Genomic DNA, 57,671 nt, shown 5'->3' with positions numbered 1-57,671 from the left:
CAACGACTTCACTTGCTGCGATGCAGTTTCCGCAGTGAAAAACTTGTACGGGTTCTTATAGAGCGATACTTCATCCTGTAAAGTTTTCTTCGCACCATTCCAGGCCGTATTCACTGCTGCGTCATTTACAATCTGGTGCTTCGAAAAATAGGCGCTGCTTTCATTGATGGGTATCTGTTGCCATCCGCCACGTATTCCCAAAAAAAGTAATCCGGTAAGGATGGCCTGTATCAACAGGAGAATCAAGGGTGACCTCTGGCGCTGAAACCGGAATTGCTGTCCGCTGAACATCTTCCTGTAAAGCAGGAAACCTGCTGCCAACTGAAGGATCATCAGCACGAATAATATTACCGTATCATTCAGTTTTACAAATGCCGCACCGTCCCTGGCATACCTGAGATAATGAATGGCACGGTAGCTTAACTTGGTTCCCCAGTCAGCATAGATGGCAAGGTCAAAAACACAAACAAAAGAGGTTAGTATCAAAGCGACTGACAGGTAGCCCGTAAAAAAGTAGCGATAAAAGTCAATCGCTGTGAATTGCTGAACAATCAGCAGCAGCAATGGAAGCACTAACAGGTAACAAATCGCCGAGAGATCGAGCGGAAAACCGTGATAGAATGCTGCCAGTAATTCAATCGTTGGTATGCCTGCAAACTTACCAGCAAAGAAGGCGATGAACACGATCCTGTTGGTCAGGAAAATGATCCACCAGAAAATAAACAACTTGAAAATCAGCAACAAGTAGTCGCGCATGATAGATTCCGAACTGCCATCAGTAAAGAAGGGTAGTAAAATTAATCGAATAGTTGATTGATGCAACGTAAAGTATCCGGCGATTACTCCCTGAAAAAATTACGGTCGTCAATGGAATATTATTCAGGCAGGGCAAATTTTTCCGGATGGCAGGCGGTGATGTCTTTGTAAAAATCAGCGATGATCTTCAGATCCTGCTGAAGATCTCCGCTCGGATTAAAATAAGGTCCGATACCGGCTTTCTTCTGTTTGAAATCAATATAGGCCATGATAACCGGAACATGGGCACCCATTGCCACATGGTAAAATCCTTTCTTCCATTTTGAGGTGCGTTTTCGGGTACCTTCCGGTGGAAAAACCACTATGGCTCTATCATTTTTATTCAGATAATCTATCATCGCTTCCACCATGCCATTGTGTTTGCCACGGTCAACCGGCACGCCACCGAGTTTGATGAACATGCCTTTCAGCGGCCACCTGAACAACTCTTTCTTCGCAAGATATTTCGCATCGAAACCAAGCAATGATTTGGCTGCTGCGCCATAGATAAAGTCCCATCCGCTGGTATGCGGCGCAACAATCATCACGCATTTTTTTAATTCCGGCGGAACATTCGCACCCGTCTTCCAGCCGCGGAGCTTAAAATACCAGACCATTAATTTTTCCAGCAAAGCGTTATTTTTTTTCAAGGTAAAAAAATATTTGTAGTGGCAAGCATGTATAATTTAACAGAAGCTGATGTTTGTTGGTTACTTTGTATGGCTGTTTCAACTGCACATGCATTTTTTTATTCCTGTAAAGTCGTCGTTTATGCATGCTATCCGTTTCGGATCAGGCGACCGGTTGCTCATTTGTTTTCATGGTTTTGGTGAAGATGCAGGTAAGTTTATGGCCTTGCTGCCATCTATGCACACAGCGTTTACGGTGGTGGCGATTGATCTTCCTTTTCATGGAAATTCAGCATGGCCGCATGATACACCATTCATGCCCGCTGACCTGGCGGAGATGATTCGTGCTGTATTGCAACTTGAAAAGCAGGTGCGGTTCTCGCTGATGGGATATAGTCTTGGTGGAAAGATAGTGCTGGCTGCAGTTCCCCTTTTTGCTGAGCAGGTTGACGCTGTAATACTCGCAGCGCCTGATGGCGTAATATTAAATGCCTGGTATAACGTGGCCGTTTATCCCGGTTGGGGAAGAAGACTATTCAAAAGCTTTGTAAAAAATCCGGGATTTGTTTTCAGGCTGGCGCGGTTGCTGCGGTTTATGAGGTTACTCGATGAACGGATCTTTAAATTCCTGCAGGTACAGACGAATACCGAAGCGAAGCGCAAAAAGATTTATGATGTATGGATGGCGATGAAAAATTTAGCAGTAGAGTTGGAGGAAGTAAAAGGCATTCTCAATTCTCACCATATTAAAAGTTATTTGTTTATTGGAAGGTACGACCGGGTGATCACCGAAAAAACAGGCAGAAAGTTCGCACAGGGATTGCAGGATTGTCATTATGTGGTGTTAGATAAAGGCCATAACCTGATTACCGAGGCATTCAATAACCCATTACAGGCAGCGCTCACGGTATGATGATCTATACCATCATCGTATTACTGCTGACAGTCTGTTACACACTGTTGTTTATCTTCTACCTGGCCGGCTGGCTGCTGTTGCCTGAATATACACCCGGTGACGTGAGCGGACATACCACTGTTTCTATCGTCCTTGCCGCCAGAAATGAGGAGCAGAATATTGGAAGGCTGCTCGGTGATCTTACCAGCCAGGATTATCCTTCGGCATTAACGAACATTGTGGTAGCAGATGATTGTTCCACTGATAAAACAGCGGAGATTGTATCCTCCTTTCAGTCAAAGGGAGTGAAGCTGATCAGGATGCAGGAATTGTTCAGCAATGAAGAACATCAGCCTGCTTACAAAAAGAAGGCGCTGCAAACTGGTATAGCTGCAACAACCGGTGAACTCATTATCACCACCGATGCAGACTGCTCTATGGACGCCGGATGGTTGACGGCTATCGTTAGTTTTTATGAAAAACAACGCTGTAACATGATTGTTTCACCGGTTACTTATAGCGGCGAAAGAAGTTTCTTTGAGTTGTTTCAGTCACTCGATTTCATGGGCATGATTGGCATTACCGGCGGGACACTGCAGTTTAATTTCCCGGTCATGTGTAACGGAGCCAACCTTGCCTTCCGCCGGCTGGCATTTGATCAGGTCAACGGATACGAAGGCATCAGCCAGATCGCATCTGGTGATGATGTGTTGCTGATGCTCAAAATCGCGGCTAAGTGGAAAGGCACCGTTCATTTCATGAAATGCCATGAAGCGGTGGTACGTACTTCGGCTCAAAAAACATGGAGCGCATTTGTACAGCAGCGGATACGTTGGGCTTCCAAATCCAGATATTACTCCGACTGGCGTATCACCGCCAATCTCGCATTGGTATACCTGTTTAACTTTTCTATCCTGACTACCGCTTTGTATTGTCTTTTCAGCAACAGTTATTTTTATTTGCTCCTGTTTCAGTTGCTGCTTAAGATGATTGCAGAGTTTGGTTTCTTCGCTGCTGTCACTGCATTTTTCAGGCGGCGTTCATTACTGTGGATGTTTTTACCTGCGCAAATGATGCATATCATTTATATTGTGCTTATTGGCGCACTGGGAAATTTAGTAAGTACCTTATGGAAAGGCAGGAAAATAAAATAAGGCTCTTGCCGGTATACTGCAGGGTTGACTGGCAATTAATAACATCTGCTTAGCAAAAACTGTAACACACAGTTTTAACTTATGAATTGCTGCAGGTTGCCATCCTGAAAATTCAAATGGTACTTTATTTTGCTGAACCGGTTAAGACCATTGCCATGAAGATTAAGAAAATGGTTCGATAGCATTTGCTTAAAGTGAAGTTGTATTCTGTAAAGATTTGTTCAACTAAGGGGTTGATGTCATGCAAGCACTCACCGATGCCGAAGACAGGTTGTTAGATGAATTGTATTTCGTAACTACATACCCTGATCTGGTGCAACAACTGACATTGCAAGAAAGTGTACTGCGGACAACATTGACGAGCCTGTTGCATAAAGGCTTTATTATACAGATGCAATACAACGACGTGATGAAGGACTATGAGAAACTGGAACAACCGGATTTCTCAGTCATGGAACGGTCAGCATTTGTTGCTTCACGGCAGGGATTGATAGTGCATAACAGCCGTTCCTGAACTGTATGTGCAGCATATCCAATGAAAGATTCAGCACTGTTAAATTGGTGTCGAATTCACAACAGCGGATGGTTTTTACATTATTTTCAGAAAGTGGCAATGAAGTGCGGCGGTATAAGAAGTGATTGTTAAGTCAGGAAGGTGCACCGTATTAAGTACAGAAAGATTGTAGCTTGCAGCGTCATACCAGCCATGAAATCACTGACGGATGATATAACCCGGAAACTGGATCGTCTTGAAGAACAGTTGCAACTGAAGGAGCGTGAATTGAATTCGCTGCTTCAGATAACGCAGGCTATTAACAGCAATATTTCATCGCATGGCTTGCTGCGCCTGTACCAGGATATCCTGGTGAAACAGATCGGTATTGGCAAGGTAGCGGTTTTCATTTACCTGGATGAATGGCAATGCACTAATGCAACAGGTATTGACTCACAGGATATCCTGGAAGCGACAAAACATCACCTGCCGGCCTTCCGGCAGATAACCCGGCTCGCGAAGTCAGGCCATCCGCTGGAATCTTTCTTTGATGTGGTGGTGCCGGTTTATCACAAAGATTTTGCGATTGCCTATACGTTCCTGGGTGACTTCAGCGACGATTTTCATCTTTCGCTCGATGAAAAGCTGAGTTATATTCAAACCGTATCGAACGTCATTGCCGTAGCCATTGAAAACAAGCGGTTGTTCAGGGCGCAGATGAAGCAGGGAATGCTGAAGTCTGAGTTGGAACTCGCAGGCAAGATGCAGACGATGCTGATTCCGGGCAATCTGCCGGATGATGAACGGATCTCTATTGCCGGTGTTTACCTGCCCTTTCAGCAAGTGGGTGGTGATTACTACGACTATATTGAACTGAACAGGGAAGAATCAATATTTTGTATTGGTGATATATCAGGCAAAGGTGTTGCGGCAGCGTTGCTAATGGCAAACTTTCAGGCCAGCGTCAGGTCGTATGCAGAGCAGCAGCCTTCCCTCAGCGCGTTGATCAGGAGTTTGAATGGCAGGGTAAATGAGATCACAAACGGTGAGAAGTTCATTACTTTCTTCATTGCAAAATTTAATTTCACCACGCGCGAATTGCAATACATCAATGCCGGTCACAATCCTGCTCTCCTGTTTTATGACGGTGAAGTGAAAATGCTGCAGGAAGGCTGTACCATCCTGGGCATGTTTGAAAAATTGCCGTATGTGAATCTGCAGTCGCTTACTTTGAAAAACCCGTTCGTCACTTTTTGCTATACCGACGGGCTTACGGATGTGGAGAATGAAGAGAAGCAATCACTCGATATCAGCAATGTCATCCGCATCATCAGCGATGGCAAAGACCTTTCGCCAACGGCGATGAATAAAAAAATAGTGGATTATCTCGTAGCATTCAAAGGGTCAAGGCTGATCAATGATGATGTGAGCATGCTGACATGCCACGTGTATTAGCAGGAAAACATGCTCATGTTTCGGAAGAAAAAGTGCCGGCCTGCTGCAAATTATTTCAGGGGAATCTGCTGTTGCTGCTGTTTCAACCTGTTATTCCGGATATCCTGGTTTACAATTAATGCAATACAGATGAAGAAGAACGATCCGATCTTGTCTGTTTCAATTAAATCGCTCAGCATGGTATTCATGTAAATGATGACCAGGCAAAGCAAGACCGCCATCACATAGCGCCGTTCAGCACGATCGGTGGTTTCATGATAGATCCTTTGGCCTTGTGTCAGCAAGACGATGGTGAGTGCCAGGAAGATGAGCAGTCCTATTATTCCCTGTTCTGTCATCAGCAGGATGAAATAGTTATGCACGGAGGAACGTTCCGGGTTTTCGCTTACATAGGTCTTAAAACTTGTTACGGTGAAGGATTTATAAAATCCATAGAAGTTACCGGGCCCGTAACCAATGACCGGTTTGTCCAGCCACATGCGTATGCCTGCGATCCAACGGTACACGCGTTCTGCGCTGGAAACATCTTCTCCTTCAAAAGTGGAGAGTAAGTGATCTTCCAGTTCAGGATGGTATATGGTGTGTTCAAAATCAGGCTCAAAATTGAGATAGTGATTTTGCACACTCATATAAACCAGTAACCCGACGAGGCCGGCCATTCCTGCGGCCAATAACCAACCGGTAAGTTTGCTCCGGATCACGAAGTACATGCAGCATGCACCAAGCAGCGATAACCAGGCCGATCTTGTATAGGCGAAATAGATGGCCACCAGCAATAATGCAAAAGAGAATAACAGGAAGCGGCGGGCAACAGAACCCTTCCGGTACCATCCGATAGCCAGCACCACAAAAGGCATCATCTGCGCCAGGGTGCATGCATAGTTTACATGATTGCGGAAGAATGGTATCATCTGTTCATTCACCGTCTGAAAGGAGAAGTCGTATCTCGAATGACGGACGAGGCTGTAGATGACCGTGAAAAGCAGCGGAATAAGGACGCACCAGAAGGCGATCTTAAAAGTTGATACGTCTTTTATGATCATGCCCGTCACAAAGACAAACGTTATGATGTACCATGTTTTGGCAATCGAGAATTTGACGGATACAAGCGGATCGGCCGAATAGACTGTTGCAATCAGTATCCAGCAATAATGCAGTATCAGCAGGAAGATGACCGGATTTTTTAATACTTCCTTATCCAGTGTGGCGGGACGCGCTGCCACTGTGCAAAAGAAGAGTATCATCAGGCCGGCAATCAGTGGCTCGGTTGGGAAGTCAGTAGCAAAACCACCGGGCAAGGCCACTTCCGTGGAAAGCGGGAGGAGAAACAGCAGTAAAAAATAGATGACCCTGAAATCATTTAAACTCAGGTAAAGGAAAAGAATGCCGCAGGGAATGAGCAGCAGCAGATAATTTTCAGCATAAATGGCAGCAAACCCACAAACAAGCATCAGGCCACTGAATGCATATAACAACCGGAGCCAGAACTTATCAAGTGGCTGCTTGTTGCCAGCGCTGTCAGATGATATCTCAGGTCCGGTGTTAGGAAACATTAATAAGACTTGATGCTTTTAAGGAAGCGCTTTGGATACAAGGGTTCATTGTATGCCATCAGCTTTCAGAAACCCTCCGGCATTACCGATCAGCCGGGAAGATTGCTAACTGGAGGCCTGCACCACTTCCGAATTTTGCTGCAGGGCTATCCTGAATTTTTTGAATCGTTCAATCATCAGGATGGCGATGGAGGTAAGCACAAAGCTGCCAATGAGCGTACCGAGGACAATCAGCCATCTTATCGGTTTTGATTTTCTTTCCGCTTTAAATGCTTTTTCCAATACATAGACGGTAGGCACCGTGCTGTTGATGGTAGCCTTGTATTGTTCATATTCAATCATGTTGTTGTTCAGCTCGCGGATGGCGCCTTTCTTCTGTTCCTCCAGCACCTTTACCCTTTCTGTCGCCTGGTCGAAGCCGGCGCCTTTCTCTGCCCTCAGCTTGCTGATCTGACCGGGCAAGTCCTGTATCGAGCTATAGAGGCTGTATTCCTGCTTCAGCTTGAAGATGGTATCGCCAAGTGCCTGCAGCTGACTTTGCTTTTCCTTCAGCTTCACTTCATAAATTGAAAGGATTTTCTGCTTGTTGTCATTCAGCAGTGCCTGGTTGGTTTCATCAATTTTAGCTACAATGGCATTGGCCATGTCGGCCGCTACCTGCGGGTCGCGGTCATATACCGTCACTTCAATGGCTCCGCGGTCATTCTTTTCAAATGAATAGTTGTTGTGTAATTCTTTCAAAACGGCTTCCACGGGATACTTCGAATTCACGCTATCAATCTTATAATGCTGGAAGAGGTTAAACTTCTTCACGATATACATCTTCAGCGGCACGGACCCGGCAATGGAAAGTATGCGGTCAACATCGGCGCTGGTACCAAAATATCCCTGCGCATTGTCGCCGAAGAGGTTGGAACTTTGTGTCAGGTTGGGGTTGAGCGGATAAATAAGTGATACAGATTCGTAATAAGGCGGCATGATATGCGGATCGGTGATCACGATGCTGCCCAAAACGCCAATGCCCATCACGATCAGCAATGGCTTCCGCCATTTTATGATGAGTTTCAGGAACTCAATGAGATTTAAGGAGTTATTCATCCGGGTGTTTTAAAAAAATTTCCGGCAAACCTACAGGAATTCAGTCCAATTCCAAAAAAGTTACCCTTTAAGTTTTGCAGCACCATCAACTAAAGGGTTGGTTTGAAAGGGGAGATTCCCTTAAGGTTTGCAAGCCTTTATTTATTATTTCCGGATTAAAATCCGGATGCTCAAGCGGACTGCATTGATACAGCGTGACCCAAAGTAAGCGAATCCGCTAAACCGATTGATGCTATCAGTCGCTGGCTGTTTTGAGCAAGGGTATAATTTTTCTGATTTCAATAAGGCCCAGTAGCGTGGCGAATCCAAGCGAAAGAATGGACAGCAACACCATGACATACATCCAGTGAATGTTCCACATTGCGGCAGTCATGAAGAGGAGATAGCTTCCTGTGATAAAAAGAAACAGCTTGAGTAATAACGCGACATTGGTCCGGAAGTGAAATACTCTTGCGGCAAGCAGGAAGTTCAGCATGCCGATGGTGAGGCCGGTGATGCAGGCAGCCATGGCAGCCCCCAATGCCTGTTTCATGGGAATAAGTGCAAGGTTAAGACAGAAGTTCAGCACGACAGCTATCAGGGAGATGAGGATGAGCGCCTTCAGATTGCCATTCGCGGTTAGCAACGTACCGAAGATATAAACCGTAGCTGTGCCCGGAAAGCTGTAAATCAGTATGGATAAAACAGACGATGAATAACCGGTTGCATCATGATAGAGTAAATGCATTAGAGGAACTGAAAAAAAGGACAGTGCCATACAGCAAATGAAGGCGAAAATAAAGATGACCGTGAAACTTGCACGGGCAAGCGATTCAATGCTCTGCTGTTTTGCCAGCATTCTCGAGAAGATCGGCAGCAACAATACCGAAAACAGGTATCCAAACTGATTGAGTGCATCCAGCAACCGGTAGGCGGAAGCATAGATGCCGGCTTCATGTGCTCCTTTTTCCGGCAGTAAACGCTCAATCATGATACCATCAATGCGTGAATAAACCGCCATCATTAAAATAAGCAACGCAAAAGGCATCGATCTTTTAAATAGGCCTCCGGCAAATTGAAGCGAAAAATGAAAACGGAATCTGCCACTCACATGAATGATATAGCCAAGCGCAGATAAGAGCGTTATGAGGTAGGCCATCGTCTGTGCATAAATGAAATATTCAATGCTGAACTGTGCACGCATGGATGGTACAATCAGTAATATGCCACAGATAAGTATCATCAATGCTTTATCCATCACGGAAATCATACTGTCCACCTTGAAATGGTGTAACGCCGAAATATTGGATCGTGAATAAACGATCAGGGAAGCAAGCGCCTGGTTGATGCCGATTACGCTCAGCAGGTAAAGCTCATAAGAAGAGAACTGCAGCACGAAACCTGAAAACAGCGTTACCAGCATATATATGGCCGACAATACGATTTTGATACTGAAAATATTTGATAAGTAATCAGTCAGTTCGCTTTCATCGCGGGCCAGGTGCCTGTTATTATAGTTGCTGATACCGGCATCCAGCAATATTTGGGTGAGCATGGATAAGTTGAACAATACGAAATACAAACCGTAAGCCGATGACCCAACCACATTCTGCACAGTGCGGTCAATTCCCAGAATCCAGAGTGGCTTTATCAGGACATTCAGTGCAACAATAAATACAAGGTTTCTGAAAAACAGCTTTTGCATGCACAAACGGAGGTATTTGTTTCAGGCCGGAGATGGCCGTAAAGAAAACCTGCAGCGTGCGCAAAGGTAAAATGTCCTGCTTTTCTATTGTGAAAATATTATTATTCCCGACTACTGCATTGCGTGGTATCAGGCAGTACAAATAAAAGGACAGCTTCATGGTTACAGCGTTTGGCTTTATGTTGTTAACGACGTTAATATGGAAACGCTGCCTTCACGATCAGTGAAAATGGTTGTCAGCCATGCAACCGAATACTCCATTAATTCTATCTTTCTCCCGTGAAAATTGCCGTCAATACCAGGTTTCTCCTGAAAAACAAGCTGGAAGGCATCGGATGGTTTACGTATGAGACGCTTAAGCGGATTACACAGCAGCACCCGGAACATGAGTTTATTTTTCTGTTTGATCGTCCGTATGCCGCAGAATTTATTTTCTCATCTAATGTCACCGGCAGGGTGATTTATCCGCCTGCGCGTCATCCCTTCTTGTGGTTCTGGTGGTTTGAACAGGCAGTGCCGGCGGCGTTGAAAAAAATCAAGCCCGATCTTTTTCTTTCCACCGACGGCTATCTTTCACTTGCCTGCAAGGTGCCGCAGGTAACGGTTATGCATGATCTTGCTTTTGAGCATTTTCCCGATCATGTTAACGCACTCACCGCATGGTATTACCGGTATTTTACGCCGAAGTTTGCGAAGAAAGCAAAGCGTATTGCCACGGTTTCCGAATATTCCAAACAGGATATTATTAAACTATATGATGTAGCGCCTGGTAAAATTGATGTGGTGCACAATGGATCCAATGAGTTATTCCAACCACTTGGCGACGAGGAAAAGACAAAGGTGCGGCAACAGTTTACCGGAGGTTGTCCGTACTTCATTTATGCAGGTGCATTGCAACCGAGGAAAAATATCATCAATCTTTTCCTTGCTTTTGATCAGTTCAAAAAAAATAAATCCTGCAATGCGAGACTGGTTATGGCTGGAAGAAACTGGTCTTACCGCGATGCCATGAAGGTGCATCAGGCGATGCAATTCCGTGACGATGTGGTTTTTCCCGGCCATTTAACGCGCGCAGACCTGTCGAGACTGCTTGGTGCTGCGGAAGCGTTGGTGTATGTTTCCCTCTTTGAAGGTTTCGGTATTCCCATCGTGGAAGCGATGTATTGCGATGTACCGGTCATTACCAGTAATATTTCATCTATGCCTGAAGTAGCAGGTGAAGCAGGATTGTTTGTGGATCCTTATTCAATATCGGATATTGCAGAAAAGATGCAACTGCTATTTGGCAATGAAGAATTAAAATTAAAGCTGGTGCAAAAGGGACAATTGCAACGCCGGCAGTTCACCTGGCAGCGCACTGCCGAACAGTTATGGGAATGTATTATCAAAACCGCACAAAGCGATGTGTGAGCGTTCAGCAGGTGCTTAATGACACTTTGTGTTTTGGTCATTAATATTTACACAGCAATTTATTGCACCGCAATTTTTCCGTTCAGTTGCCCGCCTTTGTATTGCAACACCACGTCATAGTTGCCGGCAGGTAATGCTGAAACATCCAGCGTAAGTTGTTGCCGTCCTTTAATCAAAACGGGAGAATTACTTGAATGCACTACCTTTCCGTTGGCGTCAATAATCAAAGTGGTCACCATTGACGTCTGGCCAAGCGGAAAACTCACGGTGGCTGTTGTGACTGCCGGATTAGGGTAAATAGCCACAGCAGACGACGGAGCTGCTGTTTCGTGGATACCTGAAACTTCATTTTGTGTTACGAGGATATCATCCACACTCAGCAGGTTGTCATCTTTTGTTCCATGCACGATGGCTATGTAAATTTTTTTACCCACATAAGCTGCGAGGCTGACGGTTTGTGGTTGCAGTATGCCGATAAAGCGCGCCGAATCGTTGTGGTATTCGATATATGTGCCGTCTTCGCCGTGCACCCATCCCGCAGTAAAATTATAATGACTGAAACCGCTGTCAACATCAAGTGGCCCGGCAGAAACATATTCGGCCGCCTTGAACAGCGTGTCGGTAAAGCAGTCTTCCACATTGCATTCGGATGATACCACCACATAGTAACCATCGAGGTAACGCGGTGTTTGAAATGGAGCGGATTTCCAGCTGAGTGTAGCACTTGCATCCTCAATATCCAGCGGTGGCAGCACCAGGTAATTGGCTACAAGGTTGGCCGGCGAAGTCCATGAGTTACTGGCATAAATGAGGTTGCTGCTGTCAGCATCGGCGAAACCAAAGGTCCAGAACCATTCGCCGGGCCTGCCGCTTCCGCTCGCATCATTAAATCCATCCTGATCGTAATTGATCCAGGTTGCATCATCGCCATTCGGAAAGCTGGGTTCAATGTAAGTGTCGGGATCATTCTCGAAATTTTCAAAGAGCAGTGTATCCAGCGGTTGAGAAAATGCCATCTGCTGAAAGCATAGTAAGCATACAGCTGCCAGTGCGTAGTAATTTTTCATGGTTTGAATTTTTATGATATAAACATCCGAATTTGTCTCATTATTATCAATAGCTCAGGTTGGTTTTATGTATTTCCGTGTAATGGCATGAGCAGTTAATGGCTGTATATCTTCCTGATTCAGCCAGGAAAAATTGACAGTTCAGCCAATGGCCTGATTGATATCTTCTATCAGGTCATCAATGTCTTCGACGCCCACGCTGAGGCGGATTAATGAATCAAGCAAGCCGTTCTTTTCCCTTTCCTCTTTGGGAATGGAGGCATGTGTCATGGAAGCCGGATGACCGATGAGTGATTCCACACCGCCAAGCGACTCTGCCAGTGAGAAAAGCCTCGTGTTGGATAGCACGTGTATCGCATCTTCTAAATGATTGCCTTTAAGTGTGAACGAGATCATACCGCCAAATCCACGCATCTGTTTCTTTGCAAGCGCATGGCCGGGATGGCTGGCAAGCCCGGGAAAGTGCACCTTTTCCACTTTGGGATGGCCTGATAAAAAGGCCGCCATTTTCAGTGCATTCTCGCAATGCCTTTCCATACGCAGATGCAAAGTCTTGATTCCGCGCAGCACCAGGAAGCAATCCTGCGGTCCGGGCACACCGCCACAGGCATTCTGCAAAAACTGTAACCGTTCCAGCAATGATTCATTGTTAGTTATCACCGCACCCATCACCACATCACTGTGGCCGGAGATATATTTTGTTACGGAATGCAATACGAGGTCAGCACCAAGGTCGAGTGGATTTTGAAGGTACGGAGAAGCGAATGTATTGTCTACACAAACCAATGCACCGGCATTCTTCGCGGCGGCTGCTGCGGCTGCAATATCAATGATGTTCATCATTGGATTGGTGGGCGTTTCGAGCCACAGTAATTTTGTTTTGGAAGAAATATGCTTTTCAATGGCACCCGGCTGATGCATCGGAATGAAATTGAATTTCACGCCGTACTTTTCAAAGACCTTTGTAAAGATCCGATAGGTGCCGCCGTAGAGATCGTTGGTGGACAGCACTTCGTCTCCCGGGTTCAGCAGTTTAATGACAGCATCCGAAGCAGCCATGCCACTGGCGAAACACAGACCAAACCTTCCATTTTCCAATGCAGCAAGATTTTGCTGCAGTACATTTCGCGTTGGATTTTGCGTACGGGCATACTCATAGCCCTTGTGATCACCCGGTGCTTCCTGAACATAGGTGGAGGTTTGAAAAATAGGCGTCATGATAGCGCCTGTGGAAGGGTCGGGCTCGATACCGGCGTGCAATGCTTTGGTGGCGAATTTCATGGAAAGTAAAATTTAAGCGCGCAAGTTAACGGATTTCTAATCGCGTTTTTCATGCATTGGATTTGAAACTGAAGTATCAAATCAACGACACTTTGTGACCTTCGTGCAATCCTTAGTGTCCTTTATGGTCAAATGAAAAGAAAGTAACCATAATGCGCACAGAGGCACATACAAAGAGCACTAAGAAAAACAATAGATGAAAGCACAATTTCAAATCAATGAAACTTTGACACCTTCTTGATTTGTAATCGCTATTTCAGATCAGCAGAGGTTTAACCCGGAATTTGTAATGAATATCTGAGCCGTTCAAATAATTACTGCCTGATAAATGCATAATACTTGCTCTTCATATAAAGAACAATATCATATTCCATGGCTGTCTTAAGCATGTATTCCGGAATATCGCAATAATCAAGGAAAGGGCTGATCTCTTCGGGTTTAAGCGGGATGACATCATTATCAATATATTTCTGCAGTATTTCACGTTGTAATTCCCGCTGATGCACTTTATTCATGAGTTCGGCATAGCCGCGTTTATCTTTTTCGCGGTGACTGAATTGCTCATAGATGGCGGTGATGGGACTTTGTAAAACCTGGTAACCGTGCAGTGTGTAATCTTTTTTATCATATCCAAGTTTCAATGCATCCCTGTGAATCTGTTCAAACTCGCGTTGTGGCTGTACTTCAACCGCAGGCAGTTCAACCTGTATCTTATGGAGATAAATGGTGACTATATATCTTTCTTTATAAACAGAATCCCTGAAAGAAATTGTTTTGGCTGAGTAGCCGTTCGCTACCAGGAATATCGAGTCCTGCTGCAAAGCCACCACCTGGAAGTAACCCGCATTGTCGCTGATAGAACGCTCCTGCGTCCGTTTATTGATCAGTTGCATATTGATGACAGGTCGCTTGTTCATCGAATCAATTCCCCATCCGGAGATGCGGATGGTTCGTTCCTGTGCAAAAGCATTGTGCCGGTAAAAGCATACTGATAACATTATAAAAAAAACAATAATAAATTTCTGGCTCAATGATGCGGTTGATTGATAAGGAGGCCGAAATAACGGAAAATTAGAGGCGGTATTTTTTGATTATCGGTAATTACTTTTCTGCAATTCCTTTTTTCCAGATTGCCACAACTAACAACAACGACTAATCATTCACTACTCACTACTCACTACTCACTACTCACTATTCACTATTCACTACTCACTATTCACTATTCACCTCTTATCCACTTCAATAACCATCGCCACCGCACCGTCTGCCACATTGTTCAGTGTGAAACTGATGGTCTCTCCTGTCTTAAAACTCACTGATGGAATCAGCAAATTGCCCAGCGCTTTACGCACTTTTTCCTCATAGCTGCCTGTTTGACTGCTGATAGCCGTATTCAGTTCCTTATAATCTATCGGCTTTTTTGTTACCACAATGGCCATGAAATCCTTGGCGCCTGTTGCATCAACCTGCAAAGAATAGTCCTTGGGAAACAATCGCGTCCCGGTGATGCCACAGTAGGGTGAATGTTTTGCCGTGTAAGGGAACAATACATAACTGCTCTGATCTGTTTCCTGGCCAAAGAGATAGGTATAGCAGTCGAGTGAATTGGTAACCTCGATCTTGAATTTTGTGCCTTTTGCAATGGGTGCAGCAGTGTTAAAAACTATACCTCCTTTGTTGCGTAATGGAATTTGCTGCTGCGTCGCATTATCCACGAGGCCGAATTCCACCGACAGATTATTGGTAAGTGGTTTATCGGCATTACCCATAGGATAAACACCATAGGCTTCTTTGGTGAAATAGGCGAAGTCTTTATATCGTATCCAGGCCAATCCATTTTGTCCCCAGTCGTTGCCCCAGCTGTTCATCAACTGAAAGGCGCCTTCCTTACCGTATTTGTAATCATCATAACCCACCACGCACATACAATGCCCGCCGAAATTCATCATGTTATAATCATTGGAAGAAGGCACCCACACTTCCTGGCCCATCATGGGTTGCATGAAACTTCCGCCGACCATCATGCCGACCACTACAGGCGCACCTTGTGCAAGGTTTTGTTTGATGGCAAGCATATCCACTTCCTGGTTATCACCGCTTTTGGTAAGCCGGTTGTAACCGGTCATCTTAAATTGCGAGGCCGCCTGTTTTTGTGCAGAGGTCGGTTTGGTTTCGCAACTTTGTTCGTTGTAGGGAAACTGCGATAGGGGAAGCAAGCCTTGTCCCTGCATTACATCCATGGCTTTTTCAATGTAAGAACCCTGGCATCCTTCCAGGGAGATCTGGTTATACAGGTAGGCAGGGCTGAAGGCGATTCTGTCGGGATCTTGCCCGGTGCGTTGTGCCTCCAGGATGGTGCGGGCTGCATAGGCATTGCCCCAGCCAACGCATGAACCCTGTTCGCCCTGGTTCAGTCGTTTAGGACAATATTTCTCCAGCGAAACTCTTTCCGGTAACGGGTTCTTTATGTTATCGGCCAATGGTTCAAATACTTCCGTAGCATCATACAAGGCTGGATCAAATTCAGCGCCGGTAGAAAGCAATTGCCCAGCGGAAGGAGATGAAAAACCGCCGCCTGAAAAGTAATAGAGCGCACCGCCGATCAAAAGCAGCACAATACCCGTTTTCGGATTCTTACGGAACAACATGAGCAGCATTGGCAGCAGGGACAGTATGGAAAAACCGCCGCTATTCCCGCCGGGGCGGCGGCCGCCACCCGGATAGTTATCAGGCCGTTGCTGATTATCGTCTTCAACCATTCTGATGGGCATAGATTAATAGTTTATCAGTTGAGAATTATTGGAAAGGAATGAATAGGATGGAACAATGAAGATAGAACTTTGGGAAGAAAATTAATAGCCGAAGTTGCGTTTCATCGGTATTGACAGAAAGCAAACCATCTTCTTTGGCGCAGATACTGAAGGTCCTGATCATTCGCATACGCTTCCCGTTCAAAAATGATGTTGCGATAGGCGTCATGGTGATTCGTGTATCTCCACCTGTTGAATAGATAATTGATGAGGTATAACACATAGAATGGAATGATTAACAGCTCCACCTGCTGTCGGTGGTGTATCATCTCATGGTTAAGCATGACTGCATCCGCCGAAAGCTGGCGGTTACGAAACAGCAGGAATGGAAATAATGCCATTCCACGCACATGCAACCCTTTAACTATGATGATGAATGGATATTTCAAACGACCGGTTTACAGTTCCATCTTAAAAACAATAAGCCCGCTCATGAGTTTCGGTTCAAACCATGTTGATTTTGGCGGCATCACTTCATTCATGTCTGAGATGGCAAAAAGCTGTTCCATGGTAACCGGAAAGAGCGAAAATGCTACAGCGGCTTTTCCTTTCACCACCGCTTTTTCCAATGCGGCAAGTCCTTTAATACCCGGAACAAAATCAATACGGCGGTCGATGCGCGGGTCTTTGATTCCTAAAACCGGATCAAGCAAATTGTTTTGCAGTATGGAAACATCAAGCGACGCCACGGCATCATTCGTATAGGTGCCTTCCCGTGCCCGCAGCTTATACCATTTGTAATTCAGGTACATGCCGAAGCGGTGTGGCTGCGAAGGATCATAGGGTGAGCGGCTGGCAATTTTAACATCAAATTTTTCACTCACCAGTTTCAGGAACTCTTTCTCTGTATGACCATTCAGGTTTTTGATCAGGCGGTTGTAATCATAGATACGCAGTTGGTTGGCCGGAAACAGGCAGGTGAGGAGGTAATTGAAATCATTCGATTTCAGCTGATTCAGCTTGTCTGCCATTTGACCGGCGTAGATGGCTGCCGCTGCTGCACGATGATGTCCATCAGCAATATAAGAGCAGTGAACATGCTTGTTAAAAAGATCCGTCAGCTCATCAATGGTCTTCTCATTGCTGACTACCCACACTTCCTGTCTTACTCCATATTCATTTACAAAATCATATGCCGGCAGGTGTTCATTGGTGATCATGGCGATCAGCATATCAATCTTATCTACCGGCGTATAGGCAAGAAAAACAGGATTTGAATTCAGTAAGGTACTCGTGATATGAAGCACATTTTCATTTTCCTTGTCGGCGCGGGTATGTTCATGTTTCTTAATTCTTCCTTCCTGGTAATCCCTGATATGCAGGCAGCTGATGAGTCCGGTTTGTGTATGACCTTCAAGCGAAAGCCGGTAAACATACAGGCAGGGTTCCTCATCCCGCAGAATGGTGCCTTCATCCACCATCTTTTGAAAATACATGCGCGCAAAATCAAAGAGTTGCTGTTCCGTTTTCGGTGTGTCATCCGGAAAATTTAAGCGCGGCTTCACCACATGTGCAAAGGAGTAGGGGTTTTTACGCGCTTCCTCTTTCCTGCGCTGATCACTCAGGAGGTTATTGGGATTCAATGCCACTTTAGAAGCCAGTTCCGGCAATGGCCTGAAACCTTTAAAGGCTTTAATGATCACGGCTGCTTGCTTTGTGAAAAGTTAACAATTATATCTACCACTTCTTTGCCAATGCGATCCTGCGCTTCACGGGTGGAAGCTCCTATATGCGGGGTCAACGACACGCGCGGATGTTGCAGCAATGCCACATTATGCGTCGGTTCTTCTTCAAACACATCAATACCTGCAAAGGCTACCTTGCCTGTATGCAGCGCCTGCAGCAGATCCGCTTCATTTATTGTTCCGCCTCTTGCACAGTTAATGATGCCCACACCGTCTTTCATCATGACAAATTCATCTTTCGAAATCACCGTCGTTGCGCCGGCACTGTGAATCGTGATAAAGTCGCTGTTGCGTAATACCTCTTCTTTGGTGGATGGTTTAACCGGTACTGAAACACGGATGCTATTCATGAGTTGCATTTCAAGGTTCCAGTCGCGTGGAAACAGGTCATATGCCATCACCCGCATGCCACAGCCAATGGCAATTTTCGCGGTAGCCTGCCCAATATTACCGAATCCAATGAAGCCCAGTGTTTTTCCTTTCAGTTCGCTGCCTTTTGAGAATTTTTCTTTCAGCGCTTTAAATTGCTGCGTGCCGTTTACGGGCATCTCGCGGTTTGATTCAGGAAGAAAACGAACCAGGCCGAATAAGTGCGCAAAAACCAGTTCCGCCACTGATTGCGAAGATGCCAGTGGTGTATTCCTTACCATGATGTCTTTCGACTGAGCATATTCCACGTCGATGTTATCCAGGCCCACGCCGCCGCGAATAATGAGTTTGGTGCGGCTGATGACATCAATCAACGGCTTCCTGACCTTGGTGGCACTGCGAACGGTGAGCACATCAAATTCATTGATATGGTTTGCAAGTTCATCCTGCGGTATTTTAACATCATGCACTTCGAATCCGGCTTGTTCCAGTGCTGCCTTTGCTGAGGCTTCCATGCCATCGTTGGCAAGAATCTTCATCATACTAATAATTTTTTTTCTCCGGCAACGAAAATAGTATATGGATTATGTTTTAGCATGAAAACATACCAACGCCGTGTGAACAAAAGGTTAAGGAAGGTGAATATCCCTGAACCCTTTCAGTAGTTTAGTCAGTTCTTTTTCTTTTTGTATGGCGATGTATTTTCCTTCGGAATGAAGGATGCCTTCTTTCTTAAACTGTGAAAAAGTACGAATCACTTCTTCAATTGATGCACCGATGATATCGGCATAATCCTGCCGGGAAAGTTTTGCTGCAAGCACTTTTTTCCTGTTCCGTATCTGAGTGCCATAAATTTCGCGTACCGTGAGCACGGCATCGGCTAATTTCTGCCGTACTGTCATCTGAGAAAGTGAGCGCAGTTTGTATTCGGTCCGCCTTAGCTCAGCAGCATAAAACATCAGCAGGTTGATGGCAAAGGCAGGGCTCTTTTCCAGTGCCGCCAGAAAATCATTCATCTTGATAAAGCAGATGGTGGAATCTTCGAGTGTGGCAGCACTGATCGGATAAAGCTGCGGCAAACCCAGTCCGCGGTGGCCGAGGATATTTCCGCTGTCGGCCAGTCTGACGATTTGTGAACGGTTGTCTGGACCTGTATTGAAGACCTTTACCTTTCCGCTGAAAATAAAATAAATACCTGTTACGGGGTCACCTTCTTTAAATACAACAGCGCCGGGCTTAAAATGCTGTACGGTTTTATGAAGCGCCAGCTGCTCTTTGTTTTCTTTGCCAACAAACCGATTCACAAAACATGCAGCTGAACTGCAATTGATACAGGTTGGATGTGGACGCATTTATACTGAGCAATTGAAAAGTTGATCCTGTAAGGTGGACTATTTCTTCATGTGGGTTGATTCGAATTCCTGCATCACACTGATGAGTTTTGCAACACCTTCCTCCGGCATGGCATTATAAATGGAAGCCCTGAAGCCGCCCACGGAACGGTGGCCCTTGATGCCGATGCAACCATTGTTTTTCGCAAATTCTCCGAAGGCCTCTTCCAGCGATTTATCCTGCATGATCCAGGTCACATTCATCAGTGAACGGTCTTCGACGGCTACATTTCCTTCAAACAAAGCATTGCGGTCAATTTCCGCATACAGTAACGCAGCTTTCGCGCGGTTACGTTTTTCCATCGCGGTAATGCCGCCTTGTTCCTTCAGCCAGCGAAGCGTGAGCATGCAGACATAAATTGCGAAAGTACTGGGTGTGTTGTGGAGTGAATTGTCTTTGATATGCGAACGGTAATCCAGCATCGTTGGAATGGCACGCTGCACTTTCCCCAGCAGGCTTTCCTTCATGATCACCAGTGTTGCGCCGGAAGTGCCGAGATTTTTTTGCGCACCGGCATATATCATATCAAATTTTTTCCAATCCAGCACCCGTGAAAAAATATCGGAACTCATGTCTGCAATCAACGATACCGGTGAGGCGGGAATGTCTTTCAGCTGACTGCCATGTATCGTTTCATTGGTGGTGATGTGAAAATATTTTGAGTCAGCTGGAATGCTGTACTGCTTTGGTATGTATGAATAATTTTTGTCAGCGGATGAAGCCACCACATTCACATTGCCGAAGAGCTTTGCTTCTTTTATCGCCTTCTTAGACCAGGAGCCGATCTCCATATATGCTGCCGTTTCATTTGAATCGAGCATGTTATAAGGAATAGTGCAAAACTGCATTGTGGCACCGCCCTGTAAAAACAGTATTTTATATTCCTCACCCAATCCGGTGAGTTCGCGTACAAGTTGCTGTGCTTCGTCCACTACAGCGGTAAACTCCTTGCTGCGGTGCGAGATTTCAATGAGCGATAATCCGATATCATTGAGTTCCAATACGGCTTTGGATGCCTGCTCGAAAACGGTTGGTGGCAAAATGGCCGGACCGGAATAGAAGTTATACTTCTTCATGCTGTTTGATTTTTAAGAAGCGCAAAGCTAAAGAATTTTACACCTACATTTTGTATAGCAAAGCTCCAATGGATTATATGTGGATACAATTACCAGGTGCAATATGGGTTAGCTTTATAAGAATTCATATCATCTGTTTCGCCGCAGCTCCAATGGCAGTTGAAGGTTGCGGTGAAGCAGGATTGGTAAGAGACATGCTTTGCTTTCGCCGGTTTATCCACGGGATAGCTTTCGAACTTAATACGGGACAAGATTAAATGAATGGCGTCAGCTTATGCGACAGCCGCTTGCTGCAAGGTCAGTTGTATCAGCCGGTCAACTGCCTTGTGCGGATCGCTGCTGAATTTTTGCTGTACACGGTTGGCAACAATAGCGCTGAGTGAAAGCGAAGCATGGCCGAGTAGCCGTGACATGCCGTATATACCGGCTGTTTCCATTTCAAAGTTGGTGATCCGGTTCCCGTCAAAGGCGAAGGAAGATAGCTGATCCAGCAACTTCGGGAATGCGGGCTCGGCCCTTACCTGTCTTCCCTGCGGACCGTAAAATCCGGGGCAGGTAACAGTGATGCCTTTTTGTGTGAAGTGGCTGAATGCACTGATGAGTGAGGATGAGCCGCGGGCGATATAAGGGATAAAGGCAATATGGTTTTCCTGTACATGCCCGAGAAAAGCCAGCAATAAATCCTTCTCCGATTGCGGATGAGGCAGTTGATAAAAGTTAAGCAGGTTGTCCATGCCAATAGCGTAGCCCGAAGCAACAAAACTGTCGAGCTCAATATCAGGTTGCAGGGCGCCGGAGGTGCCGATGCGAATGATGTCCATTGAGGTGAGCTGATCTTTTACCGTGCGTGATGAAAGGTCCACATTCACCAGTGCGTCCAGTTCAGTGAGTATAATATCTATATTGTCGGTACCGATGCCGGTAGAAATTACCGTTATTCTTTTCTTGCCGATATAGCCGGTATGCGTAACAAATTCGCGGTGTTGCCGCCTGATTTCCACGTGGTCGAAATATTTGGAAACTTCTTTCACTCTGTCGGGATCACCCACTGTAATGACTGTTGTGGCAAGTTCTTCCGGTAAAAGATCGAGGTGATAAACGGCCCCGCGTGCATTGAGGATTAATTCTGATTCGGGAATGATTGGCATCTTAACATGCAGTTGTTACCTTTGCAAAGCTAACTGTAATTCATCCAAATAATTTATGGAGCAAAAAAACTACGCACCTGTTGCGATTAAAAGAATACTGGTTCCCACTGATTTTTCTTCTACCTCTATCAATGCACTCGATTATGCGGCCATGGTGGCAGCCAGGGCAGGTGCTGAAATCCTGTTGCTGCATGTCTTCGAGTCTTATTCACACAATACAATGCTGAATGCCGCTGTTGATTTTAACCAGATCATGGAAAAGGGCATTGATGAGAAGCTGCAGGAGCTGAAAGCAATGAACCAGCAGCTGACCGGAATCCCGGTGCGCACGAGGGTAGTTTCCGGCAAAATCCATACGGAAATTGAACGTATTGCCCATGAAGAGGATGTGCAGCTGATTGTGATGGGAACACATGGCGCATCCGGCGTCAGCAACAGCGGAAAGATGATGCTGGGATCCAACACCTACAGAATCATACAGAATTCACCCTGCCCGATTATTACGCTGAGAAATGATCCGTCGAAAGATGGTTTTAAAAATATTGTGCTTCCTATCGACAGCTCCTCGCAGTCAACATTGAAGCTTAATCTTGCTATTGCCTGGGCGAAATTATTCGGTTGTACCATTCACCTGCTCGCTGTCACCGCATTTTTTGAAGAGTTTGTGGTGGATGCGAAATCTGTTGACAGGAAGGTGCACCAGGTTGGAGAAGTGCTGTTAAAGGAAGGTATTGCCTATACAGCGCATATCATACGTAATCAATCGCCTTCGCTGTCTATCCTGCACCATGCTGAAAAAATGAATGCCGATATGATTATGATTGTAACAGGCTATGAATCGCAATTGGGGGAGATGCTGTTCGGTTCAAGTGCCCGCACGGTGGTGGCTGAATCACCTGTACCGGTGCTGAGCATTCATATCAGGAAAGACTGATGTTGATATTGGTACCAATGATTTCTTAAGAAAGCCCCGGAATAGCCAGAAGACTGAAAGCACCCGGGGTTTCTTTCAGAGTGCAGTTTGTATTAATGCAGCATCCTTTGTGGTTTTTGTTAATTGCCTGATGTGCCGGTACGATTTGCATAAACTACCGGATTCCGATTTTAAGTCCGGTTTTCAAGAAATTGAGTAAGATGAATTCAAACAGCAAAGTCATAATATCTGTTAAAGACCTCGTGAAGGACTATGGAACTTTTCGTGCTGTTGACGGGATTAGTTTTGATGTGATGGAAGGAGAAATATTCGGATTGCTGGGCCCGAACGGCGCCGGAAAAACCACGACCCTCGAAATTATTGAAACTTTACGAACCAAAACATCCGGCACGGTAACGGTGGATGGCTTGTCAATAGATAAAAATCAAAATGAAATAAAGCAGATCATCGGCGTACAGTTACAGGCAGCCGGATATTATCCAAGCCTCAACCTGCTGGAGTTACTCGAGCTTTTTTCAGGATTGTATAATGTGCAGACCGATGCTCAAGCAATGTTAGCATTGGTGGGCCTGGAAGATAAAGCGAAGAGCAAGTATAAAGAACTGAGCGGCGGACAGAAGCAGCGTTTCTCCATTTCCACCACGTTGATTAATCAACCGAAAATTATTTTTCTTGACGAACCTACTACCGGACTTGATCCGCAGGCACGCCGCAATTTGTGGGAACTGATCCGCCAGGTGCGCGGCCAGGGAACCACCATCGTCATCACCACGCATTATATGGATGAGGCGGAGCAATTATGCGAGCGCGTTGCATTGGTTGACGGCGGCCGCATAAAAGCTTTGAATACACCGGACCACCTGATTGATGAATTGATTGCCACAGGATTTGAGCGGAAGAAAGAAGTGAAGGCAGCCAACCTGGAGGATGTTTTTCTTAAGCTTACCGGCAAAGAATGGAGAGATGAATGAGAAAAAATTCTGTATGATTTTCGATTAAAAGGCTCTTTGCTGAAAAGTGTCCTGATCCGGTAACCGGCATAACGATAGATGATAAAACCCAGTTAAACCAATTTGAAATCTTGATGCCTCCCCAAAGCTATAGCCAGGTACGTGCCATGCTGGCCATCACGAGGGCCAGCCTTCGCAGCATCTTCCGCAGTCCGTCGGCGGTGATCTTTTCGTTTGCCTTTCCGCTCATCTTTATCCTGGTGTTTGGCTTTGTGGGCAATAGTGGCTTTAAACTGGAAGTAGGCGTAGAACAGGCTTCCGACACCACCAGCATACTTTACAAGGCGATAAAGCAGAATCCGCAGTTCAGGTTAATTGCCGGCGAGAATGATCAGGACTTAATAACGGATCTCAACAAGGGGCGCATCGACGGGATGATTAACATTCAGCCAAACACTTCAGGTACCGGTGCGCCTGTAATTATTCATGTCAAGACATCGGCATCCTCGCGCAATGCACCGTTGCTGATCAATATGCTGCAATCGATGATTGACAGGAAAACCATGATCAATATGCAGCCGCAAACGATGATGGCGGAAATCAGGGAAGAGCGGCAGCCGGGCAGGCCCTATAAATCCATTGATTTTATTTTGCCGGGCATGCTGGGATTCTCGCTGCTGAGCACCGGTGTTTTTGGAACAGCCTTTACTTTCCTGGGACTTCGCCAGACGCTGGTAATCAAACGTTTTTTTGCAACGCCTGTCAAACGTCCCTACATCATCATCGGTGAAGGGCTGAGCAGGGTATTATTTTCTTTGCTCACTTCTTCCGTAATACTGGTGCTCGGATATTTCGCTTTTGGGTTCACTCTCGTTCATGGTCTCATCACCTTCATCAACCTGTTAATTCTCTCTTTTATCGGCCTCTTTATTTTTATGGGCTTTGGCTTTGTGGTTTCAGGGCTGGCAAAGAATGAAGCCGCTGTTCCGCCGATCGCCAACATCATCACCTTGCCGCAGTTTTTGCTGGCAGGCACTTTTTTTTCTACCGATGCCTTTCCTTCCTGGCTGCAACCTATACCTAAAATATTACCACTCACTTATCTGAATGATGCGATGCGAAAAGTATCATTTGAAGGTGCAGGATTATTCGATGTGTGGAAGGACCTGATGGCATTGGGAATATGCGGCATCATTGTTTATGCTGTTGCTGTAAAGGTTTTCAGGTGGGAATAGTGTTTCGGTTCGCAGATTGGTTGCCATGCTTCAGCTTCAACGGATCGGGCAACACAGCCATCATGACGGAATATTAATCCTGCGGCCAGTCGGCGCCTTCATCAATCCATTTTGTAATTGTCCTGATATCTTCTGCAGGCAATATATGTGCATCAGCGGATTTCATTGTTGGCCGCCGCCCTGAAATAATTTCAATCAGCTTGCTTTCGCTGCTCTTACCCGGAACAATGAAAGCTTCCTTGCCATTCTTTCCAAAAAAATCATCACGGTTATCGGCTCTGAAACCTCCGAGTTGTTTCCTCGGACCATGACAGCTGATGCAATTCATCTCGAGAACAGGATACACTTCTTTCCAGAAATCAGTCTTGGGTAAATTATTGATCGAATTGGCTGATACTGCTTCCGGCTGATTACCGGATGGAATTGCTGTATTACAGATCACATTGCCGGAAGTGTCAGTAACGGAGCGGTAAGCTGTAATAGCAAAAACAGTGAAGCCCGATACAATCGCAATGATGGTAAGCAGGCCTGCACGGATGGATGCTTTCCTGCCGGTGGCCATACCAAATACTCTCTTCCCGATCACACTGGTCAGCCATTGCCAGTGCAGCAGGAGATGCAACAGCAGCACTACGAGGAAGCCTAAGCTGAACCAGTAATGTATGACACCATATTCATGACGGGCAAGGCCCCAAAGCATTCTTGATTTATTAGTGCCCGGCGGTAATGGAAACCTGATAATAAAACCGGTGAGTATCATAGCAAGAAAGAGAAGGCCTGCCGAAAGATCGAGGAGAAGATTTACAATAGTCCTGCTCATACCCTGCTGCCGGAATATTGGATTGGCCGGCAGTGTAAAATTAGGCTGTTAACGTTGCATTATCAAAACACATTCTTCATCATCCGGTCAATGAAAAGAAAACGATACCGGCGATGGAAACCGGAAGATGCCGCCATAAAATGCAGGCTGGAGTAAATGTGGATGAAGCGAGTGCCGCAATCTGTCGTAATCAAAGATTGCTTTAACAATTTCTGTTTTATGAAGTCGCAGGCATCTTGTATTCCGCAATGGTCTTCCCGAGATCACTGATCACATTCATGAAATAGATTCCGGCATCATAAGGTGATGCAAAAGGAGAAAAATATTTATGTACATCACCATCAGCCCAGAACTTGGTGCTCATGTAATAAAAGTGATCCGATGTCTGCAACTTGCCCCACACTTTTAACAAGTCATCATTGCCGGTAGCTTTAACGGCTTCTTCCAGCGCATAGATTTTCGCGAGGGCTTCACGCTGTAATGCATTTTCATTCCATGCGGAAAGGTCTCTTTCTTCATCAGCCCAGCTGGTGAATTCCGGTACATCGTACACATCACGAACAGGATGGGCGGCAAGCACTTCGGAAGGTGAGCGGAAATAGAAATCAGGGTGATCGAGAATCATCTCGGGCAGATTGTCGAGAAAATTGAAAATGCCGGTCTCTTTCCATTGATGCTCACCGAATGTCTCATAATCCATAAACAGGTTGATGGTTTCAGCATTGCCGGCATGATCGTGCAGCCATTGGGAAAACTTGTCAGCGGTAAGCGGCCAGTTTTCCCATTGATGATTGCTGAACCGGAAGGCAATATCATCACTGAGCCGGTAATTCTTCAGCAACAATGAAAAGTTATCGATACCCGGCGATGTATACACCTGGTTGGGTGTGCGCGTGCGGAGATACCGGTCCGTTCCTTCACACAACATTCCTTTATAACCCATGGCAGCCACATGCTTTGCGAGATCGTTGTTAAAGATCAGTTCGGTGTTGCGGAAGATGGCGGGTTCGAGGTTAAAGAGTGTTTTAATCTTTTCACGGTGCAGTTTTACCTGCCTGTCAAATTCCTCCTTTGAGTATAAAAAACTGAGCGAGTGATAATAGGTTTCGTCAAGTATCTCCACATAACCGGATGCCGCAAGCGCCTGGAAGGAGAGGATGACATCAGGGCGGTGCAATTCAAATTGTTCGAGGGCAACACCGGAAATGGAATAAGCCACTTTAAACTTTCCTTTGTGGCGCAGCAACAGTTCCAGGATTTTTGCATTCGTAGGCAGGTAGCACTTATCGGCTACCTTATTCAGTATTTCAACGTTCAGGTCATGGTTTTCATAATAATGATCCTGTCCGATCTCATCGTAGTGATAGTTGCGTAGTCTGAATGGCTGATGCACCTGGAAATAAAAACAAACCGAAGTGCCCGGTAAGGTACCCTGCTTTTTTGCAGCAGATGCAGGAGTGGTTTTAGCCGGTTCAGTTATTGGTTTATCATCGGGCGTAGGATTAGCTGTCTCAGCGCTGACCACTGAAACAGGTTGCTGCGCTGCTTCAGCAACAGGATCAATCTGCAAACCTGCCAGGCTTTCATGAAGCGGGAAGACCGGTACGGTGAAGCCGGTAACGGCATCAAACACTTTTTCTGTTTCACTTCCCGGGTTTTTGAAATCAGGCTCTACGATTATCTTCTTTGCTTTCAACATGTTTCATTTAATACATTTCAGTCGCGCAGTATTATGCAGTTTCTTCTTTTTTTTCTTCCACCAGGTGTTTGTACGATTTTAAGACTTCGCGTGCAGCGTTGTCCCAGCTGATATTCTTCACATCATTTGCCGTGAGCTGCACCATGGTTTCACGCAAACCGTTGTAGTGGCAAACGGCATACAGGTAATTCGCAAACTTATCGGTGTCCCAGCAATCGGCTTTCAGCACATTATGCAGCACTTCACTGACACCGGATTGCTTTGATATCACACAGGGTACATTAAACTGTGCTGCTTCCAGTGCGGATAACCCAAAGGGTTCGGAAACCGATGGCATGAAGTAAGCATCAGCCTCCGCCAGTAATGCCGTAATCTTGTCGCGCTTGATGAAGCCGGTAAATTCCACCTGTTCCTGCAATCCGGCAGCTGCAACTTTATCCCGCAGCCATTCCGCCTGATCGCCATTGCCGGCAATGATAAACTTAACATCGCCCGCCTTGCTGCATAGTTTAATCATCGTTTCGAGCAGGAACTCCGGCCCTTTTTGCCGCGTAATACGGCCAAGGAAGAGAATCTTTTTTTCGTTGTCTTTCCTTTCTGCTCGGTAGATGTCGGTATTTTCAATGGCATTGTAAACAGGGAAAATTTTCTCAGCGGAAATACCGTAATGGCTGATGATTGTGGATTTGGTGTAGGCGCTCACCGGTAAAACTCGGTCGGCCTTCAGCATGCCCTGGTGTTCGATATGATACACAGGATTGCGGGCATCTGAATGTGCACGGTCTGTTTCCAGAGAGTGTATATGCACTAACAATGGTTTGCCGCTATTCTTTTTCAGCTCAACAGCGGCCGGAAAGGTGACCCAGTCATGTGCATGGATCACATCGAAGTCGATTTTCCCGCTTAGCTGCTGCACCATCCCAACGTAAGCTTTCACTTTACGCATGATGTCGGGACCATATGAATCCTGCTGGTTGAACAAGTCATGCGTTTCCGTACCCGGCACTTCGTTGTCAGCATATGGAATGCGGAGCTCTGCGTGCTGAGGTTGAGCTTCATCAATCCATTCCTCAGAAAGGAACCGGCGGAAGTCATCGAGGACCATTTCGTCGGTTGCTTCATCAAAATGAAAGTGATTGAGCCCGATGATATTGACCCGTTTCATTTTGAAGTGCAGGTCGCTCTTCGGAAGAATGATTTTAAGATCAGTAAAAGGAGCAAGCGCTTTCGCCAGTCCGTAACAGGCTGGCCCCAATCCTCCGGTAAGTATGGGAGGGAATTCCCATCCCAGCATCAATACTTTTATCCGGTTATATTCCATGAATGATCTTGCTTGCGAGGTTGATTTCCGGCAGCCTGTTTTTTTGCATAAGGTAAGCAGCTGTGCCTTTAGCTCCTTGTGTTCCCCGCATTCATTGTTTTCTGCAACTCATCCAGTTTTTTCTGTACCGCATTCAGCTGCGAATTTTTCATCCACACCTTACGTGCTTCGAGCAGCCATCCGGCTGCGAATCCAACGATAAAGATCAGAATCGTAACGAGTGACATGGATCCTTCAAAATGCCAGAATAGGAATCCGAGTGAAACAGTAGCGATGTTTTGTATGGCGAAGATCAGTGCAACCACCAGCAGGATGATGGTGATGATATAAATCCGGTTCATGGATAGTTGAGTTACTTTTAAAGTCGAAAGTTAGGAAGAAAATCGACTTCAATAATCCGATGTAACGGTGTGCAGGCCATACGGCAGTTTCAATGATGAACAAAGGCTGCGATTACCGCTCAGCCTGTAAGAAATTAAGAGCATATCATCACCGTTAGGAAAAAGATCGCTGCAATTTTTTTATTGCGAACAAATCGTTGTTCCAATTTATTGAAAGAAGTTTCTGAGAAGAATAGTTATCTAACAGACAGGAAACCACAGGCAGAATTATATCCTTAGCATGCTGCAGGATTGCAGCTATACTTTCTTTCCTTTCATCGCTTCCGCTATGGCTTTGTCCATTACTCGGTGGGCAAAGGGTTGCGAATATGCATTCAGTTCGTCCATCTTCACATGAATGACGTCCTTGTCTTTCCCTTGCAACGATATCTGCAATGCCTGCATATGCACGCGCATACCTTTTGCTTCCTCATCAGTCAGCAGGGCTGCATTGGTCTGCAGGAATTTTTCAGCGGCCTGCAATACTTGTTGTGCTTCTGTCTGTGCCTCCAGCAGACTTCGTACGCGCATGTCATCCCTGGCGTGCGTGATGGAGTCGAGCAGCATCCTTTCCACTTCGGCATCGGTTAAACCGTATTGCGGTTTTATATCAATGCTTTGTTCAAGGCCGCTCCGCAATTCTTTGGCTTTAACCTTTAAGATGCCATCGGCATTGAGAAGGAAGCTGATTTCTATTTTCGGAAAGCCGGCCGGCATGGCAGGAATACCGGTAAGTATAAATTCAGCAAGTTTACGGTTGTCTTTAACAACATCGCGTTCTCCCTGGTAAACGGCGATCTTCAGATTTTTCTGGCCATCCACAGAAGTAGTGTATTGCCTGGCAGCGCTTGTCGGGATTTTCGAATTGCGTGGTATGATGACATCCATAAGGTCACCGATTGTTTCAATACCCAGTGAAAGCGGCGTGACATCGAGTAAGAGGATATCCTTTTGATTGCCGGCCAATACATCTGCCTGCATGGCTGCGCCCAACGCTACCACTTCATCGGGATTGAGTGAGTCATGCACGGGCTTGCCGAAAAATGCAGCCACCGTTTGCTTCACCAATGGTATACGCGTAGCACCGCCCACCATCACGATCGTATCAATTGCGGAAGCATCAAGTTTGGCATCTTTCAATGCATGGCTGACAGCGCTGATGGTACGACGGACAAGCGGAGCGGTTAACTTTTCAAATTCAGCACGGCTGATGTTGCAGTGCAGCTGACCATGCATCCCTTCATAATCTGCATGATCGCTGAGATGGATCTTGGCTGCTTCCGCCTGCAGGCGCAGGGACTGACTGAGTGATTTATCGGTATGGAGCGTGCCCTGATCAAGCTGATTATGCTGCAGCCAGTAATCGACGATTGCACGATCAAAATCATCACCGCCCAGGAAAGTGTCGCCATGTGTCGACAATACCTCAAATATTCCCTGGTGTATTTTCAAAATGGAAATGTCAAATGTGCCGCCACCAAGATCATATACTGCAATCGTCTTTTCTTCCTGCGGATCCAGCCCGATGCCATACGCAAGCGAGGCCGCAGTAGGTTCATTGATGATCCGCAGCACCTCCAGCCCGGCCAGTTTGCCGGCATCGCGTGTGGCCTGCCGCTGTGAATCGTTGAAATAAGCCGGCACGGTGATCACCGCTTTTTTTACACCCATCTGCATCACCTGTTCCGCCCTTTCCTTAAGCGCTCTCAATATGAAGGATGATAATTCTATTGGCGAGTAGAAAATATTACCCACCCGTATCTTTACCAGTTGTTCTTTGTCTTCATCAATAATCCTGTATCCGAAATAACCTTCAAAATCGCGTACATCGCCGTATGACTTACCCATGAGCCGTTTGACCGAATAGATGGTGTTTTGCGGATCGGAAACAAGGTATGGTTTTGCTGCAACGCCTACTACCGGTTCTTCCGGCGATGCAAAATGCACGATGGATGGAACTAAAGCATTGATGCCGTCATCTTTTATCGTTTCTGCCTTGCCTGTTGACGGGTTTACGAAAGCGATGAGTGAATTCGTAGTGCCGAGATCAATGCCGGCAATCAGCTCTCGCTTTTCAATGGTTGCTTCTTTTATGTTGATGGAAATCTTTGCCATGGTCTGGAAGAAAGGCTTTTTAGCGAAGCCACTGCCGGGCGGCGAAGATAAGTTATGAAGTATGAAGTATGATAAACAACTTTCTTGGCGGCAGCTTTCAGTCTTGCCGGATTTTATTTACAGTGATACGGTATGTAGGCTTGTGCCTGTCAAACATGTATAGAATGCTGTCATCCGGTTATGACGTCAATAGATGGAAAACCGCCTGGGAGCAGGATATACAATTGCATCACTGCCATATAAGCCGAAGACCGGTCATAGCTTTTTTAACCGCATCTCCACGCGCCTGTTTTTTGCCCTGTTTGCTTCTGTATCGTTGGCCGCAACAGGGTGGTCAGGTCCATAGCCTACTGCATAGATGCGGTCTTCAGCGATTCCTTTTGCGGTGATATAATGTTTGCAGGCATTGACTCTTTTATAAGATAAAGAACGGTTGTAAGCCGCATCACCTTCAGAAGAAGTATGCCCAGAAAGTTCGATTTCTGCAGTGGGATTTGCCTTTAAAAAGTCAGCCACATTATCGAGCGTTTGCCTCGATTCCGGTCTGATGTCTGCCTTGCCCTGATCAAACAGTATGTTATCCAGCGTGATGGATTCACCTACCTTGATCTGCCTGTTGCCAAAGGCGGCTGATTTGCCTTTGGTGAGTAAAATAAATACATCCTGGTTTTCATCACCTTCACCAATATCGGCGGTGCCCGTACCATCCTCGTAACCGGCGGCCCTAGCTGATAATACTTCAAAGCCGGTCGGGATATTTCGCAACTCAAATTTTCCCTGCGCATCAGTTTCAGCAGACATACCTTCCATCGAGAATACATGTGCTCCCGCCACGGGCTGTTCCGTTTCTTTATCGAGTACCACACCGCGCACTGTGCCTTTGCAACTGTTTTCCCGCTTGCGGTTGGCAAGTAAACGGATGAAGTCGACCGCAAATCCGTCGGCGGCACCGGTGGATTCATCTATCATGATGGAGACATTGCTGCCGCCCGTGAGCAGCGGGTAAAATTCTTCTGTGAGTGGAATGGAGATCAGTTTGCCTACAGGGCCGGTCTGATCAATGGCATTGAGTACTTTTTCTCCTTCCACAAAACGCTTCCCGTTAATCAGGAGCTGAAATCTGGAACAGAAAGAGGGTGCCTGGAAGTCATCAATGAATAGCTGCAGGTAGATGTTCTGAATGGTCATACCCTTCAGGGCATCGGTAGCTATATTCCAGGCCACAGGCTTTGTTTTTGATGGATCATAACTTTCACTGTATCCATCACCATCGCAGTCATGAATTTTTGAGGGATCGAATTTGGATGACAGGAGGATCCTGTCAAAGCCGGGCAGATCATCCTTATTGCTTTCCCATGGCCAGCTGTGCGCTGCTGTCATTCTGCCACAAAATGGATCAAAATCATCCGGCCATCCGAATCCCAAATTATCTACATCGCCCATGCGAATGATACAGGCCGCTTCCGGTGTGTTTTTCAATACCGCCTGCTGCAGTTCCCATTGTGTATCGGATGTGATGCTTTTAACTTGTCCGGATGCATTCATGATGATCAATAGCGCAATTGTGGCGGTGAAGTAAATTGCTTTTTTCATGGAAGTGTGATTGATGGATGAACCATAGATTGATGATGCGGCCTTCAAAACTGCCGTTCCCGTTGAATATGAAGATAGTAAAATATGATAATTGATGCGGGTTGGTTAAAAAAATATTACCCGGATGTTGCATTTTTTGACTGCGCTGGAAAGATTATGCAGTCAGCGCATCAGGTACATCTTACCAATACCATTTTTGAAATACTGATCGGCAGAGGTGTCATAATGGTCAATGTCGCGGCCATTCAGCATGGCGCTCACCCGATAAAAATAGAGTCCGTTCGCCAGTTTATCGCCAAACTGATCAGTGCCATCCCAGCTATAGTCGGTGATATTATTACCGATGTGCACGGTGCCGAGTTCCTGCATAAATATTTCTTTGATCACCCGGCCGCTGATCGTCATTATTTCAATTTTCATAAACTGCGGTACCTCCGACCCCGTAAGTGTAAAAACAAACCTCGTGGAAGTGGTGAATGGATTCGGGTAATTCATGACATTGGAGATCATTGGTTTGTTGATCACCTTGAAGGAGATACGGTAGGAATTGTCGCCGGAAGCATTACCGCTCCTGTCATAGCCCTGCACAACCAGTTCATAGGCGCCGTCCTGATTGAAATACTTCTTCAGGGTCACGTGCGCTGAATTATCCTTCGAAAGATGCGTGGAATCGGCAGGATAGAAGAATGCGGTCACATTATCGAACACCACATTGTGTTTGCTGCCATCCGGATAAAGCAGGTAGATATCAAACAGCGAGGTGTCATTCAATGCAAGAAACTTGCTTTCATCCTTCAGCATCATATCAATCTCCGGCCTGGCGGATACAAGGTCACCATCAAGTATATGGATGCCATCGAAAGTGACGTCGAGCAACGGATTCACATTGTCGGTGGTGACGGTGAATGCGGTGATGCCGATATTGTTGAAGTGATATTGCTCGGGCTGATCATTCAATGGGTTGGCTTCCACAAAAAGGTAATTATAGCCTGCGTATTCATCGCTTCCTGTAGTGAAATCAAATGCCACATGGATCGTGTCATTGCCATTCAGCGGAGCATAACGCTTAAGATATTTATGTGTGCTGTTGATGGCATCGGTAATCTCATAGTTCATCAGCATGCTGTCCATCTTCCAGGGTGTCACATTCTCCACAGCCACTTCCATATGTAAGGGAAGAAACTGGTGTACGGAGTCAGCCATGGTAAAATAAAGTGATGGGTTTAGGGCAGCTTCCGGTACTGGCTGATAATTGATCCGCCAGTAGTCGAGCTGAACAGGCGTGCGGCTGGTGGTATCCGTTGAATAAAGGAATAACTTCAGGTAGGGATATTGGAGCACATCGATGCCGGAAAGCAGCGTATCGCTTGCAGTTATACGATTGGCTAAGATTGTTTCGAAGCCATCATTGCTTACGCCAATCAGCTGTAAGATAGTGCTGTCTGAACCGGCTTCCAGTGAATGTGTTTTCCAGTGGAGCGAGCTCCAGGAAGCAGCAGGGCCGATGAGCGGCGATTCAATAAATCCCTGGTCCCAGTTTCCCTGGATGGCAAAGCTGGTATCGATGATGGAATTAAAGGTGTCGCCGATTACTTCATAAACCGGATAGGAAGGATCATTCTTTTTAAGAAATGCAACATAGGGTACGGCAGCGTCAACTGTGGTAAGCTGAGAGAGATTTAAGCCGGTGAAATAGCCCATCATTACACTGTCCCAGTTGCGAATGCCGGGATCATTGACCGACATCATCAGCAGGTAATCACCATCAGGAACCGTATCCAGGAATTTGCCAACCGATTCATTGGTGTAAGTGGTGTTGTAGAAAAAATTATAACGGGGCGTCGGCTTGCACTGGATACTGTTGTAGAGTCCTGTTGCTCCACCGGTATTCGGATTGCTCCATTGCAAACCATTGGATGAATCAATGACTTCAAAAAGCATGGTAGCGCCGTAGCCCATGCAGTCCCACACCCTCGACATTCTCACGCCATTGATAAAATAGCCAGGATCATCCAGCGGCACCGGCCCGCCGATATACGACGTGAAAGCATCATACACGCTGATGGTTTTGATATCATCGCTGAATTTGAAAGTGCGGTTGTCAGGTAATTCAATATTGCCATTTGGCTGAATCACCGATTTGAGCTGGAAAAAATGTGATTGATTCCATCCGGGTGATGACCCTGCCAGGTAGATGAATGATGCATTGTGCCAGACAAACTGGTTGTTGTAGAGCGTATCAATACTCGTACGCCAGTAATAGACCGTGCTGTCCTGCATTAACAAATCGGGCTTCCAGTTTACAACACCACCGCGGTGACTGATTTTTTTCTCCTGAAAAACCGGGCTGTTGAATTTTTGGGTTGTATCGATCTGTAAGACGTATTGTTTTTCTGCTGCAAAGGCGTCCACCGTAGATGCTTTCAGCGTAACACCCTGGCTGCTGACGATTGCATAATCGTAAGGAAATACAGGCAAAATGTCATCAGAATTGATAAAGAGTTCACTGGTGATTTCATTGTTCAGTTCCGATAACTCATCCACTTCTCCCTGTGCAGAAATACTGTCGCCTGCATCCACTTTGATATTGAACTGGTTCAGCCCGAAAGCGAACTCCGGTTCTGTTTTTACGGAAAGCCGGATTGTATCTTTAAAATAAGGTGCTTTAATCCGATAATGGTACAGAAATTCCTCCATGCCATTGGGCAAGGTTCTTTTCACATCAATGTAAATGGAATCGGCAGTCGCTTTTCCGATATTGTATAATACCACCTGCAAGTAGAACGAATCGAGACCCGCGGAAACAGCCGGCGGATCAAAACTCACGAACTGTGATTCCAGTGCATAGTCCGGTTTGGGATGGGTATTGATTTTTAGTGAGGGATCGCCGTTTAACAATATTTGCTCGGCAATCACTTTATCAATTTCAGATCCTGACTGTGTATAGATGTCATCCAGCGTTTTAGCGATAAGGTTTCCCAGCGAGGTATTGTAATGTTCGGCAGAAAGGTTCTTGTAGAAATTAGTACTGTAAAAATCTAAAGAGGTGGAGATGGCAAATTGTGAAGGTGCCAGAAAAGCAATGGCGCCTCTGTCTTTTGCAAAAACGAAATCATCGCTGATGCCATGTACCGGCGTAAAAAGGTTGCCGATAAGACAGCCATTAGTAAGTATCACGGGATACTTCCCGTAGTTGTTGTATTCCTCCGGACGGTCGAGATTGAAATCAAATGAGTTGTAGGAAGAGTGGCCGTAAAAAGTGATCAGCGAAACGCCATTGGAGATAATCGAATCAAGATAACTGGATACGATGAATTCTATTGGATCCGTACTCGTCTTAAAAAATGAATACACATTGCCGCCAAAGAGCGTATCGGTAATGATGGATTTGTATTTGTTGAGATAGGACTGGAAAACCGCCTGGTCTGTTGCACTGGAACCGCCGGCGAGATGCATCACATTTTTCATCCAGCCTTTGTTGGCTACAGTCTGAAAACTGTTAGCCTGTGCACTCACAAACAGTTGTGCTTTATCAAGGTAGAGGCCAATCTCCTCCGGTGTAAGGCAGGCAAGTCTCCCTACAGGGATGCGCGGAACCGGCGAATAGCCATGCGCGGTGAGTAACTCATCGGATCCGGGAATACCCATGGTGGGCACATGGCAGAATGGCCTGTTAGCCGGAACTTCCCAGAAACTTACATATTCAATGGCTTTACCGATGAGCAGCATATTCCGGTCAGCAGCCGGCCATTTTGCCTGTATGAAATCGGTAAACTTACGAATAGAAGCAGGGTGTTCATGAATACCCCAGGCAAACTGATCATACAATTCGCGGATGTTAACTACAATGGCTGTATAACCCGTTGCATTTTTGAAATTCCGGTAGTCTTCCACATAATTATGCCCGGTACTGTCCTGGAAAAAGAACGGGTGAGAAATGATGATGAAATCGCCCTGGTTGGCGCTGTCAAAAAAGTTGGTGAATTGAAGTGCATGCAAGGTATCAACCGTTTTTATGACCGCCAATGGATCATACGCCAGCAGCCGAAGCCGGCGCTCATTAGCGGACGGCGGTAACAGGAACTTCTGCGTATCATTCTGTGCCACTGCTGCAAGCCTTAATTTATTGGTGAAATCATAGAGCACCGGTGTAGTGCCGAGTGAGTTGAAGTTGCCTATTTCTATGTATTGATCACCGGCGGATGCAGGGAGTTTGAAGGCAACCTGTGTCTGAAAATCAAAATTGAAAAGCCGCGGGTAGCTGAAATCCAGCCAGGCCACTGATCCCCAGTCGGTGGTGGTGGAAGTGGTGAGTGCAGTGGAAAAGGTAACCGTGGTAGTAGGATGGGTAAGCTGATCACTGCCTGGAAGCGAAAGATTAAAGTGGCGAACCCTGAATCCATAATCGGAAGTATCATATATGGAAATGCCGTTTACAGCTATGGTAAAGCGGTGTTCTGTATATCCCCAGCTGGTAGCCCATGATTGCAGGGAGCCTGTGGGGCCCTCGGTAAAAGGATAAGGTGTATTCAATACATAATCTTTCGATGCCTTGTTAAAGTAATCGCCTGTATAACCCTCGGTGTTGCTGAAGTCAGAGTCGAAGAATGTTTGCCCGGCCAATACCATGGGGCCGCGGCTGAGGTTGTTAGGCCCGTTTCTGGCCTGCCCGTAAACACCGGATGTTGTGAACCAGCAATATGGTTCTTTTGGCGGATGACTAGTGGTATTGTTGGGGATCGTCATAAAATGATTGCTGCTTGCCACATTGCCCCAGGTAAGGAAATAAGTTGCCGTATCATTGAACAAGCTGAGGTGGTTATTCGGATGCCAGTTCTTGTCGGCATAAAGACAGGAATCAAGCACACCATCATTGCGGGTTGCATAAAACTCTATGTAATCGGCACTGCCAAACAACCCGTCGGTGCTTGTATAAACCGGCACTTCAACACCCTTGTTAAACAACTGAAACTGGTTGCCATTGATGGTATTGAGTGGAATGCCGGCGGCAGCTAAAACAGGAGTGGTAATCCTGTAGAAACCGTCATCAATGATCAGAAATTTATAATAGGTTTTATTGTAGTCAATCCATTCATTCCCGTAAACCTGGGAATAACTTTCCCGAACAATCAGAAAGAAGAATACCGTCAGTAAAATTCTTCGCATCTACGGCTTTCCCGGTTTGTTATTGATGGCAATCCTTACAGAAAACACATTGGAGTACAACGAAGATGAGAGGCTGCCAAGGTTGGTAAGTGCATAATCAATACTGATACTCTTGATCACCAGCCCTACACCGATGTTCGGCTGTGCTGTCATGTTTTTTGTACCGTCAATGTTGGTGATCTTCTGAATGTTACCGATGCCCCCGCGCAGGTAAATCAATTCTTTGTAAGCGGCTTCAATACCTGCATGCGGATCAATACTGAAAGGTGCAGCGCTGATCAGCACATTTCTCTTTCCGTCGGTGGTGATATCCAGATCCAGCTCTGGCAAAAGCGTGATGTTCTTGCCGCATTGAAACTTACGGGCTGCACCCAGTATTATTTTGGGCGCCGTGAGCTCCACCGAATTTTCCGGAATCACATTCTGTGTGGAAGCAAATACAGCTTGTTCTTCTTCGGTAAAATTAAAAGACCATGCATTAAATGTTGTAGTTATGTCTTTTGCCATCAGTCCAAACTGCCATTTGTTTTTGTCATATTGAAGGCCTGCATCCAGCCCCACACCCCAAGACGAAGCAAAGGAGCCAACAGTTCGGTGTATAATCTTCAGGTTGCCGCCAATGCGTAATCCTTCCACAGGTAATTTTTGTGCATAGGAAATCAGCCCTGCATAATCAGCTACTGAAAAGGTGGTTACATTATCATAGTTGACACTGCCGTCCGGCTCAATAAGGAAAAGTGTGTTGGGAATATCGTCAACACCAAACCGGATAATTGAAAAAGCAAGCATCCTGTTTTTTTCCTGCATCGGAAGTGCAATGCCGGCGTAATCAAATTTTGCAATGCCGGCGAAGTATTCGGCATGCATGAGGCCGAGATCAAATTTTTTGTCAATCAGCGCCAGGCCTGCCGGATTCCAGTAACCTGCTGTGACATCGCTGACGGAGGCAACCTGTGCGCCTGACATGGCCAGCCCGCGGGCACCGATGCCAATGCTGAGAAACTCATTGCTGTACTTGTAAAATTGTGAAAAAGCACCCGAGCAGGTGCATAACAGTATCGCAACAGTAGACAGTGTTTTTCTCATGTTTTGGTTTGATAGTTGCCCCCGGTAAACGACTCCCCAGTATCGGTATTGTAAAAGTAAATTTTTTATTCTGAACGAAACACGCGGTTCAAATATCATACTCTCCTGATAAAGCATCATGCATGGTATGTTGTAATTGATGTTGAAGAAAAGGGAGGCAGCAATTGTAGAGTTGCATAAGACACTTACAGCTGCCTTTTGTTTTCAGGCCGGCTGCGTGATCATTTGCTGGTTCTCATTCCCTATTTTTACCGCAAAACAGTACGCATGAATTTTATGGATGAACTCAAGTGGCGTGGTTTGTATTTTGACGCTACTCCCGGAACAGAAGAACACCTGAACAGCGGATCACGAACTGGTTACATTGGCTTTGACCCATCCGCACCATCGCTGGGCATTGGTAATCTGGTGCAGATCATGTTGCTTACACATTTTCAGCGGGCAGGCCACCGGCCGATTGCGCTCGTTGGTGGCGCCACCGGCATGATAGGTGATCCTTCCGGAAAATCAGAAGAAAGGAAATTATTGTCGGAAGATGCCATCAGAGCCAATGAAGAAAAGATCAGGCTGCAGCTTGGCAGGTTTCTCGACTTTACCGGCAACTATGCTGCCGTGATAGAGAACAACTATGAATGGTACAAACAGATGACGGTGCTTGACTTCCTCCGTGATGTCGGTAAACACCTTACGGTGAATTATATGATGGCGAAAGATTCGGTGAAGAGCCGGCTGGAGACCGGCATTTCATACACTGAGTTTACTTATCAGCTTTTGCAGGGTTACGATTATTACTGGCTCAACCTGCACCGTGGCTGTACCTTACAGATGGGCGGCTCTGACCAGTGGGGTAATATTACAGCAGGCATCGAATTGTCGAGAAGGAAGTCGGGTAATGAAGTGTTTGCAGTAACGAGTCCGCTCATCACGCAAAGTGATGGAAAGAAATTCGGCAAGTCTGAAAAGGGAAATGTGTTTCTGGATCCTTCACTTACTTCACCTTATAAATTCTACCAGTTCTGGCTGAACGTGTCTGATGAAGACGCTGGCAGGTACCTGCGGATTTTTACGCTGATGAATGTGGCTGAAATTGAATCGATCGAAGCCAGCCATGCAGCCGGACCGCACCTGCGCCTGTTGCAGCAGGCATTGGCTAAAGACATCACCATCAGGGTGCATTCAGCGGATGATTACGAGAAGGCTGTCCGTGCTTCAGCCATCCTGTTTGGACAATTGGCAGGCGATGCATTACAGCAACTCACCGACCGCGACTTTGAAGAAATATTTGAAGGAGTGCCCACTAAAAAAATCAGCAAGTCGCTTTTTGAAAATGGATTGGAGGTGATGCGACTGCTAGTGGATGAGACGCAGTTTTTTCCTTCCAGGGGAGAAGCCCGCCGCATGATACAGGGTAAAGGCGTTGCCGTAAACAAAAGAATCGCCGGTGCAGATGATATGATTAAATCTGCCGACCTGATCAATCAGCGTTACCTCTTATTGCAAAAGGGCAAGAAAAATTATTTCCTCGTGATTGCCGAATAGCCGGCAAGCGATGGTGATGTTCTTTAAGCATCATTGGTGGAACTTTACTGAAGAACAGGGCGGGTGGTTAGGATGCTTTCATACTTCAAGTGGGATAAAGAAAGTATTCCTTCATTCATTTGATTGCCGCATGGTATAAACTGTACGAAGATCCTGATCAGCAATGTCCGCCAGGGTACAGTTGATATCATAGTCATTATCCTTAATTTTTTTTATGCATCATTCATGCATTATCATGCTTTCATAGAAAAACTAAGACAACGTTTGCAGCAACCGCTTCCAGGCGAAGCTGCACAGTTTAAGATGGCGCCTGAACGGCGCATTACGATGAAGGAATTTTATGCAGCAAAACATCCGGATCCAAGGCTGAGTGCAGTCCTTATTTGTTTTTTTCCCGACAGGGAAAACATCTGTACCTGGTTAATGCTCCGGCCTGAAGAGCAGGGTGCGCACAGCGGACAGGTCAGCTTTCCCGGCGGAAGGTTCGAGGATGGAGATATTGACCTGCAAAATACTGCCCTGCGTGAAGCCAATGAGGAAATTGGCATTGACCGTAACAAGATTGAAGTGATTGGTGCACTCACAAGCTTGTATATTCCCGTGAGTAATAACCTGGTGAAACCATTTGTCGGATTTGTGCAGGAGAAACAACCGGTGCAAAAAAATGAGGTGGAAGTCAAGGCAATTATCGAAACAGATATACGCCTTATAATGAATCCTTCCATAAAAAGCAACGCAACATTTAATGGCCAGCACAATGCTAAAATCAATGCACCATACTATAATATAAACGGACATAAAGTATGGGGAGCCACCGCCATGATACTAAGTGAGCTGGAAAGTATTATTGGAGATGTTTGAAGGGAAGCTTACAGGGTATAACTCATCCGGATTATTGAATAGCACTGGAGACCGTATTATTTGTCTGCTCCGCAAGTGAAACTTGTATGGCAATACCAGAATCTATCCTGTTGTTGTCAATTGAGTTTGCTCAATATTTTTAAGGTGCAGTTATGCTGCTGCAAGGGCATTGTGAGTGGCAACCTCTTAATAAAACTGAAAAACCTATAACTTCCCTCGCTTATATCTTTTCCAACATGTAGGAAAAAGAATACCTATAGCCATTTGCAAAAAAAATAAAAACATACCATTCATGAAACCACATAGAATTGTACTGATCAGGCATGGCGAATCAAGAGGCAATGTGGACCGCACGATTTATGCTGAGCGTCCCGACTATGCACTTGAGCTCAGTGAGAAAGGTGTGAGTCAATCTGTAGAAGCAGGCAGAAAACTTTCATCCATCATCGGCAAAGAGCCGGTCATGTTTTATGTTTCTCCTCACTGGCGAACCCGCATGACCTGTGAAGGTATCTTGCACAGCTTTGACGGCAACAGCATATTAATCAGGGAAGAGCCACGTATCAGGGAACAGGAATGGGGACATCTCCGCACGGCGGATAAAAAAAGGATGCTCGATGATGAACGAGATGCTTTCGGAACATTTTATTACCGGATTGCCGATGGTGAGTCTTGTGCTGATGTTTATGACCGTGTCAGCGGATTCTTTGACACATTGTTCCGTGATTTTGAAAAGGCGACTTTTCCTCCCAACGTTGTTATTGTTACCCATGGAATGACCATTCGGGTATTCCTGATGCGTTGGTATCGCTGGACCGTAGAAAAATTTGAGACCGTCGCCAATCCACATAACTGCGAATATTTTGTGATGGAAAAACGGGAGAATGGCAAATATGAACTCACTACGCCTTTAAGATATCACACTCCGCATCATCCATATCAATATCCTGGCAGGATCTGAAACATTTAAATGAATGGATAAGACTTCAAATGCCCGGCTAGCTAAATGCCGGCGATAGTATTGCGTGGTGCAGATGTTCCGGACTTCGGGATGCATATGGCCTCAGGCTGTTCTGCCTGCGAAAAGAAACATCAAATTACGTTACATTTGTAAATCGCGCATTCAGCCTCCTTAGCCATGTCAAAAAATCTCAGTGAACTATCGGGAAGAAAAGGTTGGAATAAAAACCTGTTTGAAGAAATCGGGCTGGCAGCCAAAGGTAAAGGTACCCCTTCAGCTGAAGCCATTGCAACGCTGGCGGAAGAGTTTGTCATGGGCACAGCGAATGTTTATGGTGCCGTTTCTTTCTACGATTTCCTGAGGCCGGAAAACAGTAACAAAAAAGTTTATGTCTGCAATGGCAGCGCTTGCCTTACAGCCGGCACACAGGATGAGCTAAGGAAAAAACTCAGCCATTATTTCAGCGAAGGGGAAATCGGTGAGATGTGTTGCCTGGGCAGATGTCATGAAAACAGCGCCTTTCATTTTGGCGGCATGAGTTTTTCAGGCAAAGCAGTGGAGACGGATTTCCGGAGCGTCGCAGTAACGGATGCTCCGTTATCGGTGAACGATCATTATCATGTTGCCGGTCATGGTGTTCAGGTGCTTACAGGTGAATTTCCCGGCCTGGAAAAATATTATGAATCACTCAGCACGGCACTGCGCAGCGCACCGGAAGTATTGCTGGAAGAGTTGAAAATATCAGGGCTGCGCGGAAGAGGCGGCGCCGGATTCCCGATTGCATATAAACTGGACGCCTGCCGGAAGGAGGTGAGCAATCAGAAATTTATCGTTTGCAATGCTGATGAAGGTGATCCCGGAGCCTACAGCGACCGCTACTTGCTGGAACAACAACCGCATGCACTGTTGTACGGAATGATAGCAGCCGGATTTATTGCCGGCGCTACTGTTGGTGTGATCTACATCCGCGGTGAATATCCGGAAGCCATCCGCATCACGCAGCAGGCAGTTAATGATTTGGTTGCAGCAGGTTATTGCGGTAAGAATATTCTTGATACAGGTTTCAATTTCGAATTTAAAATTATTGCTGCACAGGGAGCTTATATCTGCGGTGAAGAAACTGCGCTGCTGTCGAGCATAGAAGGCCAGCGCCCCGAAGTGCGCGTAAGGCCGCCCTATCCGGTTCAACACGGTTTGTTTAACAAACCAACGGTGGTCAATAATGTAGAAACGCTGGCATGCATCCCTTTTATACTGGAGAAGGGCGGCAAGGTTTTCGCCGCTGTTGGCAAAGGTAAATCAACAGGCACCAAGCTGATTTCGCTCGATGGATTCTTCAACCGTCCGGGCATCTGTGAGGTGGAGATGGGTACACCGCTTCGTTATGTGGTGGATGATTTTGGTAAGGGATTCAAAACAGATGTAAAGGCATTGCATATCGGTGGTCCGCTGGGAGGATTGGTGCCTGTCGGGAAAATTGACAGCCTCACTATCGACTTCGAATCATTTGCACAAAATGGATTTCTGCTCGGACATGCTTCGGTGGTATGCATTCCACAATCATTTCCGCTGATTCAATACCTGGAGCATCTCTTTCAGTTTACTGCCCATGAAAGCTGTGGCAAATGTTTTCCCTGCCGGCTGGGCGCTACACGCGGTTATGAATTGCTGCAGAAAGCACAGTCGGAAGATTACAAAATTGACCCGTTGTTGTTCGGCGATTTGCTCAACACCATGGAAATTGGATCGTTGTGTGCCCTTGGCGGCGGTTTACCACTCGCTATGCGTAATGCGCTGCAATATTTTGAAGAAGAATTGTCTCCTTACTTTCAAAATTCATAAAGGATGAAAACAGAAACCCTATCGATCAAAAAGGAACTGAACGGTAATGGTTCCATGGCAAACGGCAACGGCATTGCCAGGTTACCGGCTGCTTTCATTGATGATAAACCTTATGACATCAGGGAAGGGGAAACTATCTTATCCTTTATGCGTCGCCATTTTGGCAAGCAGGCCATTCCAACTTTATGTGATGCACCGCATCTTGATCCATTTGGTTCCTGCAGGGTTTGCAGTGTAGATGTGGCACTCGTTAAAGGAGGGCCGGTGAAGGCACAGGCATCCTGTCATACTCCAGTGGTGCCCGGTTCTTTTATTTATCCTGAGTCTGAAAGGATACAGCGACTGCGCAAGAATATCATTGAACTGGTTTTAACGGATCATCCGCTCGATTGCCTTACCTGTGAAGTAAATAATAATTGTGAACTGCAGACCGTTGCTGCCAGAGTTGGTGTTCGTGACGTGCGTTATCCTGAAGGCCGGAATCATCTTGGCAGAAGCAAGGACCTGAGCCATCCGTATATGACTTCCGATTTGTCGAAGTGCATCAATTGCTTTCGCTGCGTGCGGGCCTGTGATGAAATTCAGGGTCAGTTTGTATTGAGCATGGCTGGAAGGGGATTCGACAGTCGTATTGTGAAAGGAGCCGATGTCAGCTTTTTTGAAAGTGATTGTGTGAGCTGCGGCGCCTGCGCACAGGCTTGCCCTACCTCTGCCATCAGCGATGTTTTTGAATCAAAATCGGTGGCTTTTTATACCAAGGAAAGGACTGTTTGTACTTATTGCGGTGTCGGATGCAATCTTGAAGTGGCAGTGAAAGGAGGCAAAATAAAATCTATTCAGGCACCTTATGAGGCGGCAGCAAATGGCGGTCACACCTGTCTTAAGGGACGATATGCATTTTCATTTTACAATCATCCTGACAGACTGCGCTCACCATTGATTAAACGCAATGGTCAATTTGAGAAGGCAACATGGGAGGAGGCGTATGACTTTATCGCGGAGCAACTTACACGGATAAAAGCGGAATACGGCCCTGATGCTATTGCAGGTATTTCATCCGCACGCTGCACCAATGAAGAGAACTATATCATGCAGAAATTTATCCGCGCCGTGGTCGGTACCAACAACATCGACAGCTGTGCACGCGTTTGCCATTCGCCCACTGCATTGGGTATGCAACGTACGTTTGGTACCGGGGCCGCCACCAATTCCATTATCGATCTGGAATATACTGATTGCATGATGGTGATCGGCGCCAACCCTACGGATGCACACCCTGTAACCGGGGCAAAGCTGAAGCAGAAGGCGATGCAGGGCAAAAAGCTGATCGTAATCGATCCGAGAAAAACCGAGCTTACCAAATATGCCGACTATCACTTGCAGTTGAGGCCCGGAACCAATGTGGCTTTGCTGAATATGATGCTGTATTATATCATCAGTAAAAAGCTGGAAGATATCTCCTTCATAGCTGCGCGCACAGAAGGCTTCGACGAATTCAGGCAGCAAATCCTGGCGCTTGACATCTATGAGATGGAACGCCTTACCGGCGTTGACCGTAACCTGGTAAAGGATGCAGCTGTTACCTATGCAACGGCAAAAAATGCTATGTCATTTCACGGATTGGGTGTTACGGAACACTATCAGGGTACCTATACGGTGATGCTTATAGCTGATCTTGCCATGATAACGGGCAACATCGGCAGAAGAGGTGTTGGTGTGAACCCATTGCGCGGACAAAACAATGTGCAGGGTGCGGCGGATATGGGATGTCAGCCACATCAGGGTGCCGGCTATCTCGATGTGACAGATGTGAAGAATCATCTGATGTATGAACAGTTTTATGGCGCAAAATTGCCGCAGCATGTGGGGTATAAAATTCCGCAGATGTATGATGCCGCGCTGAATGGGAAACTGAAGGCTATCTGGGTGATTGGCGAAGACATGGCACAAACTGATCCGAACACGCATCATGTGGTGGCCGCATTGAAGAAACTGGATCTGTTCGTCGTGCAGGAATTGTTCATGACAGAAACGGCCAAACTGGCGACGGTCATATTGCCCGGCGCATCGTTCCTGGAAAAGAGCGGAACTTTTACCAATGGGGAAAGAAGAATTCAGCGGGTAAATAAAATCGTCGAACCCATCGAAGGGACAAGGTGCGACGGTCAGATCATAACCGACATCATGAACCGTATGGGTTACCCGCAGGCGGATTATCAGCCGGATACCATGTTGGAGGAAATTGCACAGGTGGTACCGTTCTTCGCCGGTGTCCGTTGGGAAGAACTGGGTGATGATGGCAAGCAATGGCCGGTTGCTCCGGGCGGAATGGACACAGAGATATTGCACACCGACACCTTTAAAAGAGGGAAGGGAAAATTCATCTATAACGATTTCAAAGAGTCAGCGGAGATTGCACATCATGGTAAATCGTATCCATACATAATTACCACCAATCGTGAACTGGAACATTACAATTGCGGTGCTATGACACGCCGTACCGGTAATGCGAAAATACTCACCGAAGATGTGCTGCTGATCAATGAACAGGATGCCGCCCGGCATTTTATTGCTGATGGTGACATGGTTTGCGTGGAATCGGCACGCGGCAAGGTGGACATCAAGGCAAGGATAACAGATGAAGTAAAGCCGGGTATATTAAGTTCCACTTTTCATTTTCCTGAAATTATGCTTAACAATATCACTTCCAGTATCAGTGACAGTGAAGCCATGTGCCCGGAATATAAAGTGGTCGCCTGCAATATCAGGAAGAGCAAAGGAAAGTATAAATCCGGTGGATTAAAGGAGCAGCAGTAAATCCTGCTTTTAATGTGCTGTGCTTATAGAATTGTAAATCATCATTAAAGGATCAATGCTGTTACATCAGGGATGTGCAGCGAACAATCCATAGCTGGCATTCACTTCCAGCAGATTGAAATCAGATCCGTCAGAAGCGCCTTCGCCGGTCAGATCAGTTGAAAAATAGCCGAAAGCCTGGTCGGTGACATTCACCTCAACCAGGTTAAAATCATCTCCCGCAATTTGTCCATCCTGGTTAACATCACCACTGTAAAATGCCCATAGGCCGGCATCGGGCAGAAAAATCATTTGTGGATTTGGGTTCACGTTATCAGGAAATGCCTGCGTAATTCCTGTTGTGAAATCATATACATTGGAATCAGTCATCAGCAAAGGCACTGAACTCCAGGTTTCCAGTGCATTCCTTTGATGAATCGCGATGTATGCAGAAACGCCGATGACGGAAGAAGATAGGGTACAGTATACAGTTCCATTCGTGTGCAGGATGCTTTTTACGGAAGTGATAATCATCTCCGGGCTTTGTGCATCATGTAATTCAACCATTATCGTGTCAACAGCATCAGAAAATGGATCCTGATCAACGCCCTGATTTAAAAGTACCGGTTTCATCAGGCCATCTGCCGCATAGTAACCCTCAATAAAAAGCTTCAACTGTAAAATTGCCTGGCAGTTGTTCACCACCACGCTGATTACATTCGAACTGTAAGTGCCACATGCATTGATCGCATCACAGGAATATGCACCGGTTGCGGATGCTTCGAATTGCAGTGATGTGGCGCCCTGAATCACTACGCCGTCTTTTTTCCATTGATAACCGGCACCTGCAACGGCACCGATGCTAAGCACCACATGTTCTCCGGTGCACACTGTGAGAGGTCCGCTTGCCGTGATGGCCGGTACCTCACCTGCATGTGACAACAGTATGTCGTCAATCCTGTATTGTGTAATGTTACCATTTTGCAGAAACCGGATCCTGAGATTGGAAACAGCAGGAATCGTTCCGGTTGCCGTTCGATAATACCAGTTTGCTGTGCCCGAACCTGATGGTAAAGGTGGAAAGGAAAGGCTATAGTAATTGATGCCATCACTGCTGACTTGTACTGACAGGTCACTGGCGGTGGATGCAATGGTACTTTTAAAAATGGCGAAGGACAATGCAGGATTGATATAATTGGATGTATTAATGCCTGATATCATAAAATCTCTTCCCGGTGAATTGGTAATAAATACATTGGCTCCTCCGGAGGCATTTGCATACAGGCCGAGCGAGCTCTGCGTGTTCCGCACATCAGCACTGCCTGTCATAGTGAATAAGTCATTGTCGAATCCATTGTTAGCTTCATGCAAACTGATAGCTGTGGTAGCCGGCACGCTGCCCATTGTTTCCGCGAATACAGTTCCGCCTCCCTGGCTCACCATGTTCACCGTTACGGGCGCTGAGGTGGCTGAACATCCTGTGGTCGCGGTGATGGTAACTGCGTATTCTCCGGCGGTTGATACTAAAATTGACTGTGTAGTTGCTCCGGTAGACCACAAATAACTTTGACTGTTGCCGGCAGTAAGCGTTACAGAAGAACCACTGCATAAAGAAACAGGACTTTGTGGTGTTATGGAAACCGTGGGTGTGGAATACACCATTACACTGGTGGCGGCCATGGCATTATTGTCAGCATTGCCGTCACCATTCAAAACGGTATAAGCATTGAAAACATAGTTTCCAGCGTTGAGCATCGTAAGTGTGCTGTCAAATGTTATGACCATGACGGTGTTGCCTTGCAGCGAGCCGCTGCTGATGGTTGCTGAAAAATTATGTATGCCGGAAACAGGATCTGTCACTTGTAGTACCACCTGCAGATTATGCACCGCAAAATTCAGGCTGTCTGCAGCGAAGTTTTTCACCTGTACCTGAAGTGTCTGATTAGTTGCAGAGCAAATGGCTGCACCGGGCGTAACAAGCGATACAACTCCGGCATCCGGCGGAGCGCTTGCACCATATTGAATTGAAAATTGGGATAAGACCGGTATATGGTCCGAAGCATTATGCAATGCGTCAGCTACATACTGCGCCACTGCATTATTGGGCATCCTGTTGATCGAATCATTGTAATGATTGCCATCATTGCCGAATGCGATCTGTGAGTTGGGAACGAAAGTTACTCCTCCGCTTTGACTGATGGCTTTCGAATACAGCACAAGGTCAAAACGGTCGTCCATTCCGCCTGTCGAACCGCCTCCAAATGCTCTTATACGGGTCGATTGTGTATGATGTATTGCATACGCGATGTTGTTCCACGATCCTGACAGGCTGATCGGATCAACACAATGTCCTTCATTGCCGCCTGTGATCTGCAAAAGTTTCTGATAGCCGCTTTCTGATTCACTATAAAAATTAAAATCGCCGCAAACAATGAAATCTGTTCCTGCCGGAAGCGCATTGGTCTCCTTCCGTAAGCTATCTACCTCCATCGCCCTTTGTAATTCATTGGCAGTTCCGGAGCTGGCCTTCAGGTGCAAGGCATACACCCTGATGGTATCTCCGGAGTTAATATGCAGCAGCTTGAATTCACTGATGTTGCGCAAATCAGTCTTGATTTTTTTATGACTGATGAAAATGAATTTAGAAGATCTGTAATACAACCCGTTATCAGAATCAGGCCCGTCAATAAATGGTGCGGCGCTATAAGAAGTTGTCGAAGCATTCATCACATGGGTCAGGAATCCGTTCATACCTGATAACGAATTCAATTCAGTAACTACGAGCAGATCCGGCTGAACGGCTCCGATGATGGTTCTGAAACTTGGATTGCGCAAAGCCGTGTCTGCCTCGGTGTTGGCCGCATCCGGATAATCCAGCAGGTTGTATGCCATCAGCATCACCTGATCAGTCTGTTGAGCAAATAATGACCCGCTCAGCAATATACCACCGAAAACGATGCAAATACGCAACTGCTGAAACCGCAGTTGAATTAATGGGGCAAAAACTGCCCGGCACTTATGAAGTAAAAAGGTGTTCAAACTTGAAAAGCCTGGCTAATCAGGGGTTAAGAAGGAAGGTTTCGGTGAACCGGCAAAACAAATGTAATCGCTTTTACCGGCAGATTCGATTTTGTCTTTTTGTTTTTTATGAAGCATGCGGAATAAGGCAGCAACCTTATATTAAATATTTATGAATAGTAAGATGTGATGAAAATTGCCTGAACCATCATGATTACAGACTGAATGTTGGTTAGTGCGTGCCTTTCTTGCATAAGTCGGCTTCCTTGTTCACATTTGTAGCTTTACAGCATTAAAATACTATTGAGCACCATGAATAACCCTGAAAATCCGCAATCCATCCGGCATGATGACAGTACCGGATTAAGTGCTAAAGTGCAATCGCGTAACAGGCATTCGTTCAAGCCCAATGGTTCATTTAATGTGAAAGTGGAAGGGTTGCCAATGTTCAAACCCTATGAAATTTATCATGGCCTGATAACAATGCCCTGGTGGAAGTTCAACCTCACTGTGCTGATCACTTTCCTTACCGTTAACAGTTTTTTTGCCACCGTTTACTATCTGATTGGTGTGCATGAGCTGACCGCTTATTCGGGAACAACCAGGTGGGATGCCTTTCAGCATTGCTTTTTCTTCAGTGCGCAATCATTGACCACGGTGGGATATGGAAGGATAGCACCAGTCAGTACGGCAGCAAGTTGGGTGGCTTCACTGGAAGCCATGGTGGGATTGCTGATTTTTGCCCTCGCTACCGGATTGCTGTATGGTAAATTTTCAAGGCCGAATGCGCGTATCATTCACAGCCGCCATGCACTGATCTCCAATTATCAGCAAGGAACAGCTTTCATGTTTCGCATTGCCAACAAACGTACTTCACAACTGGTAGATGCCGATGTGCAGGTGACGATGAACAGGATTGATCTGGTTGACGGCGAAGAGCGACGCATGTTCTATCCGCTCAAGCTGGAAAGGCACCGTATTAATATGATGCCGCTCACCTGGACTGTCGTACATCCGATCAATGAAGAGAGTCCGTTATTTGGAAGAACTATGGAAGACTGGGAGAAAGAAGATATCGAGATCCTGGTCTACTTCAAGGCTTTTGATGAAACGTTTTCAAACCATGTTCATTCGCGTATCGCATATAAGAAGGAAAACCTCATCTGGGGTGCGCGGTTCATTCTTAATTTCCGCGAATCACCTGATGGCGCTACGATACACTATGTGAATATGATAGATGATTATGAGAAGGTGGACTTGCCGGGAATCAGCGCTGCCTCATAAATTCTGCCCATTGTTGTATCAACTCCATATCTGTTGTGTGAAGCACCTGCAGCAGCTGAATTTTACTGTGGTATTGCAAAAGTGAAATGAGTTGCGCCCTGCCGTAATGCTGATCTATAAACTGCACCATCGAACCCGATAATCCGTACTTCAGCTTGCCGCTCCAGTATTCATCAAGTGTGGCTGGAATCGTGCCGCGGTCGATTGCACCCCTGACTTCGGCAAGCCTTTCCGCATCGCATTGCCCCGAAGCATAAGTAGCCAGCCCTTCTACAAACCAGTCTATTCCGTCTGTTTGGCTGAAATCAGGACTGATATTATACTGGCCGTGAAAGACATGCACCAGCTCATGCGTTATCAGTTGTTGTGTTTTAATACGGTCAAGATAGGAATGTTCGCAGGATGATGCATCCCACGTTGCCGGCGAAAGCAGATCAAGTTTTTGCGCCACGCCGCTGGCCACCATCCAGCATTCGGAATGAAAGTCCGGCATGCTCCAGTCTGCCCGCCAGGTACTGTCTAATGATGGCCTGTCCGGATAAACAAATACATCAAAATTTTGCTGAAACGGAATTTTGAAGAAAGAATTGACGGTACGAATTCCTTCATCGATCATTCTTGTGTACTCATCTTTATAAGCCGCATCTTCCTTCGTATAATGGAAAGAATAATTTTTATTCTCTTCCGTAATCCAGTTGCTTTGATCAGCACCGCTGCGCAGGAGGCCCGGGAAAATAAAAACTGCCAGCAGGATTTTAGCCATTAACAACACGGTCACTATTTTTTATGTGATACATAATTACAAGTATTCCCGTACAAACAAAAGGAATGGTGGAAGCAAGAATTTTTATGTTCAGGCTGATCAGTCCGATCACAAACATGAATGCCAGTAACAATCCGATACAGCCAAGCCCGGCGAATGTTAGCAGCTTGCCCGGTTTTTTTTGAAATAGCGTAATGAGAAGAATAAGTTGACCGGCGAATGGGAGCAGAATGAACGGATGTACGACAGCGAGCGGATCGCTAATGAGTTTTGAAATTATTTCCATCTCTGCCTGTATCAAAAACAAATGATTGTCTTTTCCCCATTCAAGGTAACCTGCAAGGGAAGTGAATACGAGGCTGATATTTAGAATTTTGCTTTTCATTGCCGGTTGAAACGGAAAGATTTTGGTTATTAAGAACGGGTTGCACTTTTCCATGTGCTACCGGAAATGGCTTGCCCTGCAAAAGGTCGCTTGAAGGACATCAGTCACTCACCGGCTCGGCATCACTGCGATTTCCTATTAACCGTCATATGTTGCATGGCAGTTAATTTATGCCTGCTGCCGTGATGGTCGTTGCAATGGCTGAGTGCAAATCTTAAGAAAAAGCTAAAGTTTTAAAAATCAGGAACTGACCATTTATTTTTGACCCCCGTTAAAATTTACTATGGAACTGATCGGACAAAATACAACCGTTGATATCGCTTCGCTCAATGAGCGCATCAACCGCGAAAGCGCCTTCGTGGAACTGCTGAGTATCGAATTGGGCAAAACAATCGTAGGGCAGAAGTACATGATTGAACGACTCATGCTGGCCCTGCTGTCAAACGGACATATCCTGCTCGAAGGTGTTCCGGGGCTCGCGAAAACGCTGGCCATCAAATCGCTGGCGGCAGCCATTCATGCCAGGTTCGCAAGAATTCAATTCACGCCCGACCTGCTGCCGGCCGATCTGATCGGTACGATGATTTACAGTCAGAAGGACGGTGAATTCGCCGTGAAGAAGGGGCCGGTCTTCGCCAACTTTGTGCTGGCCGATGAGATTAACCGCGCTCCGGCAAAAGTGCAGTCAGCATTGCTCGAGGCGATGCAGGAAAGACAGGTGACTATCGGCGATAAAACCTTTAAACTGGACGAGCCTTTCCTGGTGCTGGCTACCCAGAATCCTATTGAACAGGAAGGAACGTATCCGTTGCCGGAAGCCCAGGTAGATCGATTCATGCTCAAGGCCGTGATCAACTATCCGAAGATTGATGAGGAGCAACTCATCATACGGCAAAACATGCAACTGGCTGATAAGGTCATCAATCCGGTCGTGAACAAGGAGGAAATAGTGAATGCGAGGAAGACCGTCCGTGAAATTTATATGGATGAGAAGATTGAACGTTATATCCTCCACATTGTCTTTGCAACCCGCAAACCGGAAGAATACAAACTGGATAAACTGAAACCACTGATCAGCTATGGCGGTTCGCCACGCGCCAGTATCAACATTGCCGTGGCGGCAAAAGCTTATGCATTCATAAAAAGGCGGGGATATGTGATTCCGGAAGATGTGCGTGCCATCTGCTATGATGTGATGCGTCATCGCATCGGTCTGACATACGAGGCGGAAGCTGATAGTGTAACGCCCGAGGATGTAATCAGTGAGATTTTAAATGCAGTGGAAGTACCATAGGCCGTTGCAGGGTTGTTGACTGGTTGTTGATGAAGGCGGAAAGAAACTCGACATCTGCTATGAGTAAATATGTTGCAAATACTGTATTAAACGTATGGATGAAAACATGGGATTTTCCTGTTGAGATGAAAGCAATCAATATGCAATTTCCGGCATCAGCATTTAATAAAATATCAGAAGGACAAAATCCGGATGGTGCTGTCAGAACCAGTGTTGAAGCGCAGCGAAGCCGGCTCTTCAGCAGGCAAGCCTTTACGTTCTTATGCATGGCACGGAATACAATCAGCGGCACCTCTTGCTGTTTGCTCATTGATCAACATCCGTGAAGTTCACTTTCACATCTCACAACTGCTGCCTTTGACTGCCAGAACATCCATATCATCCTCTACCTCCGACAAGCGTAAGAAACTACGTCGCATAGAGATTAAAACGCGGAAGCTCTCTAACCAGATATTTTCAGGGAGCTATCATTCTGCATTTAAAGGAAGAGGCATCTCATTCAGTGAAGTGCGCGAGTATCAGTTTGGCGATGACCTGCGCACCATTGACTGGAATGTGACAGCCCGGCATGATAAACCATATGTGAAGGTGTATGAAGAAGAACGTGAACTTACCCTGATGTTGATGATTGACGTCAGCCGCTCTGCGTTTTTTGGTACACAGAATGAATTCAAAAATCATATCATCGCGGAAATCAGCGGCATTCTTGCTTTCTCGGCAATCAATAATAATGATAAAGTGGGAGTGATATTTTTCAGCAGTGTGGTGGAAAAATATATTCCGCCTAAAAAAGGAAAGACACATATCCTTCGCATCATCTCAGAGATTTACGACTTCCATCCCCTTCAATCAGGAACCAATATTGCCGAAGCACTCAAATACCTGAATAATGTGGTAAAGAAAAAGTGCATCACCTTCCTGATATCTGATTTTATGAATGCAGCTATTGGTAATGGGAATGATCTGAAAAAGACGGTGGACATAGTGGCCCGGAAACACGACCTGATTGGCCTCCACATTTATGATGAACGCGAAGTGCAGTTGCCGGATATAGGACTGATAAAGGTGGTAGATGCGGAAACAAGAAAGGAATGGTGGATCGACAGTTCTAAGAAATCACTGCGCGATAAGTATGCAGCGAACTTCCGGCAAAACCTGCGGCTGATGAAAGATATCTTCGGTAAAGGCGGTGCACAGCTCGAATCCATAAAAACGGAAGACAGCTATGTCATCGCACTGATGAATATGTTTAAGCAAAGAGAGCTGAGAAGATGAGGCAATCAATAAACAGGAGCTTGCGGATTATACAATATTTCAGGCATCTTATTGCCATCGGAAAGCGTGTGGCATGTATTGGTTTCATTGCTTACATCATTGCTTTTGTTCAGCCGGCTGTGGTATCTGCGCAGGAAATCTCCGCAGCTTTAAAGGCCGATTCATCAGATCTCCTGATTGGCGATTACCTGCATGTTAGACTTACGGTGCGTTTTTCAAAAGACCTGACGGTTACGATGCCTTTAGCAAAGGATACTGTGGGCACTATGGAACTGGTGAAGTTGATGAAAACAGATACGGCTGTGGATGAAAATTTCATCACCTACAGCCAGGCGTATATACTTTCCGCTTACGACTCAGGTTTGTACCGCGCCGGCCCTCAGAAGGTGCTCTTCAAGAACAAGGATGGTATTGCCGACAGCTTGTTTTCAGATACACTGCTGATTCATGTTACAACTATTCCGGTTGATACGGCGAAGGCTTTCAAAGCCATCAAGGAACCATTGAGTGTGGCATATAGTCTCAGCGAATTTATTCCGCTTATCATAGCAGGACTGTTGCTGATTGCACTGCTATTAGTCCTGTTTTATTTCTATCGCCGCAGAAAAAACCGGAAACCTGTTGTCGTGGAACGTGCCCGTCCGAAAGATCCTCCTCACATTTGGGCACGTAAGGAATTGAAGAAACTCGAGGAGGAAAAGCTATGGCAGCAGGACGAAATTAAAAAGTATTACAGCAGGCTGACCGATATCCTCAGGCTATACCTTGAGTACAGATACGGATGGTTAGCACTTGAGTCAACAACGGAGAAAATCAGGGAAGACATCAGCCAATACACCATTCATGGAGAAGCCAAGGATGATTTGCTGAATATCCTGCAGGAAGGCGACCTGGTAAAATTTGCGAAGAGCGTCCCGCTGCCTGAATTGAATAGTAAGTTGATGGAAAAGGCATACAGGTTCATTGATCTTACAGCAGTAAACGAAAGCAGGGAAAGCAACACCAATGTTTAACAATCTCTCCCATATCCAATTCGCCAATCAATGGGTGCTGTGGTTTATTCCCGCAGTGCTTATACTTGCTGTTGTCTGGTGGTATTTCCGGTGGAAGAAAAATAGTCCTGCATTTGAGCTTTCTTCAACAGCTTCATTCGCCGGTTATGGCATGCCGTTGAAAGCCGTCCTGAAGAAACTTCTTGCTGTGTTGCGGGTCATTGCCGTGGTATTGTTGCTCATAGCGCTTGCACGGCCACAGACTACCTACGATGAGCAAAAAGTGACAACGGAAGGAATCGATATTGTGCTGGCCCTTGATGTATCTTCTTCGATGCTGGCTAAAGATTTTTCACCCAACCGCCTTGAGGCATCGAAAAAGGAAGCACTGACTTTTATTGATGGAAGGCAGCATGACCGCATAGGTCTCGTAATTTTTTCCGGTGAGAGTTTTACGCAATGTCCGGCTACCATTGATCATGCGATTCTGAAAAATCAGTTATCACAGATAAAGAACGGGCTGCTGGAGGATGGAACAGCTATCGGCATGGGGCTCGCCACGGCAACGCGGCGGCTGAAAGAAAGCGACGCAAAAAGTAAAGTCGTGATACTGATGACAGACGGTGTCAATAATAAGGGATTGATCGACCCGCTTACTGCCTGCGACCTCGCTATTCAATATGGAGTGCGCGTATATACAATCGGTATCGGTACCAATGGCAAAGCCATGACACCGGTCGCTATGAGCCCTGACGGCGGATTTATTTTTGATTATCAGGATGTGCAGATAGATGAAAGCCTCTTAAAGGACATTGCGAAGAAAACAGGTGGCCAGTATTTTCGGGCTACGGATAATAAGAAGCTGAAGGAAATTTACACACAGATCGATAAGCTGGAAAAGACTAAGATTGAAATGAGTGCTTTTCAGCGGAAAACTGAAAAGTTTCATGCCTTCGCATTGCTGGCCGGCATCTTATTGCTGCTGGAAATGCTGTGCCGCTATTTCATTTTAAAAAGTGTTCCCTGAATGTTCCGTTTTGAACATATAGCATACCTCTGGCTGGTGCTGGCCATCATTCCGCTGGCAATGCTGTTCCTTTACTATTATTTCTGGCGTAACAGGGCTATTACCAAAATCGGCAATAAGGCATTGGTGCTAAAGCTGATTCCTGAATTTTCTAACCGCCGCCAGGTGACAAAATTTATCCTGCTCATTTTGGCTTATGTTTTTATTGTACTGGGTTTCGCCAATCCGCAACTCGGTACACGGCAGGAAAAAATCAGGCGTGAAGGTATTGATGTAATCATCGCACTGGATGTCTCTAATTCGATGATGAGTGAAGATGTGAAGCCCAGCAGGCTCGACCG

General features: G+C 46.0%; 45 protein-coding genes (2 of these 45 running past the window's edge). 19 read left to right on the top strand and 26 right to left on the bottom strand.

The annotated features are described in order from the left end of the window. A protein-coding gene (locus K1X61_06200; GenBank protein MBX7108224.1) for an LTA synthase family protein crosses the window boundary here: on the bottom strand, positions 1-756 show its beginning. Its footprint begins 1,092 nt before the window's first position; the window shows 756 of its 1,848 coding nt (coding positions 1-756); it begins with the start codon at positions 754-756; its stop codon lies beyond the left edge, outside the window. A gap of 119 nt (positions 757-875) precedes the next feature. Beyond that, complete coding sequence (locus tag K1X61_06195; GenBank protein ID MBX7108223.1) at positions 876-1,445, bottom strand: 1-acyl-sn-glycerol-3-phosphate acyltransferase; 570 nt, start codon at positions 1,443-1,445, stop codon at positions 876-878. A gap of 88 nt (positions 1,446-1,533) precedes the next feature. Between K1X61_06195 and K1X61_06190 the strand changes: the two genes are divergently transcribed. The 4 genes from K1X61_06190 (at position 1,534) to K1X61_06175 (ending at position 5,421) form a co-directional block, all read left to right on the top strand. After that, positions 1,534-2,337 carry an alpha/beta hydrolase gene (locus K1X61_06190; protein MBX7108222.1) on the top strand — a complete coding sequence of 268 codons (804 nt, stop codon included), beginning with the start codon at positions 1,534-1,536 and terminating at the stop codon, positions 2,335-2,337. Beyond that, positions 2,334-3,473 carry a glycosyltransferase gene (locus K1X61_06185; GenBank protein MBX7108221.1) on the top strand — a complete coding sequence of 380 codons (1,140 nt, stop codon included), beginning with the start codon at positions 2,334-2,336 and terminating at the stop codon, positions 3,471-3,473. The genes K1X61_06190 and K1X61_06185 overlap by 4 nt, the downstream gene beginning before the upstream one ends. A gap of 241 nt (positions 3,474-3,714) precedes the next feature. Continuing rightward, positions 3,715-3,987: a hypothetical protein gene (locus K1X61_06180; GenBank protein MBX7108220.1), complete on the top strand. Its 273-nt coding sequence runs from the start codon at positions 3,715-3,717 to the stop codon at positions 3,985-3,987. A gap of 192 nt (positions 3,988-4,179) precedes the next feature. Then, positions 4,180-5,421: a SpoIIE family protein phosphatase gene (locus K1X61_06175; protein ID MBX7108219.1), complete on the top strand. Its 1,242-nt coding sequence runs from the start codon at positions 4,180-4,182 to the stop codon at positions 5,419-5,421. Between the two features lie 50 nt (positions 5,422-5,471). Here K1X61_06175 and K1X61_06170 read toward each other — a convergent pair whose 3' ends face one another. The 3 genes from K1X61_06170 to K1X61_06160 all read right to left on the bottom strand — a co-directional run bounded on the left by K1X61_06170 (position 5,472) and on the right by K1X61_06160 (position 9,756). After that, positions 5,472-6,974, bottom strand: a complete 1,503-nt coding sequence (locus tag K1X61_06170; GenBank protein MBX7108218.1) for an O-antigen ligase family protein — start codon at positions 6,972-6,974, stop codon at positions 5,472-5,474. Between the two features lie 105 nt (positions 6,975-7,079). Then, entirely contained in the window at positions 7,080-8,072 is a 993-nt protein-coding gene (locus K1X61_06165; protein ID MBX7108217.1) for a hypothetical protein, read from the bottom strand. Positions 8,073-8,307: 235 nt separating this feature from the next. Continuing rightward, on the bottom strand, positions 8,308-9,756 hold the full coding sequence (locus tag K1X61_06160) for a polysaccharide biosynthesis C-terminal domain-containing protein (protein ID MBX7108216.1): 1,449 nt from the start codon (positions 9,754-9,756) through the stop codon (positions 8,308-8,310). A gap of 279 nt (positions 9,757-10,035) precedes the next feature. On the opposite strand from K1X61_06160, the gene K1X61_06155 reads away from it, so the two are divergent. Continuing rightward, positions 10,036-11,166, top strand: coding sequence for a glycosyltransferase family 4 protein (locus K1X61_06155; GenBank protein ID MBX7108215.1), 1,131 nt, complete (start codon positions 10,036-10,038; stop codon positions 11,164-11,166). A 59-nt stretch (positions 11,167-11,225) separates the two neighbouring features. Here K1X61_06155 and K1X61_06150 read toward each other — a convergent pair whose 3' ends face one another. From K1X61_06150 to K1X61_06105, 10 genes are all read right to left on the bottom strand, one after another. Then, the gene (locus tag K1X61_06150) at positions 11,226-12,233 is read right to left on the bottom strand and encodes a T9SS type A sorting domain-containing protein (GenBank protein MBX7108214.1); all 1,008 of its coding nucleotides are present in this window, start codon (positions 12,231-12,233) and stop codon (positions 11,226-11,228) included. 141 nt (positions 12,234-12,374) lie between these two features. Further along, positions 12,375-13,514, bottom strand: a complete 1,140-nt coding sequence (locus K1X61_06145; protein MBX7108213.1) for a cystathionine gamma-synthase — start codon at positions 13,512-13,514, stop codon at positions 12,375-12,377. 314 nt (positions 13,515-13,828) lie between these two features. Then, the gene (locus K1X61_06140; GenBank protein ID MBX7108212.1) at positions 13,829-14,512 is read right to left on the bottom strand and encodes a hypothetical protein; all 684 of its coding nucleotides are present in this window, start codon (positions 14,510-14,512) and stop codon (positions 13,829-13,831) included. 225 nt (positions 14,513-14,737) lie between these two features. Continuing rightward, positions 14,738-16,285, bottom strand: coding sequence for a DUF4384 domain-containing protein (locus K1X61_06135; GenBank protein ID MBX7108211.1), 1,548 nt, complete (start codon positions 16,283-16,285; stop codon positions 14,738-14,740). Positions 16,286-16,386: 101 nt separating this feature from the next. Next, positions 16,387-16,713 (bottom strand): hypothetical protein, encoded by a 327-nt coding sequence (locus K1X61_06130; protein ID MBX7108210.1) that lies wholly within the window; start codon positions 16,711-16,713, stop codon positions 16,387-16,389. A 9-nt stretch (positions 16,714-16,722) separates the two neighbouring features. After that, positions 16,723-17,967, bottom strand: coding sequence for a DUF1015 family protein (locus K1X61_06125; GenBank protein ID MBX7108209.1), 1,245 nt, complete (start codon positions 17,965-17,967; stop codon positions 16,723-16,725). Next, positions 17,964-18,920 (bottom strand): D-2-hydroxyacid dehydrogenase, encoded by a 957-nt coding sequence (locus tag K1X61_06120; protein MBX7108208.1) that lies wholly within the window; start codon positions 18,918-18,920, stop codon positions 17,964-17,966. The genes K1X61_06125 and K1X61_06120 overlap by 4 nt, the downstream gene beginning before the upstream one ends. 87 nt (positions 18,921-19,007) lie before the next feature. Continuing rightward, positions 19,008-19,682 (bottom strand): Crp/Fnr family transcriptional regulator, encoded by a 675-nt coding sequence (locus tag K1X61_06115; GenBank protein MBX7108207.1) that lies wholly within the window; start codon positions 19,680-19,682, stop codon positions 19,008-19,010. Between the two features lie 87 nt (positions 19,683-19,769). Continuing rightward, on the bottom strand, positions 19,770-20,846 hold the full coding sequence (gene serC / locus K1X61_06110; protein ID MBX7108206.1) for a 3-phosphoserine/phosphohydroxythreonine transaminase: 1,077 nt from the start codon (positions 20,844-20,846) through the stop codon (positions 19,770-19,772). Between the two features lie 272 nt (positions 20,847-21,118). Further along, entirely contained in the window at positions 21,119-21,994 is an 876-nt protein-coding gene (locus K1X61_06105) for a nucleoside phosphorylase (protein ID MBX7108205.1), read from the bottom strand. Between the two features lie 55 nt (positions 21,995-22,049). Here K1X61_06105 and K1X61_06100 point away from each other — a divergent pair, with 55 nt between their 5' ends. The 3 genes from K1X61_06100 (at position 22,050) to K1X61_06090 (ending at position 25,113) form a co-directional block, all read left to right on the top strand. Continuing rightward, positions 22,050-22,928 carry a universal stress protein gene (locus K1X61_06100; GenBank protein ID MBX7108204.1) on the top strand — a complete coding sequence of 293 codons (879 nt, stop codon included), beginning with the start codon at positions 22,050-22,052 and terminating at the stop codon, positions 22,926-22,928. A gap of 200 nt (positions 22,929-23,128) precedes the next feature. Beyond that, positions 23,129-23,899 (top strand): ABC transporter ATP-binding protein, encoded by a 771-nt coding sequence (locus K1X61_06095; protein ID MBX7108203.1) that lies wholly within the window; start codon positions 23,129-23,131, stop codon positions 23,897-23,899. 113 nt (positions 23,900-24,012) lie between these two features. Further along, positions 24,013-25,113, top strand: a complete 1,101-nt coding sequence (locus K1X61_06090; GenBank protein ID MBX7108202.1) for an ABC transporter permease — start codon at positions 24,013-24,015, stop codon at positions 25,111-25,113. 73 nt (positions 25,114-25,186) lie between these two features. Here K1X61_06090 and K1X61_06085 read toward each other — a convergent pair whose 3' ends face one another. From K1X61_06085 to K1X61_06050, 8 genes are all read right to left on the bottom strand, one after another. After that, positions 25,187-25,933 (bottom strand): DUF4405 domain-containing protein, encoded by a 747-nt coding sequence (locus K1X61_06085; protein MBX7108201.1) that lies wholly within the window; start codon positions 25,931-25,933, stop codon positions 25,187-25,189. A gap of 217 nt (positions 25,934-26,150) precedes the next feature. Beyond that, complete coding sequence (locus K1X61_06080) at positions 26,151-27,632, bottom strand: glycoside hydrolase family 57 protein (protein ID MBX7108200.1); 1,482 nt, start codon at positions 27,630-27,632, stop codon at positions 26,151-26,153. 31 nt (positions 27,633-27,663) lie between these two features. Further along, the gene (locus K1X61_06075; GenBank protein ID MBX7108199.1) at positions 27,664-28,953 is read right to left on the bottom strand and encodes a glycosyltransferase family 4 protein; all 1,290 of its coding nucleotides are present in this window, start codon (positions 28,951-28,953) and stop codon (positions 27,664-27,666) included. 68 nt (positions 28,954-29,021) lie between these two features. Beyond that, positions 29,022-29,294 (bottom strand): LapA family protein, encoded by a 273-nt coding sequence (locus K1X61_06070; protein ID MBX7108198.1) that lies wholly within the window; start codon positions 29,292-29,294, stop codon positions 29,022-29,024. A 297-nt stretch (positions 29,295-29,591) separates the two neighbouring features. Beyond that, a complete protein-coding gene (gene hscA / locus K1X61_06065) occupies positions 29,592-31,448 on the bottom strand; it encodes a Fe-S protein assembly chaperone HscA (protein MBX7108197.1) in 1,857 nt (618 codons plus the stop codon). Between the two features lie 255 nt (positions 31,449-31,703). Further along, positions 31,704-33,041: an OmpA family protein gene (locus K1X61_06060; protein MBX7108196.1), complete on the bottom strand. Its 1,338-nt coding sequence runs from the start codon at positions 33,039-33,041 to the stop codon at positions 31,704-31,706. Between the two features lie 162 nt (positions 33,042-33,203). Further along, positions 33,204-38,207 (bottom strand): hypothetical protein, encoded by a 5,004-nt coding sequence (locus tag K1X61_06055; GenBank protein MBX7108195.1) that lies wholly within the window; start codon positions 38,205-38,207, stop codon positions 33,204-33,206. Continuing rightward, entirely contained in the window at positions 38,208-39,293 is a 1,086-nt protein-coding gene (locus K1X61_06050; GenBank protein ID MBX7108194.1) for a PorV/PorQ family protein, read from the bottom strand. It abuts the gene before it with no gap. Between the two features lie 267 nt (positions 39,294-39,560). Between K1X61_06050 and tyrS the strand changes: the two genes are divergently transcribed. From tyrS to fdhF, 5 genes are all read left to right on the top strand, one after another. Beyond that, entirely contained in the window at positions 39,561-40,832 is a 1,272-nt protein-coding gene (gene tyrS / locus K1X61_06045; GenBank protein ID MBX7108193.1) for a tyrosine--tRNA ligase, read from the top strand. Positions 40,833-41,096: 264 nt separating this feature from the next. Beyond that, a complete protein-coding gene (locus tag K1X61_06040; GenBank protein MBX7108192.1) occupies positions 41,097-41,693 on the top strand; it encodes a CoA pyrophosphatase in 597 nt (198 codons plus the stop codon). 292 nt (positions 41,694-41,985) lie between these two features. Next, positions 41,986-42,654, top strand: a complete 669-nt coding sequence (locus K1X61_06035) for a histidine phosphatase family protein (GenBank protein ID MBX7108191.1) — start codon at positions 41,986-41,988, stop codon at positions 42,652-42,654. A gap of 177 nt (positions 42,655-42,831) precedes the next feature. Continuing rightward, positions 42,832-44,496 carry an NAD(P)H-dependent oxidoreductase subunit E gene (locus K1X61_06030; GenBank protein MBX7108190.1) on the top strand — a complete coding sequence of 555 codons (1,665 nt, stop codon included), beginning with the start codon at positions 42,832-42,834 and terminating at the stop codon, positions 44,494-44,496. 3 nt (positions 44,497-44,499) lie between these two features. Next, the gene (gene fdhF / locus K1X61_06025) at positions 44,500-47,313 is read left to right on the top strand and encodes a formate dehydrogenase subunit alpha (GenBank protein MBX7108189.1); all 2,814 of its coding nucleotides are present in this window, start codon (positions 44,500-44,502) and stop codon (positions 47,311-47,313) included. Positions 47,314-47,379: 66 nt separating this feature from the next. Here fdhF and K1X61_06020 read toward each other — a convergent pair whose 3' ends face one another. Next, positions 47,380-50,262, bottom strand: coding sequence for a hypothetical protein (locus K1X61_06020; protein MBX7108188.1), 2,883 nt, complete (start codon positions 50,260-50,262; stop codon positions 47,380-47,382). Positions 50,263-50,622: 360 nt separating this feature from the next. Between K1X61_06020 and K1X61_06015 the strand changes: the two genes are divergently transcribed. After that, positions 50,623-51,594 (top strand): ion transporter, encoded by a 972-nt coding sequence (locus tag K1X61_06015; protein MBX7108187.1) that lies wholly within the window; start codon positions 50,623-50,625, stop codon positions 51,592-51,594. On the opposite strand, the gene K1X61_06010 is transcribed toward K1X61_06015, so the two are convergent. Both K1X61_06010 and K1X61_06005 read right to left on the bottom strand, forming a co-directional pair. Next, entirely contained in the window at positions 51,578-52,357 is a 780-nt protein-coding gene (locus K1X61_06010) for a hypothetical protein (GenBank protein ID MBX7108186.1), read from the bottom strand. The genes K1X61_06015 and K1X61_06010 overlap by 17 nt on opposite strands. Continuing rightward, positions 52,350-52,742: a hypothetical protein gene (locus K1X61_06005; GenBank protein MBX7108185.1), complete on the bottom strand. Its 393-nt coding sequence runs from the start codon at positions 52,740-52,742 to the stop codon at positions 52,350-52,352. Before K1X61_06005 ends, K1X61_06010 begins: the two co-directional genes overlap by 8 nt. Positions 52,743-53,025: 283 nt before the next feature. Between K1X61_06005 and K1X61_06000 the strand changes: the two genes are divergently transcribed. The 5 genes from K1X61_06000 to K1X61_05980 form a co-directional block, all read left to right on the top strand. Then, entirely contained in the window at positions 53,026-54,036 is a 1,011-nt protein-coding gene (locus K1X61_06000; protein MBX7108184.1) for an AAA family ATPase, read from the top strand. Between the two features lie 192 nt (positions 54,037-54,228). Further along, entirely contained in the window at positions 54,229-55,311 is a 1,083-nt protein-coding gene (locus K1X61_05995) for a DUF58 domain-containing protein (protein MBX7108183.1), read from the top strand. A gap of 20 nt (positions 55,312-55,331) precedes the next feature. Further along, the gene (locus K1X61_05990; protein MBX7108182.1) at positions 55,332-56,324 is read left to right on the top strand and encodes a hypothetical protein; all 993 of its coding nucleotides are present in this window, start codon (positions 55,332-55,334) and stop codon (positions 56,322-56,324) included. Beyond that, positions 56,317-57,330 carry a VWA domain-containing protein gene (locus K1X61_05985; protein ID MBX7108181.1) on the top strand — a complete coding sequence of 338 codons (1,014 nt, stop codon included), beginning with the start codon at positions 56,317-56,319 and terminating at the stop codon, positions 57,328-57,330. The genes K1X61_05990 and K1X61_05985 overlap by 8 nt, the downstream gene beginning before the upstream one ends. Continuing rightward, positions 57,331-57,671, top strand: the beginning of a protein-coding gene (locus K1X61_05980; GenBank protein MBX7108180.1) for a VWA domain-containing protein. The gene runs 661 nt beyond the window's last position; the window shows 341 of its 1,002 coding nt (coding positions 1-341); the start codon lies at positions 57,331-57,333; the stop codon falls past the right edge of the window.

It is taken from the genome of Chitinophagales bacterium, assembly GCA_019694975.1.
In the GTDB taxonomy this organism is placed as follows: Bacteria; Bacteroidota; Bacteroidia; order Chitinophagales; family UBA10324; genus JACCZZ01.
The sequence above is the reverse complement of the archived record's forward strand: the minus strand, read 5'-3'. Positions and strand labels throughout refer to the sequence as shown.

What these genes read in the sequence shown, in the direction of transcription:
- K1X61_06190 (MBX7108222.1), top strand. Translation starts at nt 1,534, where the DNA reads ATGCATTTTTTTATTCCTGTAAAGTCGTCGTTTATGCATGCTATCCGT.
- K1X61_06185 (MBX7108221.1), top strand. Translation starts at nt 2,334, where the DNA reads ATGATGATCTATACCATCATCGTATTACTGCTGACAGTCTGTTACACA.
- K1X61_06180 (MBX7108220.1), top strand. Translation starts at nt 3,715, where the DNA reads ATGCAAGCACTCACCGATGCCGAAGACAGGTTGTTAGATGAATTGTAT.
- K1X61_06175 (MBX7108219.1), top strand. Translation starts at nt 4,180, where the DNA reads ATGAAATCACTGACGGATGATATAACCCGGAAACTGGATCGTCTTGAA.
- K1X61_06170 (MBX7108218.1), bottom strand. Translation starts at nt 6,974, where the DNA reads ATGTTTCCTAACACCGGACCTGAGATATCATCTGACAGCGCTGGCAAC.
- K1X61_06165 (MBX7108217.1), bottom strand. Translation starts at nt 8,072, where the DNA reads ATGAATAACTCCTTAAATCTCATTGAGTTCCTGAAACTCATCATAAAA.
- K1X61_06160 (MBX7108216.1), bottom strand. Translation starts at nt 9,756, where the DNA reads ATGCAAAAGCTGTTTTTCAGAAACCTTGTATTTATTGTTGCACTGAAT.
- K1X61_06150 (MBX7108214.1), bottom strand. Translation starts at nt 12,233, where the DNA reads ATGAAAAATTACTACGCACTGGCAGCTGTATGCTTACTATGCTTTCAG.
- K1X61_06145 (MBX7108213.1), bottom strand. Translation starts at nt 13,514, where the DNA reads ATGAAATTCGCCACCAAAGCATTGCACGCCGGTATCGAGCCCGACCCT.
- K1X61_06140 (MBX7108212.1), bottom strand. Translation starts at nt 14,512, where the DNA reads ATGTTATCAGTATGCTTTTACCGGCACAATGCTTTTGCACAGGAACGA.
- K1X61_06135 (MBX7108211.1), bottom strand. Translation starts at nt 16,285, where the DNA reads ATGCCCATCAGAATGGTTGAAGACGATAATCAGCAACGGCCTGATAAC.
- K1X61_06120 (MBX7108208.1), bottom strand. Translation starts at nt 18,920, where the DNA reads ATGATGAAGATTCTTGCCAACGATGGCATGGAAGCCTCAGCAAAGGCA.
- serC (MBX7108206.1), bottom strand. Translation starts at nt 20,846, where the DNA reads ATGAAGAAGTATAACTTCTATTCCGGTCCGGCCATTTTGCCACCAACC.
- K1X61_06105 (MBX7108205.1), bottom strand. Translation starts at nt 21,994, where the DNA reads ATGCCAATCATTCCCGAATCAGAATTAATCCTCAATGCACGCGGGGCC.
- K1X61_06100 (MBX7108204.1), top strand. Translation starts at nt 22,050, where the DNA reads ATGGAGCAAAAAAACTACGCACCTGTTGCGATTAAAAGAATACTGGTT.
- K1X61_06095 (MBX7108203.1), top strand. Translation starts at nt 23,129, where the DNA reads ATGAATTCAAACAGCAAAGTCATAATATCTGTTAAAGACCTCGTGAAG.
- K1X61_06090 (MBX7108202.1), top strand. Translation starts at nt 24,013, where the DNA reads ATGCCTCCCCAAAGCTATAGCCAGGTACGTGCCATGCTGGCCATCACG.
- K1X61_06085 (MBX7108201.1), bottom strand. Translation starts at nt 25,933, where the DNA reads ATGAGCAGGACTATTGTAAATCTTCTCCTCGATCTTTCGGCAGGCCTT.
- K1X61_06080 (MBX7108200.1), bottom strand. Translation starts at nt 27,632, where the DNA reads ATGTTGAAAGCAAAGAAGATAATCGTAGAGCCTGATTTCAAAAACCCG.
- K1X61_06075 (MBX7108199.1), bottom strand. Translation starts at nt 28,953, where the DNA reads ATGGAATATAACCGGATAAAAGTATTGATGCTGGGATGGGAATTCCCT.
- K1X61_06070 (MBX7108198.1), bottom strand. Translation starts at nt 29,294, where the DNA reads ATGAACCGGATTTATATCATCACCATCATCCTGCTGGTGGTTGCACTG.
- hscA (MBX7108197.1), bottom strand. Translation starts at nt 31,448, where the DNA reads ATGGCAAAGATTTCCATCAACATAAAAGAAGCAACCATTGAAAAGCGA.
- K1X61_06060 (MBX7108196.1), bottom strand. Translation starts at nt 33,041, where the DNA reads ATGAAAAAAGCAATTTACTTCACCGCCACAATTGCGCTATTGATCATC.
- K1X61_06055 (MBX7108195.1), bottom strand. Translation starts at nt 38,207, where the DNA reads ATGCGAAGAATTTTACTGACGGTATTCTTCTTTCTGATTGTTCGGGAA.
- K1X61_06050 (MBX7108194.1), bottom strand. Translation starts at nt 39,293, where the DNA reads ATGAGAAAAACACTGTCTACTGTTGCGATACTGTTATGCACCTGCTCG.
- tyrS (MBX7108193.1), top strand. Translation starts at nt 39,561, where the DNA reads ATGAATTTTATGGATGAACTCAAGTGGCGTGGTTTGTATTTTGACGCT.
- K1X61_06035 (MBX7108191.1), top strand. Translation starts at nt 41,986, where the DNA reads ATGAAACCACATAGAATTGTACTGATCAGGCATGGCGAATCAAGAGGC.
- K1X61_06030 (MBX7108190.1), top strand. Translation starts at nt 42,832, where the DNA reads ATGTCAAAAAATCTCAGTGAACTATCGGGAAGAAAAGGTTGGAATAAA.
- fdhF (MBX7108189.1), top strand. Translation starts at nt 44,500, where the DNA reads ATGAAAACAGAAACCCTATCGATCAAAAAGGAACTGAACGGTAATGGT.
- K1X61_06015 (MBX7108187.1), top strand. Translation starts at nt 50,623, where the DNA reads ATGAATAACCCTGAAAATCCGCAATCCATCCGGCATGATGACAGTACC.
- K1X61_06010 (MBX7108186.1), bottom strand. Translation starts at nt 52,357, where the DNA reads ATGGCTAAAATCCTGCTGGCAGTTTTTATTTTCCCGGGCCTCCTGCGC.
- K1X61_06005 (MBX7108185.1), bottom strand. Translation starts at nt 52,742, where the DNA reads ATGAAAAGCAAAATTCTAAATATCAGCCTCGTATTCACTTCCCTTGCA.
- K1X61_06000 (MBX7108184.1), top strand. Translation starts at nt 53,026, where the DNA reads ATGGAACTGATCGGACAAAATACAACCGTTGATATCGCTTCGCTCAAT.
- K1X61_05995 (MBX7108183.1), top strand. Translation starts at nt 54,229, where the DNA reads ATGGTGCTGTCAGAACCAGTGTTGAAGCGCAGCGAAGCCGGCTCTTCA.
- K1X61_05985 (MBX7108181.1), top strand. Translation starts at nt 56,317, where the DNA reads ATGTTTAACAATCTCTCCCATATCCAATTCGCCAATCAATGGGTGCTG.